51 protein-coding genes (1 of these 51 running past the window's edge) are annotated in these 57671 nt (G+C 71.0%); 39 read left to right on the forward strand and 12 right to left on the reverse strand.

Annotation, left to right across the window (positions count from 1 at the left end):
* Positions 1–132: 132 nt before the first annotated feature.
* The gene (locus tag ACH4D5_RS08560; RefSeq protein WP_398300025.1) at positions 133–1044 is read right to left on the reverse strand and encodes a S1 family peptidase; all 912 of its coding nucleotides are present in this window, start codon (positions 1042–1044) and stop codon (positions 133–135) included.
* A gap of 174 nt (positions 1045–1218) precedes the next feature.
* Positions 1219–2247 (reverse strand): hypothetical protein, encoded by a 1029-nt coding sequence (locus ACH4D5_RS08565; RefSeq protein ID WP_398300027.1) that lies wholly within the window; start codon positions 2245–2247, stop codon positions 1219–1221.
* 441 nt (positions 2248–2688) lie between these two features.
* On the opposite strand from ACH4D5_RS08565, the gene ACH4D5_RS08570 reads away from it, so the two are divergent.
* The 16 genes from ACH4D5_RS08570 to ACH4D5_RS08645 all read left to right on the forward strand — a co-directional run bounded on the left by ACH4D5_RS08570 (position 2689) and on the right by ACH4D5_RS08645 (position 19282).
* Positions 2689–3414, forward strand: a complete 726-nt coding sequence (locus ACH4D5_RS08570) for a hypothetical protein (RefSeq protein ID WP_398300029.1) — start codon at positions 2689–2691, stop codon at positions 3412–3414.
* A gap of 17 nt (positions 3415–3431) precedes the next feature.
* Positions 3432–4268, forward strand: coding sequence for a hypothetical protein (locus ACH4D5_RS08575; RefSeq protein ID WP_398300031.1), 837 nt, complete (start codon positions 3432–3434; stop codon positions 4266–4268).
* Positions 4265–5575 (forward strand): CpaF family protein, encoded by a 1311-nt coding sequence (locus ACH4D5_RS08580; protein ID WP_398300033.1) that lies wholly within the window; start codon positions 4265–4267, stop codon positions 5573–5575. Before ACH4D5_RS08575 ends, ACH4D5_RS08580 begins: the two co-directional genes overlap by 4 nt.
* 7 nt (positions 5576–5582) lie before the next feature.
* Positions 5583–6632 (forward strand): type II secretion system F family protein, encoded by a 1050-nt coding sequence (locus ACH4D5_RS08585; protein ID WP_398300035.1) that lies wholly within the window; start codon positions 5583–5585, stop codon positions 6630–6632.
* The gene (locus tag ACH4D5_RS08590) at positions 6629–7558 is read left to right on the forward strand and encodes a type II secretion system F family protein (RefSeq protein ID WP_398300037.1); all 930 of its coding nucleotides are present in this window, start codon (positions 6629–6631) and stop codon (positions 7556–7558) included. Before ACH4D5_RS08585 ends, ACH4D5_RS08590 begins: the two co-directional genes overlap by 4 nt.
* Before the next feature lie 65 nt (positions 7559–7623).
* Positions 7624–7884: a hypothetical protein gene (locus ACH4D5_RS08595; protein ID WP_362996635.1), complete on the forward strand. Its 261-nt coding sequence runs from the start codon at positions 7624–7626 to the stop codon at positions 7882–7884.
* An 89-nt stretch (positions 7885–7973) separates the two neighbouring features.
* On the forward strand, positions 7974–8408 hold the full coding sequence (locus ACH4D5_RS08600; protein ID WP_398300040.1) for a TadE/TadG family type IV pilus assembly protein: 435 nt from the start codon (positions 7974–7976) through the stop codon (positions 8406–8408).
* Entirely contained in the window at positions 8408–8845 is a 438-nt protein-coding gene (locus tag ACH4D5_RS08605; protein WP_398300042.1) for a TadE/TadG family type IV pilus assembly protein, read from the forward strand. Before ACH4D5_RS08600 ends, ACH4D5_RS08605 begins: the two co-directional genes overlap by 1 nt.
* Entirely contained in the window at positions 8842–9330 is a 489-nt protein-coding gene (locus tag ACH4D5_RS08610; RefSeq protein WP_398300044.1) for a TadE/TadG family type IV pilus assembly protein, read from the forward strand. The genes ACH4D5_RS08605 and ACH4D5_RS08610 overlap by 4 nt, the downstream gene beginning before the upstream one ends.
* Before the next feature lie 102 nt (positions 9331–9432).
* Entirely contained in the window at positions 9433–9801 is a 369-nt protein-coding gene (locus ACH4D5_RS08615) for a hypothetical protein (RefSeq protein ID WP_398300046.1), read from the forward strand.
* Between the two features lie 99 nt (positions 9802–9900).
* The gene (locus tag ACH4D5_RS08620; RefSeq protein ID WP_398300047.1) at positions 9901–12951 is read left to right on the forward strand and encodes a BTAD domain-containing putative transcriptional regulator; all 3051 of its coding nucleotides are present in this window, start codon (positions 9901–9903) and stop codon (positions 12949–12951) included.
* A gap of 10 nt (positions 12952–12961) precedes the next feature.
* Positions 12962–13681: a prepilin peptidase gene (locus ACH4D5_RS08625; protein WP_398300049.1), complete on the forward strand. Its 720-nt coding sequence runs from the start codon at positions 12962–12964 to the stop codon at positions 13679–13681.
* Positions 13682–13793: 112 nt separating this feature from the next.
* Positions 13794–14993, forward strand: coding sequence for a cyclic dehypoxanthinyl futalosine synthase (mqnC, locus tag ACH4D5_RS08630; protein WP_398300051.1), 1200 nt, complete (start codon positions 13794–13796; stop codon positions 14991–14993).
* 9 nt (positions 14994–15002) lie between these two features.
* A complete protein-coding gene (locus tag ACH4D5_RS08635; RefSeq protein WP_398300053.1) occupies positions 15003–15602 on the forward strand; it encodes an imidazolonepropionase-like domain-containing protein in 600 nt (199 codons plus the stop codon).
* A 393-nt stretch (positions 15603–15995) separates the two neighbouring features.
* Positions 15996–16691 carry a demethylmenaquinone methyltransferase gene (locus tag ACH4D5_RS08640; RefSeq protein ID WP_398300055.1) on the forward strand — a complete coding sequence of 232 codons (696 nt, stop codon included), beginning with the start codon at positions 15996–15998 and terminating at the stop codon, positions 16689–16691.
* Positions 16692–16873: 182 nt separating this feature from the next.
* The gene (locus ACH4D5_RS08645) at positions 16874–19282 is read left to right on the forward strand and encodes a zinc-ribbon domain-containing protein (RefSeq protein ID WP_398300057.1); all 2409 of its coding nucleotides are present in this window, start codon (positions 16874–16876) and stop codon (positions 19280–19282) included.
* 9 nt (positions 19283–19291) lie between these two features.
* Here the strand turns inward: ACH4D5_RS08645 and ACH4D5_RS08650 are convergent, their stop codons facing one another.
* Positions 19292–19843: a GNAT family N-acetyltransferase gene (locus tag ACH4D5_RS08650; protein ID WP_398300059.1), complete on the reverse strand. Its 552-nt coding sequence runs from the start codon at positions 19841–19843 to the stop codon at positions 19292–19294.
* A 99-nt stretch (positions 19844–19942) separates the two neighbouring features.
* Between ACH4D5_RS08650 and ACH4D5_RS08655 the strand changes: the two genes are divergently transcribed.
* The 3 genes from ACH4D5_RS08655 to ACH4D5_RS08665 are packed head-to-tail and all read left to right on the forward strand — an operon-like array spanning position 19943 to position 22332.
* Positions 19943–21229 (forward strand): geranylgeranyl reductase family protein, encoded by a 1287-nt coding sequence (locus tag ACH4D5_RS08655; protein WP_398300061.1) that lies wholly within the window; start codon positions 19943–19945, stop codon positions 21227–21229.
* Positions 21226–21954, forward strand: a complete 729-nt coding sequence (locus tag ACH4D5_RS08660) for an IclR family transcriptional regulator (protein ID WP_398300063.1) — start codon at positions 21226–21228, stop codon at positions 21952–21954. The genes ACH4D5_RS08655 and ACH4D5_RS08660 overlap by 4 nt, the downstream gene beginning before the upstream one ends.
* Before the next feature lie 48 nt (positions 21955–22002).
* Positions 22003–22332, forward strand: coding sequence for a putative quinol monooxygenase (locus ACH4D5_RS08665; RefSeq protein ID WP_398300065.1), 330 nt, complete (start codon positions 22003–22005; stop codon positions 22330–22332).
* Between the two features lie 135 nt (positions 22333–22467).
* On the opposite strand, the gene ACH4D5_RS08670 is transcribed toward ACH4D5_RS08665, so the two are convergent.
* The gene (locus ACH4D5_RS08670; RefSeq protein WP_398300067.1) at positions 22468–23301 is read right to left on the reverse strand and encodes a C40 family peptidase; all 834 of its coding nucleotides are present in this window, start codon (positions 23299–23301) and stop codon (positions 22468–22470) included.
* Positions 23302–24106: 805 nt separating this feature from the next.
* Here ACH4D5_RS08670 and ACH4D5_RS08675 point away from each other — a divergent pair.
* The 15 genes from ACH4D5_RS08675 (at position 24107) to recQ (ending at position 42368) form a co-directional block, all read left to right on the forward strand.
* Positions 24107–24466, forward strand: a complete 360-nt coding sequence (locus tag ACH4D5_RS08675; protein ID WP_003992243.1) for an NADH-quinone oxidoreductase subunit A — start codon at positions 24107–24109, stop codon at positions 24464–24466.
* Positions 24467–24487: 21 nt separating this feature from the next.
* Positions 24488–25042 (forward strand): NADH-quinone oxidoreductase subunit B family protein, encoded by a 555-nt coding sequence (locus ACH4D5_RS08680; RefSeq protein ID WP_355803993.1) that lies wholly within the window; start codon positions 24488–24490, stop codon positions 25040–25042.
* Complete coding sequence (locus ACH4D5_RS08685; RefSeq protein ID WP_398300069.1) at positions 25039–25770, forward strand: NADH-quinone oxidoreductase subunit C; 732 nt, start codon at positions 25039–25041, stop codon at positions 25768–25770. Before ACH4D5_RS08680 ends, ACH4D5_RS08685 begins: the two co-directional genes overlap by 4 nt.
* Positions 25770–27092, forward strand: coding sequence for an NADH-quinone oxidoreductase subunit D (locus ACH4D5_RS08690; protein ID WP_398300071.1), 1323 nt, complete (start codon positions 25770–25772; stop codon positions 27090–27092). Before ACH4D5_RS08685 ends, ACH4D5_RS08690 begins: the two co-directional genes overlap by 1 nt.
* Complete coding sequence (gene nuoE / locus ACH4D5_RS08695; RefSeq protein ID WP_398300073.1) at positions 27089–27940, forward strand: NADH-quinone oxidoreductase subunit NuoE; 852 nt, start codon at positions 27089–27091, stop codon at positions 27938–27940. The genes ACH4D5_RS08690 and nuoE overlap by 4 nt, the downstream gene beginning before the upstream one ends.
* The gene (nuoF, locus tag ACH4D5_RS08700) at positions 27940–29301 is read left to right on the forward strand and encodes an NADH-quinone oxidoreductase subunit NuoF (RefSeq protein ID WP_398300075.1); all 1362 of its coding nucleotides are present in this window, start codon (positions 27940–27942) and stop codon (positions 29299–29301) included. The genes nuoE and nuoF overlap by 1 nt, the downstream gene beginning before the upstream one ends.
* Positions 29298–31811: an NADH-quinone oxidoreductase subunit G gene (locus tag ACH4D5_RS08705; RefSeq protein ID WP_398300076.1), complete on the forward strand. Its 2514-nt coding sequence runs from the start codon at positions 29298–29300 to the stop codon at positions 31809–31811. The genes nuoF and ACH4D5_RS08705 overlap by 4 nt, the downstream gene beginning before the upstream one ends.
* A 38-nt stretch (positions 31812–31849) precedes the next feature.
* Positions 31850–33187: an NADH-quinone oxidoreductase subunit NuoH gene (gene nuoH, locus ACH4D5_RS08710; RefSeq protein WP_398301386.1), complete on the forward strand. Its 1338-nt coding sequence runs from the start codon at positions 31850–31852 to the stop codon at positions 33185–33187.
* Positions 33180–33839: an NADH-quinone oxidoreductase subunit NuoI gene (gene nuoI, locus ACH4D5_RS08715; RefSeq protein WP_398300078.1), complete on the forward strand. Its 660-nt coding sequence runs from the start codon at positions 33180–33182 to the stop codon at positions 33837–33839. The genes nuoH and nuoI overlap by 8 nt, the downstream gene beginning before the upstream one ends.
* A complete protein-coding gene (locus ACH4D5_RS08720) occupies positions 33836–34675 on the forward strand; it encodes an NADH-quinone oxidoreductase subunit J (RefSeq protein WP_398300080.1) in 840 nt (279 codons plus the stop codon). Before nuoI ends, ACH4D5_RS08720 begins: the two co-directional genes overlap by 4 nt.
* Positions 34672–34971 carry an NADH-quinone oxidoreductase subunit NuoK gene (gene nuoK / locus ACH4D5_RS08725; RefSeq protein WP_003974374.1) on the forward strand — a complete coding sequence of 100 codons (300 nt, stop codon included), beginning with the start codon at positions 34672–34674 and terminating at the stop codon, positions 34969–34971. The genes ACH4D5_RS08720 and nuoK overlap by 4 nt, the downstream gene beginning before the upstream one ends.
* A 14-nt stretch (positions 34972–34985) precedes the next feature.
* A complete protein-coding gene (nuoL, locus tag ACH4D5_RS08730) occupies positions 34986–36881 on the forward strand; it encodes an NADH-quinone oxidoreductase subunit L (protein WP_398300082.1) in 1896 nt (631 codons plus the stop codon).
* Positions 36882–36886: 5 nt separating this feature from the next.
* Positions 36887–38458, forward strand: a complete 1572-nt coding sequence (locus ACH4D5_RS08735; protein ID WP_398300084.1) for an NADH-quinone oxidoreductase subunit M — start codon at positions 36887–36889, stop codon at positions 38456–38458.
* On the forward strand, positions 38455–40119 hold the full coding sequence (gene nuoN, locus ACH4D5_RS08740; RefSeq protein WP_398300086.1) for an NADH-quinone oxidoreductase subunit NuoN: 1665 nt from the start codon (positions 38455–38457) through the stop codon (positions 40117–40119). The genes ACH4D5_RS08735 and nuoN overlap by 4 nt, the downstream gene beginning before the upstream one ends.
* A gap of 185 nt (positions 40120–40304) precedes the next feature.
* Entirely contained in the window at positions 40305–42368 is a 2064-nt protein-coding gene (gene recQ / locus ACH4D5_RS08745) for a DNA helicase RecQ (protein ID WP_398300088.1), read from the forward strand.
* 93 nt (positions 42369–42461) lie between these two features.
* Here the strand turns inward: recQ and fahA are convergent, their stop codons facing one another.
* Entirely contained in the window at positions 42462–43796 is a 1335-nt protein-coding gene (gene fahA / locus ACH4D5_RS08750; RefSeq protein WP_398300090.1) for a fumarylacetoacetase, read from the reverse strand.
* A 225-nt stretch (positions 43797–44021) separates the two neighbouring features.
* Between fahA and ACH4D5_RS08755 the strand changes: the two genes are divergently transcribed.
* Complete coding sequence (locus ACH4D5_RS08755; RefSeq protein ID WP_398300092.1) at positions 44022–44864, forward strand: HAD family hydrolase; 843 nt, start codon at positions 44022–44024, stop codon at positions 44862–44864.
* Here ACH4D5_RS08755 and ACH4D5_RS08760 read toward each other — a convergent pair.
* Together ACH4D5_RS08760 and ACH4D5_RS08765 are read right to left on the reverse strand one after the other, a co-directional pair.
* Positions 44861–46852, reverse strand: coding sequence for a CocE/NonD family hydrolase (locus ACH4D5_RS08760; protein ID WP_398300094.1), 1992 nt, complete (start codon positions 46850–46852; stop codon positions 44861–44863). The genes ACH4D5_RS08755 and ACH4D5_RS08760 overlap by 4 nt on opposite strands.
* 45 nt (positions 46853–46897) lie before the next feature.
* Entirely contained in the window at positions 46898–48412 is a 1515-nt protein-coding gene (locus tag ACH4D5_RS08765) for a peptide MFS transporter (RefSeq protein ID WP_398300096.1), read from the reverse strand.
* Positions 48413–48728: 316 nt separating this feature from the next.
* Between ACH4D5_RS08765 and ACH4D5_RS08770 the strand changes: the two genes are divergently transcribed.
* The 4 genes from ACH4D5_RS08770 to ACH4D5_RS08785 all read left to right on the forward strand — a co-directional run bounded on the left by ACH4D5_RS08770 (position 48729) and on the right by ACH4D5_RS08785 (position 53226).
* A complete protein-coding gene (locus ACH4D5_RS08770; RefSeq protein ID WP_398300098.1) occupies positions 48729–49739 on the forward strand; it encodes a polyprenyl synthetase family protein in 1011 nt (336 codons plus the stop codon).
* A 273-nt stretch (positions 49740–50012) separates the two neighbouring features.
* Positions 50013–51254, forward strand: coding sequence for an outer membrane lipoprotein carrier protein LolA (locus ACH4D5_RS08775; RefSeq protein WP_398300100.1), 1242 nt, complete (start codon positions 50013–50015; stop codon positions 51252–51254).
* Positions 51255–51344: 90 nt separating this feature from the next.
* A complete protein-coding gene (locus tag ACH4D5_RS08780; RefSeq protein WP_398300102.1) occupies positions 51345–52334 on the forward strand; it encodes an ABC transporter ATP-binding protein in 990 nt (329 codons plus the stop codon).
* Positions 52321–53226: an ABC transporter permease gene (locus tag ACH4D5_RS08785; RefSeq protein ID WP_398300104.1), complete on the forward strand. Its 906-nt coding sequence runs from the start codon at positions 52321–52323 to the stop codon at positions 53224–53226. Before ACH4D5_RS08780 ends, ACH4D5_RS08785 begins: the two co-directional genes overlap by 14 nt.
* A 28-nt stretch (positions 53227–53254) precedes the next feature.
* Here the strand turns inward: ACH4D5_RS08785 and ACH4D5_RS08790 are convergent, their stop codons facing one another.
* From ACH4D5_RS08790 to ACH4D5_RS08810, 5 genes are all read right to left on the reverse strand, one after another.
* Entirely contained in the window at positions 53255–53848 is a 594-nt protein-coding gene (locus ACH4D5_RS08790; protein WP_398300106.1) for a flavodoxin family protein, read from the reverse strand.
* A gap of 128 nt (positions 53849–53976) precedes the next feature.
* Entirely contained in the window at positions 53977–55782 is a 1806-nt protein-coding gene (locus ACH4D5_RS08795) for a hypothetical protein (RefSeq protein WP_398300108.1), read from the reverse strand.
* Positions 55783–55934: 152 nt separating this feature from the next.
* Positions 55935–56387 (reverse strand): VOC family protein, encoded by a 453-nt coding sequence (locus ACH4D5_RS08800; protein WP_398300110.1) that lies wholly within the window; start codon positions 56385–56387, stop codon positions 55935–55937.
* A gap of 17 nt (positions 56388–56404) precedes the next feature.
* The gene (rarD, locus tag ACH4D5_RS08805; protein WP_398300112.1) at positions 56405–57403 is read right to left on the reverse strand and encodes an EamA family transporter RarD; all 999 of its coding nucleotides are present in this window, start codon (positions 57401–57403) and stop codon (positions 56405–56407) included.
* 128 nt (positions 57404–57531) lie between these two features.
* Positions 57532–57671, reverse strand: partial view of an SDR family oxidoreductase gene (locus ACH4D5_RS08810; RefSeq protein ID WP_398300114.1) — the 3' end only. It continues 721 nt past the right edge of the window; 140 of the gene's 861 nt are visible here — the last part of the coding sequence; the start codon falls outside the window, past its right edge; it ends in the stop codon at positions 57532–57534.

Consider the following 57671-nt stretch of genomic DNA (forward strand, 5'->3'; position numbering starts at 1 on the left):
GTGCCGGCGTGCCGCCCGGGGCGCGGGCCCGCCTCCCCCCGGCCGGGGGGGGGGGGGGGGGGGGCCCGCGCGGGGGGGGGGGGGGGGGGGGGGGGGGGGGGCGGCCCCCCCCCCCCCACGCCGTCATCCGTGTCAGCGGCGGTTCAACGCCCGCTTGATCTTCTTGCCCGACCGCGACTCGTCCAGCGTCTTCCACAGCTTGTCCGAGCTGAGGGACGTGTAGACGCCGGGTGCGCCCTGCGCGCCGCAGCCGTCGCCGTAGGAGACGACGCCGATCAGGATCGGGGCCTCGCGGCCGGGGACCTTGCGGAAGATGGGGCCGCCGCTGTCGCCCTGGCAGGAGTCCTTCGTCTCCACGCCGGCGCAGAAGTTGACCTTCGCGTCGTACTCCTTGTAGCTCGTCCCGCACTCCGCGTGGGAGAGGATCGGGACCCTCACCTGGCGCAGGCGGTCGGGCGTGTGGGTCAGCTCCGTGTCCGTGTTGCCCCAGCCCGCGACCGTCGCCTTCTGGCCCGGACGGATCAGCGCGTCGGTGCCCTGCGTGGGGAGGGCGACCGCGGAGATGCCGCGGACCGGCTTCTCCAGCTGGAGGAAGGCGACGTCGTACGCCTCCTTGCCCTTGAGGTAGCGGGGGTGCACGACCACGCCGTTCTTGGCGATGTTGCGTATCTGGCCCTGGCGGGAGGACAGGACGGTACGGCCCACCGCCACCTGCAGGGTCTTCGCCTTGACCGGCTTGCCCGCCTCGTCGACCAGGCAGTGCGCCGCCGTCACGACCGTGTCCGGCGTGACCAGGCTCGCCCCGCAGAACTGACGGTCACGCGCGCTGCCCGCGCCCTTGTCCAGGACCGCCGTCATGAAGGGGTAGGAGTCGTTCGGGACTTCGGTGCCGCCGATGATCGCGTGCGCGGCCGGTGCGGAGGTGGCGACCATCGCCAGGGCGGCGGTGGTCGCGGCGAGGCCCGCGGCGACGGAGGTCCGGCGTGCCCGGGTGGTGGGGGTGGTGGGGGTGGTGGGGGTGGTGGGGGTTCTCTTGTCACGCATGGGGGGTGGCTTCTCTTTCGTACGGCAGGAATTGCGTATTCACTGGGCGCGCGAAAGGTCCGGACCAGAATGCGGTCAACGGTGTTGACCCGAACGGGATTTGGTCAGCCGTTCAATTATCTCGCACGGTTCCCCTCGCGCTGAAAGGAGAGAGGGGGAATGCACCGTGCGGGTTCACTCCGCCGCGCGGCCGGGTGCCGGCGTTTCGTCGGTTCCCCCGGGGCGTTCCCCGGCGCCGGCCGATTCCTCCGCCAGCAACTTCCGCAACACTGGCGACAGTTCCGGCGCCCGTGCCCCTGCCGCCTGCGCGGCCGCGAGTGCCCGTACGTACGCCACCGCCGCGTCCCGCAACTCCTGCTTCTCCTTGCCCTGACGGCTGCCCGCCAGCCACGTCACGATCGCCAACGGGATGAGCAGAACTGCCAGGTAGCCGACCGGCGCGTCCTGCGTGTAGCCCCAGGCGACGCCGGCCCCGCCCGCGAACAGGAGGATCCAGCCCGCCTCGTCGTGCCAGCCGCCCTGGTCCGCTGTCGCCTCATATGCCGTGACAGTCGACGGTTTGGGGGGAATGGCGCAGTTTGTAGCGGCAGCGGCAGCGGCAGCGGCAGCGGCAGCGGTAGGGGCGGGTGGGGGCGTCGGTGCGGCTTCGCCCTCCGGAAGAGGGGCCACCTCCGCAAGAGGGGTCACCTCCGCGTACGAAGGAATCGGTGCAGCCCCCTCCCCGCCCCTCCCCTCCGAGCGGCCCACCAGCCAGTCCGGTACGTGCGTCACCGGCGCCCCGTGCGCCTGCGCGAGGCCGATTACCTCGCGGTACCCGGTCAGGAGCGGGTGCCGCAACTCCCGTTTCCACCGGCGCCACACGAGCACCCAGAGCCAGCCGCCGACCCCGAGGAGGAGCACCGCCGGGCCGAGCAGGACGGCGGCCCGGGGCTGCTCCGCCAGGGCGGCGGCCTCGGAGGCGACGAACGGCCAGCAGACACCCGCGAGGATCGCCAGCAGGCCCAGCCAGCCCGGGGCGCTGCGCCCCGCTCCGCGCACGGCCTTCCCGCGCTCCGCCAGGAGTGCCGCCGTCGCCGCGTCGTCCGTGTAGTCGAAGCCGTGCCGGGCGCCGACCTCCCGTACGGCCGCCAGAAGTCGGGGATCCGCGGCGAGAGTTGCGTGGGTTATGGGGAGGAGTGAGGGGTGTTCGGTGGGGGTGTCCATGGGGGAGCCGTGTCCCTTCACGAGTCAGGCGGCAAGTGATGCGGGCGGGAACCGGACCCGCACCCCGAGGCGTCATCCTTGAGGCTGACGGATCATGGCACGGCGCGTAGTGCGGTGCCTGGTGTGGTGCCTGATGCGATGCCGTCCGTGCGCGGCACCGCACTTCGCGTACGCACACATACCCACCTTCGGAAAGGGGCGGAAACTCTGCGCGCTTCAAGGAGCAACGAAGCGGCGTGGATTGCGCATGCATAACGATGAGAGCTGTGAGGTTCGCGATCTTTAACGCGCCTTGAGGGGCTTATGTGCTGCTGATACGGTGCGATGACTTGACACTGGACCTGGGGCTGAATGGCCCGTCCGGGACGCGGCGACAAAGCCGCGAGTGTCACAAATGACGGAATTTGACCGAATCTTCTTGGGTGTGCGGGGAGCAGTTGCGTGAAGATCCAGGAGCGTACGGGGGCGGGCACCAGCCGTTCTGCCGCACCGGTTCAGCCGGGAGTCGGTGAGCGCCTTCCCGCGCCGCCTCGCGAGCGCAAACCGGCACTTGCCGCCCTCGCCGTCCTCCTCATCCTCGTCGGTGCCCTCGGCGCCACCGTGCTCGTGCTGCGCGCCGGTGACCGCATCGAGGTCGTGAAGGTGGTCAAGGAGATCCCGGCCGGTGAGTCGCCCGTCGTCAACGGGAACATCAAGTCCGTGATGGTCGCCGAGGACGAGTCCATCAACTACGTGCCGTGGGAGAAGGCCGAGGCCCTCAGCAAGCTCAAGGCCAAGAGCACCATCCCCGCCGGCACCGTCGCCGTCGGCGAGATGTTCGGCGCCAAGAGCGGTCTGCCCGCGGGCAAGGCCTCCGTCGGCCTCTCCCTCAAGGAGGGCCAGTACCCCTCCGACCTGAAGCCCGGCGACACCGTCTCCGTCTACCCGGTCCTGTCCAGCACCTCCACCGGCAAGGGGTCGAGCAGCGGCAGCAGCGGTTCGACGAGCGGCTCCCCGCTGGTCAGCGGCGCCAAGGTGAACACCATCGCGGCCAAGAGCGACGCCACGGTGAGCACCGGCAACCTCAACATCACCCTCCTCGTCCCGCAGGAGGAAGCCGCGGCCCTGGCCAGTGCGGCCTCCGAGGGCAAGGCCGTCGTGGCCCGCGTCTCCGACGACACCAACTAAAGGCGAGTACAAGAGACATGGCGCTCATCGCTCTCGCCGCCGACAAGGGATCCCCCGGCGTCACCACCGCCGCGGTCGCGCTGGCCGCCGTCTGGCCGCGCCGCGTGCTCGTGGCGGAGACCGACCCGGCCGGCGGCGACCTGGTCTACCGCAGTGCCGCCGCGCACGGCGGACCCCTCAACCCGAACACCGGAATGCTCAGCATCGCGGCCACCGCGCGCCGCGGCCTCGTGCCCGACCAACTCTGGGACCACACCCAGCCGTTGAGCGGCGGGCTCGAAGTGCTCGTCGGGCTCGGCATCGCCGAGCAGGCCGCCGGCCTCGCCGGGCTCTGGCCCACGCTCGGCCGTGCCTTCTCCCAGCTCGCCGACTCGCCGCACGCGCCCGCCGACGTCATAGCCGACTGCGGCCGGATCAGCGGCGACGGGCCGGCCGTCGAGCTGTTCCCGCACGCGGCGCTCGTACTGCTCGTGTCGCGCACCGAGCCCGAGGCGATCGCGCGCGTCCGCGACCGCGCCGCGGCCCTCGCCGCCAAGCTGCACGGCGGCCCGCGCGGCGCCGCGTCCCTGGCGCAGCCCCTCATCGGCGTCCTCCTGATCGCGGACCCCTCGGCATCGGCCAAGCTCGTCCACCAGGTCAACGACATGCTGATGGCCGCGCAGACCGGCGCCCGCGTCGTGGGCACGCTGGCCGACGATCCGGCGGGCTCCGACCAGTTGGCGGGCCGCCGCCGCGGCCGGCTCGACAAGTCGCTGCTCATCCGCTCCGCCCGCAAGGTGACCGTCGACCTGTACCAGCAGTACGGCGCCGCCTGGACCAACCCCGTCGCGCAGCAGCCGGGGACGGGCCGATGAGCGCACCCGTCGATCACCAGCTCGTCAAGCGGTTCCGGCAGGACGCCGGCGACCGCATCGCCGAGCAGCGCCGCCTCGACCAGGTCTCCGGCGTCACCCCGATGTCGGGCGAGGACGAGCGGCACTACGCCCGCGCCGTCATCGCGCAGATCCTGGAGGAGTACGCGCGCGCGGAGATCAACGCCGGGCGCACCCCCCTCGACGCGGAGACCGAGGAGCAGTACGCGGCCGCCGTGCACGCCGCGCTCTTCGGCGTCGGCAGGCTCCAGCCGCTGCTCGACGACCCCGAGGTCGAGAACATCGACATCAACGGCTGCGACCAGGTCTTCGTCGGATACGCCGACGGCCGCGAGACCAAGGCCGACCCGGTCGCCGAGACCGACGAGGAGCTCGTCGAGCTGATCCAGGTGCTCGGCGCGTACTCCGGCCTGTCGTCGCGCCCCTTCGACTCCGCCAACCCGCAGCTCGACCTGCGGCTGCCCGACGGCTCGCGTCTGTCGGCCGTCATGGACGTCACGCGCCGCCCCGCGCTCTCCATCCGCCGCGCCCGCATGGGCAAGGTCTTCATGTCGGACCTGGTGGGGAACGGGACCCTGACCCCGGAGATCGGGCACTTCCTGGCCTGCGCCGTCCGCGCCCGCAAGAACATCATGATCGCGGGCGCGACCAACGCGGGAAAGACCACGCTCCTGCGCGCCCTCGCCAACGAGATCCCGCCGCACGAGCGCCTGGTCACCGTCGAGCGCGCCCTCGAACTCGGCCTCGACCAGTTCGCCGACCTGCACCCGAACGTCGTCGCGTTCGAGGAGCGGCTGCCCAACTCCGAGGGCCAGGGCGAGATCACCATGGCCGAGCTGGTCCGCCGGTCGCTGCGCATGAACCCCTCCCGCGTCATCGTCGGTGAGGTGCTCGGCGACGAGATCGTGACGATGCTGAACGCGATGTCGCAGGGCAACGACGGCTCGCTCTCCACGATCCACGCCAACAGCTCCAGCGAGGTCTTCAACCGTATTTCCACGTACGCGTTGCAGGCGTCCGAGCGGCTGCCCATCGAGGCGAGTCAGATGCTCGTCGCGGGAGCGGTCAACTTCGTCGTCTTCATCCAGCGGCGCAACAACTACCAGTCCGGCGGCAAGCTCCAGCGCATGGTGACCTCCGTCCGCGAGGTCAACGGCGTCGACGGCCGCGTCCTGTCCAGCGAGGTCTTCGCGGAGGCCCCCGACGGACGGGTCGTCGCGCACGCGCCGATCGCCTGCATGGACGACCTGGCCGCGTTCGGCTACCGCCCCGCCGGGCAGTGGGGGTGAGCACGACATGAACACACTCGCCGCTCAGGGCGGCCTCGGCTCCATGGGCGGGCTGTTCTCGCTGCCCGTCCTGTACGCGCTCGGCTGCGGCGTCGCCGCCGGCGGCGGCATCGCGCTGCTCGCCGTCGCCCTCCGCGGCCTGCCGCCCAAGCCCGCGCACGAGAAGCACCGCGCCAGCGAGCGCGCGAACGAACTGGTCCGCTTCGTCGGCCGGCGCGGCTCGGCGGCGATCGGTGTGGGCCTGGTCGTCCTCCTCCTCACCCGCTGGGCCGTGGCGGGCATCGCCTCCGGCATCCTCGTCTTCTTCTGGGACAAGCTGTTCGGCGGCGCAGCCGAGGAGCGCGCCCAGATGAAGCGTGTCGAGGCCCTCGCCGCCTGGACGGAGTCGCTGCGCGACACGATCGCGGGAGCGGTCGGTCTGGAGCAGGCGATCCCCGCCTCCGCGCGGGCCGCCGCCCCGGTGCTCCGCCCCCACCTGGACGCCCTGGTGGACCGCCTCCGCGCCCGCACCCCGCTCCCGGAGGCGCTGCAGATACTGGCCGACGAGATCGACGACGCGTCGGCGGACATCATCGTCGCCGCCCTCATCCTCAACGCCAAGCTGCGCGGGCCCGGCCTGCGCCAGGTCCTCGGCGCGCTCGCCAAGTCGGCGCGCGAAGAGGTCGACATGCGCCAGCGCGTCATGGCGCAGCGCGCCTCGACCCGCCGCTCGGTGCAGATCGTGGTCGCCGTCTCGATCGCGTTCGTCCTCGGCCTGTCCATCTTCAACCGCGAGTTCGTCGAGCCGTACGGCACGCCCGTCGGCCAGCTCGTGCTCGCCATGGTGTGCGCGCTGTTCGCGCTGGGCTTCTGGTGGCTGCGGAAGCTGTCGACGGTGGAGACGCCGGACCGCTTCCTGGTCAGGGACGAGCCGGGCGTGCAGTTCGTACGTCCCCGTGGCCCCGGCGGCACGCCCGTGCCCGGCGGCCCCGAGCAGGCCCCGCAGTTCGGCCGCCCGGGCGCGGCCCCGCAGGTCGTGCCCGGCTACACCAACCCGTCCGAGGGGGTACGTCGATGAGCCTGACGATGCCGGTGGTGATCGGCGCGATCCTCGGCCTCGGCGTCTTCGCCCTCGTCCGCGCCCTGATGCCGTCGAAGCGCAGCGCCGTCGCGACGGTCGCCCGCATCGACGCGATGCGGGCGCGCGGCGCGGCGTACGAGTCGCACCGGGCGACGTCCGACACGGAGAGCCCCGGCCGGTTCGGCACGCTGCGCGGCCGGGTGGGCGCGCGGGTCTCCGAGTTCTACCTCCAGCAGGGCTGGGAGCAGCGGTCGCTCCGGGCCGACCTGGCGGTCCTCGACCGCAGCTGGGAGAAGTTCCTCGCGACGAAGGTGCTGCTCGCCGCGGCCGGCGTGTTCTTCGGCCCGTTCCTCTTCGCCGTCGTCTACACGCTCGGCATCGGCCGCAGCCCGATCATCCCGGTCTGGCTCGCGCTGATGTTCGGCGCTCTCTTCTTCTTCCTGCCGGACCTCGAAGTACGCAGGGACGCGGCAGAAAAGCGGCGCGACCTGCGCCGCGTCATCGGCGCCTATCTGGACCTGGTGTCGATGAGCCTCGCGGGCGGCCGCGGCCTCCCCGAGGCGCTCATGGCGGCGGCGGAAGTCTCCGACGGATGGGCGACGCAACGCATCCGAAGCGCGCTGGCCGACGCCCGCATCACCGGCGTCAGCCAGTGGCAGGCCCTCGGCTCGCTCGGCGAGGAACTGGGCGTGGAAGAGCTGAAGGACCTGTCGGCGTCCCTGGCGCTGGTGGCGGACGACGGCGCGAAGGTGCGCGAGTCGCTCGCCTCCCGCGCGGAGACGATGCGACACCGCGAACTGGCCGAGATCGAGGGCAGTGCGGGCGAGAAATCCCAGTCGATGCTGGTCGCGCAGCTGCTCCTGTGCGCGGGTTTCCTGGTCTTCCTCATCTTCCCGGCGGCGATGCGCGTGTTCCAGGTCTAGACGGCGTCGGCGACAACGGGGGCCGGCGCTTCTTCCCCCCACCACATCTGAGAGGACAACTCACCATGGACAGCCAGAACGGACGTAACTTCAGCACCGGTGTCCCGGGGCTCGACTTCATGATCACCTTCCTCCAGGGGCGCGTCCAGCGCGCCCGCTCCGGGGAGCTGGACCGGGGCGCGTCCGCGGTCGAGTGGGTCATCATCTCGGCCGTCGTCGTGGCGATCGTCGGCGTGGTGGCCGCCGTCATCAACGCCGCGCTCAAGGGCGGCGCCGACAAGGTCAGCGACTGCATCGAGGGCGCGGACGCCGGCAGCACCTGCTGACGGGCCGTACGCGGCATCACATCGTGAAAGGCGACGGGGTTCGGGTGCGGGGATCGCGGGGATCCCGGGGGGAACAGGCGCCCCGGGGGATGCGGGGATTCATACGCCGCAGGGTGGAGGCCGCCTCCGCCCGCGGCGAGTCCGGCATGACCGCGATCGAGTTCGTGCTGCTCACCCCGGTGCTGTTCTTCATGATCTTCGCGACGGTGCAGTTCGCGCTGTACTTCTTCGCGGACCACGTCGCCCAGGCGGCGGCGCAGGCGGGCGCCCGCAAGGCCCGCGCGATGGCCGACGAGAATCCCGGCGGCTGGCGGGGCGAGGCGCGGGACGCCGCCGACGACTACATCCGCCAGCTCGGCCCGAAGCTGGTGCTCGGACCCGACGTGAAGACGATCCAGCCGGAGCAGAACACGGTCGGCGTGGAGATCACCGCCCGGGTCCCCACGGTCTTCCCCGGGCTCGACCTGGACGTGCACGCGCGGTCGGCGGGGCCCGTGGAGCGGTTCGTGGAGGAGAACGGCTGATGCGGAACTTCCGCGCCGCGGCGGCGGTCCGCCGCCTCAGCGACGACCGGGGCCTGTCGACCGTCGAGGTCGTGATCCTCGCCCCGGTGATGATCCTCTTCATCCTGGTCCTGGTCGCCTTCGGCCAGCTCGTCGACGGCCGGGGCGCCATCGACAGCGCGGCCCGCGACGCGGCACGCGCCGGATCGATCCAGAAGGAACACGGCACCGCGCTGGCCGAGGCGCGCAAGGCGGCACGGGCGAACCTCGCCGACGTCTGCTCGGGCCCGGTCTCGGTCGTCCAGAAGAGCACCGGCTTCGACGAGAAGGTCGACCCGTTCTTCACGGTGGAAGTCAGCTGTGAGGTCAGGGGTCTCGCCATGCTGGGCCTGGACATCCCGACGACGCTGGAGGCCACCTTCAGCTCACCGCTGGACCCGTACCGGAGGTCGGCGTGACACCCCACAGGGCGACGCAGAGCCTTGTCCGTACCGCCGTGGGCGACTGGGCCGCGTCCCGGCGCGCACGCCTCGACGACCGGGGCTCGGGGGCCGGCGCCGTCATCATCTTCGGCCTCGTCTTCCTGGCGCTCGCGGCGTTCGTCATCGACGGCGGGCTCTCCATCTCCAAACGGGAGCGCGCCGCGGACATCGCGGAACAGGCCGCGCGCTACGCCGCGCAGGACCTCCAGCTCGAGGACATCTACGAGGGCGTGAAGGGCGCGCCCATCAACTACGAGAACTGCGGCGCCCGGGTCAAGGCCTTCGTGGAGGAGGCGGGACTCACGGGCGCGGACGTGGCCAACACCCACTGCGTCACCGCCAGCACCGAACAGGTCGAGGTCGAGGTCCAGATGACGTACAGCCCCGTCTTCACCGGCATGTTCTACGGCGGGGACGTCACGGTGAAGGGGCGCGCGGTGGCGGAGAACGAGGTCGGCTGACCCCGGCGTCATCAGTATCCGGCGACATCGGTATCCGGCGGCATCGGTATCCGGCGGCATCGGCGGCCGGCAGCAGAACAACTCAGGGAGGGGACAACGGAAATGGGCGGCAAGGGCAAGAGCGACCTCACGATCCCACTCACCGACCTGGAGGACTACGGCAGCCGGCTGCGCTCCATCAAGACCCGGATGAACCGTACGAAGAAGACCTTCGAGTCCTACAAGGACGACATCGGCGACGGCGGCGTCTACGACTCCCTGGAGGACTTCGAGTCCAACTGGGAGGACGGCCGCGAGGACATCGGCCAGCAACTGGACCAGCTCGCCGACCTGTCCGACGCGGTCGTCCGCGAGTTCAAGAAGCTGGACGACGACCTGACCAAGAAGGTGAACGACGCGGTGAAGGAAGGAAAGGCCGGCAAGGGCGGTGGCAAGGGCGACGGAAAGGGCAAGGTCTCCGGCACCGACTGACCTCCGGCCCCTTCCGTACCATCACCTCATAGTTCTCCCCGGCCTCTCTGCCCCTCCGCCCACCCACTTCCCTCCCCACAGGACACCAGGACACCTGCCATGGCGCGCACCACATCACGCTCGACGAGCCCGCCGAACCCGCAGTCTCCGCGGAACCGGACGCCGCAGCCGCTGCCGCGGCGCCGGCGCAGCCTCGGGGACTTCGTCAAGGCCTTCCTCGCGTTCGTCGCGCTGCTCGTGCTGCTCGTCGGTGTGCCCGGGGCCCTCGTCGTCTTCGTGGGGTGGCCGCTGCCTGGCGGTGCGCCGTCGCTGAGCTGGCTCCAGCAGGAGATCACGGTCAGCACGTTCATCAACGTACTGACTGTCGTCGTCTGGTTCGCCTGGGCGCAGTTCACCGCCTGCGTGCTCGTCGAGATAAAGGCCGCGCTCTCCGGAGTCGGCATTCCGGGCCGGGTGCCGGGTGCCGGCGGCAGTCAGATGCTCGCGCGGCAGCTGGTCGCCACCGTGCTGCTCGTGGGCGCCACCGCCGCCAGCTTCGCGCCGGGGCTCTCGCAGTTCGGGCAGTCGCTCGAGGGGAACCAGAAGCCCGCGTCCGCCGCGAGCGCCCAGCAGACCCCCGGCCTCTTCGGGCAGGAGGGGCAGGCCGCGGCGAGCGCCGCCGACGCGGTCGCCGCCCAGGCCGACCAGGCCGCCGCGCGCGCCGACGGCGGCAGCACCGCCAAGGACGGCGACACGAAGTACTACCGGATCCAGCCGCCCGAGGGGCGCCACCACGACTCACTGTGGGAGGTCGCCGAGCGGCACCTGGGCGACGGCCGCCGGTACAAGGAGATCTACCAGCTCAACAAGGACCGTGAGCAGCCCGACGGTTCGAAGCTCTCCGAGGCCAGCCTCATCCGGCCCGGCTGGATCATGGAGATGCCCGCGGACGCGTACGGCGGCGAGCTCGTCGAGATGCCCGACGAGGCGCCCAAGGTCTCCAAGGACGTCAAGGAGCAGATCTCCGACTACTCCAGGACCGGCGGCCAGGGCCAGCAAGGGGGCGGCGCCCAGGAGCAGGGCGGCGGCCAGGAGCAGGGCGGCGGACAGCAGGGCGGCGGCTCCTCCGTCGACCGCGACACCGCGCACATCGCCCTCCCCGAGCAGCGGCCCGCCGCCCCCGAGAAGCCCGCCATGCCGCAGGCCCCCGCCACTCCGGAGACCCCCGCCGCCAGCGACGGCACCCAGTCGGAGGGCTTCGACTTCGGGCTGCCCGAGGCCCTCCTCGGCGCGCCCCTCCTCGCCGCCGGCCTGCTCGGCGCGCTCGGCCGCCGTCGCCGGCACGCCCTGTGGCAGTCGGCCATGGGCGCGGTCGGCGGGCGCGGCGGCATGCAGCCGCCGACGCCGACCGGTGACGCCGCCGACGTGCAGGACGCGCTGCTCGTGGGCGCCGACCCCGAGGGCGTACGGCTGCTCGACCTGTCGCTGCGCGGGCTCGCCGCGTCGCTCGCCGAGGAGAACCGCGCCCTGCCGACCGTGTACGCGGCCTGGCTGAGCAACGGCGCCCTGCACCTGCAGCTCGCCCAGCCCGCCGGACGGCCGCCCGCGCCCTGGCAGTTGGGCCAGGACCAGACGTTCTGGATGCTGTCGCGCGCCGACGCCGAGCGGTACGAGCCCGTGGACACCGCCGCGCCCTACCCCGGCCTCGTCTGCCTGGGCACCCTGGACGACTCGCGGCTGCTCCTCAACCTGGAGGCCGTGCCCGGCATCGTCTCGCTGAGCGGCAGCCGGGCCGACCGCGCCGCCGTCTTCGCCTCCGTCGCCGCCGAACTCGCCACCAACGGCTGGTCGGACCGCATGACCATCACCGTCGTCGGCTTCGGCCAGGACCTCACCCCGCTCGCGCCCAACCGGCTGCGGCACCTGGAGGACGTCGAGGCCCTCATCGAGACGATGGAAGCCGAGACGCGGCAGCGGCGCGGCGCGCTCGGCGCCGCCGGACACGACTCCGTGCTCACCGGCCGCACCGGCCCCGCCCAGCACACCCGCTGGGCCCCGCACCTCGTGCTGCTCGCCGCCGAGCCGAGCGCCGAGGACGCGGTCAAGCTCGCCGAACTCGCCGCGGACGCCTCCCGCCTCGGCATCGGCTACCTGGTCGGCACGGAGTCCGGGGACCTGCCCGGCGCCGCCTGGGAGATGGAGATCACCCGCGACGGCAAGCTGCTCGCGCCGCTCCTCGGGCTCGAACTGGCCGCGCAGACGCTGCCCGAGGCCCAGCAGCGCGCCGTCGTGCAGCTCTTCACGGACGCCGACCCGGAGGGCCCGGGCAACCCCACGGGACCGGACGACGGCCCCACGGGCGCCGCTCCGCCGTTCCTCGTCGACGTCACCGAGCAGGGGCGGCCCGCGGTCTACGCCCGCCTCGTCGGCACGTACGAGATCATCGGCCTGGAGACCCCCGACGGGGAACGCAGTGCGCTCATGCACGAGGCGCTCGCGCTGCTCCTGCTGCACCGCGAAGGGGTGCACCCGCGCGTGCTCGCCTCCGCGCTGTGGCCGCGCGGCGTCACCGAGGACGTGCGGGACGCGCTCGTCGAGCGGCTCCGCGACTGGCTCGGCACCGACCCCGACGGGTCGCCCCGGCTGCGCGCCGACCGGACCGGGCGGCTCACGCTCGCCAAGTCCGTCGTGTCCGACCTGGACGTGCTGCGGTCGCTGTACCACGAGGCCACGCAGGGGCGCGGCGCCGGCAACCGTGCCGTGCGCGGCCGGATGCTCACCGACGCGCTGGTCCTCGTCCGCGGGCCGCTGCTCGCCGACCGGCCGCAGGGGCGGTACGGCTGGCTCACGCACGAGATCATCGACGCCCAGCTGCCGCTGCTCGTCGCCGACATCGGCCTCGCCCTGTCGGAGTTCCACCTGGAGAAGGGGCGCGCGGAGAAGGCCATCGAGGCGCTCAACGCGGCGATGGGCTCGGCGCCCGGCGACGAGCGACTCTGGAACGAGCTGCTCCGCGCCACGCACGCGACGGAGGACCCGGCCCGGCTCCAGCAGGTGGCGGCCGACCTGGTCGCCCGCAGCGGTGCGCGCGGGCTGCCGCCGCGCACGGAGGCGCTGCTCGACGAGCTCCTGCCGACCTGGCGCAGCGGGCTGACCGCGTCGGCCGGCTGAGGCTGCGCTCTTGTTGCTGATCCTCGTCCTCGGTGGCGCCCTATGGGGCGCCTTCGCGGGCCTCTTCGTGCCCCGGGCCGCCTACCGGCTCTCCGTACCGCCCGATGAGCGGTGGCGGTCCGAGACTCCCGAGGGGCGGCCCATCGGCTCCTGGACCGGGCTCGCCCACTGTTCCCAGGGCGGCTGGTACGGACCCCGGACCTCGGCCGTCGCGACCACCACCGCCCTCGTCTGCGCCGCGCTCGCCGCGACCACCGGTGCGCGGCCCGAGCTGGCCGTCTGGCTGCTGCTCGCGCCCTTCGGCGTGCTGCTCGCGCTCGTCGACTTCACCGTGCACCGGCTCCCTGACGTGCTCACGCTGCCGCTCGCGGGCGCCGCGCTCGCACTGCTCGGGGGCGCCGCGCTGGTGCCGGAGTCGGGCGGCTCCTGGCTCGGCGCGCTGTACGGAGCGCTCGCGCTGGCCGGCGCCTACTTCGTACTGTTCCTCATCAACCCCAACGGCATGGGCTTCGGCGACGTGAAGCTGGCCCTCTCCCTGGGGGCGGTGCTCGGCTGGTACGGGTGGGGCGTGCTGCTGCTCGGCACCTTCGCCGGGTTCCTGCTCGCCTCGCTGTACGGGGCCGGGCTCGTCGTCGCCCGCCGGGCCGGGCGCAAGACGGCGATCCCCTTCGGTCCCTTCCTGATCGGCGGCGCGTTCGTGGGGCTGCTGCTCGGGTCGTACGCGGCCTGAGAGCCTGTGCCATGGCCCCGGCTCCGAGCCCGCGTCGGGCGGCGGAGGGTGCTGGCGTACGCTGGCTTGGTCCGTCCACAACCCTTACGAAACTTACGAAAGGGACGCCCCGGTGACCGAGAAGGCCGACCTTCAGTCCGTCCTCGACCGCGCCGCCGCAGGTGGGCGGATCACTCCGGAAGAGGCGCTCGACCTCTACCGGGACGCCCCGCTGCACGCGCTGGGAGCCGCCGCCGACGCCGTGCGCCGCCGCCGCTACGCCGGTACGGAGCACATCGCGACGTACATCATCGAGCGCAACATCAACTACACGAACGTCTGCGTGACGGCGTGCAAGTTCTGCGCCTTCTACGCCGCTCCGAAGGACACGAAGAAGGGCTGGAGCCGCGACCTCGACGACATCCTGCGCCGCTGCGCGGAGACCGTCGAGCTGGGCGGCACCCAGGTCATGTTCCAGGGCGGCCACCACCCGGACTACGGCGTCGAGTACTACGAAGAGCACTTCTCCGCCATCAAGAAGAACTTCCCGCAGCTGGTCATCCACTCCCTCGGCGCGTCCGAGGTCGAGCACATGGCCCGCATCTCCAAGGTCTCCGTCGACGAGGCGATCCGGCGGATCAACGCCGCGGGCCTCGACTCCTTCGCGGGCGCGGGCGCCGAGCTGCTGCCCGCCCGCCCGCGCAAGGCGATCGCCCCCCTCAAGGAGTCCGGCGAGCGCTGGCTGGAGATCATGGAGATCGCCCACAACCTGGGCGTGGAGTCCACCTCCACCATGCTGATGGGCACGGGCGAGACCAACGCCGAGCGCATCGAGCACCTGCGGATGATCCGCGACGTACAGGACCGGACGGGAGGCTTCCGGGCCTTCATCCCGTACACGTACCAGCCCGAGAACAACCACCTCAAGGGCCGTACGCAGGCGACGATCTTCGAGTACATCCGGATGATCGCGATCGCCCGGATCTTCCTCGACAACGTCGCGCACATCCAGGGCTCCTGGCTGACGACGGGCAAGGAGGCCGGCCAGCTCACCCTCCACTACGGAGCGGACGATCTGGGCTCGGTGATGCTGGAGGAGAACGTCGTCTCGTCGGCGGGCGCCAAGCACCGCTCGAACCTCCGCGAGATGATCGACATGATCCGTACGGCGGACCGGGTCCCGGCGCAGCGCGCCACCACGTACGAGCACCTGGTCGTGCACGACGACCCGGCGAACGACCCGGTCGACGACCGCGTCGCCTCGCACATCTCGTCCACGGCGATCGAGGGCGGCACGGCGCACCCCGAGCTGAAGCTCCTCGCCACGAACTGAGGCCCCCTGTTGCTCACCCTCCACGTCGCCGAACACTCACCGGAGGCGGCGGTCCTGGTCGACGGCGCGCGGGTCGCCGCCGTCGGCCCGCACGAGGAGCTGGCCGCGGCGCACCCGGCCGCCCGCGTCCGCCGCTGGCCCGGCATCCTCACGCCGGGCCTGCTCAACCCGTACGCGCCCGAACTCCTCGAAGTCACCTACCACCCGGATCCGCGCGAGGCCGACCGGCTCGGCACGGAGCCCATCGGCGGGGAGCGGGCCCGGGCGCTCTTCCGCGCCGACCCGTCGCTCCTGGGCGCGAGTGCGCGGCGCGGGGTGCAGCGGATGCTGGCGCACGGGACGGTGGCGGTGGCGGGGGACCTGCGGGCTCGTCCCGCCCTGGACGCGCTCCGTCGATCGGGCCTTGCGGTGGGCCACCGCCCGCCGAACCTCCCCGGCCCGCCCTCCCTCTCCCCGACCCCCCTGATCCTGCTCCCGCCCCTGACCCCCGGCGCCCCGGCCCGCTTCGCCGTCTTCGACGTACGGGACCGCGGGGAGCTGGTGCGCAGGGGCGCACACACCTGCGTGGCAACAGTGCTGGCAGGCAAACTCGTCTACCGCGCCCGCTAGCCCGTCTGCTCCCGCCAGCCCGTCTGCCTACACCGGCCGTCCGGCGCCTGCGGCCGCATCATGCCCGCTCGCGCAGTTCCCCGCGCCCCTTAGAAGCGCCTCCGGCGCTCCGTCAGGGGCGCCCCTTCAGGGGCGCGGGGAACTGCGCGACCAGCCACAAGACGGCCCGCACCCGCCAGGAGACCGCCCATGGCAGACGCTCCCGCGCTAGGCGCCGCAGGCGCTTCCAGGGGCGCGGGGAACTGCGCGACAAGCCACGACGCACGCCGCACCCGCCAGGGAACCGCCCATGGCAGACGCTCCCGCGAGGGGGCCCGCCGCAGGCGAGGGAGCGCGGCGCAGGGCCGACCAGGCCGGCGTCAAGAGAGAAGACCGGCCTGACACAATGGCCGGGTGACCCGAGCCTCCTTGGACAAGCAGCCGCACGAAGTCGCCACGATGTTCGACGACGTGGCCGAACGGTACGACGTCACCAACGACGTGCTCTCCCTCGGCCAGGCCCGCCTCTGGCGCAAGGAGGTCGCCAAGGCGGTCGACGCGCGCCCGGCGCAGAAGGTCCTCGACCTCGCGGCCGGCACCGCCACCTCCTCGCAGCCCTTCGCGCAGGCCGGCGCGTACGTCGTGCCCTGCGACTTCTCCCTCGGCATGCTGCGCGTCGGCAAGCAGCGGCACCCCTGGATGCCGTTCACGGCGGGCGACGGGACGAAGCTGCCGTTCAAGGACGACACCTTCGACGCCGTCACCATCTCCTTCGGGCTGCGCAACATCCAGGACACGGGCGCCGCGCTCCGCGAGCTGTACCGCGTGACGAAGCCCGGTGGCCGGGTCGTGATCTGCGAGTTCTCCCACGCCACGTGGGGGCCGTTCCGCACGGTCTACGAGGAGTATCTGATGCGCGCGCTGCCGCCGGTCGCCCGCGCGGTCTCCTCGAACCCGGACGCGTACGTCTACCTCGCCGAGTCGATCCGCTCCTGGCCCGACCAGCCCACGCTCGCCGCGCTGCTGCAGGACGCGGGCTGGTCGAAGGTGGCCTGGCGGAACCTGACGGGCGGCGTCGTGGCACTGCACCGCGGCTTCAAGCAGAGCTGACGTCAGGCACCGCCGACCAAGCCCGCTTCGTAACGCTCCAGTTGAGACTCAGGCAGCCCGAACCCAAGGGAACCGGCCACCGGGCAAGATGTGTCCGTTGATACGACCCTGCCGTTTACTTATGCGGCGCTTATGGGCCGGTCCGCTTTCCTTGCTGAACTCCTGAGTCACGGAGCGTCCTGATGGCGTCGTACTGCCCACACTGCGGGGCGCCCAGCCCCGATGAGGCCCGCTTCTGCATGAAGTGCGGGCGCGAACGCCTTCCCGAGCCGAAGCAGCCCGCCTCACCACCCCCGGCACAGCCCTCCTCACCACCGCCGGCACAGCCCTCCTCACCCCCCTCCTCACCGCCCGCCTCACCACCACCACCCGCCCACACCCCGGGCGCCGCCCTCGCCCCCTCACCCGTGGGCGCCTTCTTCGGGCGTACGTTCCGCGGGGACTGGGCCGGCTCCGTCCAGGCCGCCCTGTGGCCGGTCGCGATGCTGCTGATCGGCGCCGTCTCGCTGGCGATCCCGACGTACGGCCAGGACGACGAGGTCGTCTTCGACTTCACCGACCGGCTGCGGGTCGCCCTCGCGCTGCTGCTCCAATCCGTCGGCGGCGGCTTCGAGTTCACGGGCCGTGAGGAGCGGCCGGGCTTCGGCGGCTCCGACGGCTCCGGCGGCCTCGGGATGGGGTCGGACACATCGGAGGCCGCGGTCGAAGGCACCGCGTCCCTGCACCTCGTCCCGCTCACCATGACCGCGCTGTGGATCGTGGCCCTCGTCATCGGCGTACGCGTCCTGCGCAACCGCCTGGTGGCCCGTGGCGCGGTCCAGGGCGGTGGCGGCACCGCCGGCCTCGAAGCGGCCGTCCGCGTCGCGCTGTCGGTCACCGTGGGAGTGCTCGTGCTCGCGCTCTTCGCGCAGCCCGAGATCGAGGGAGTCGAGCTGTCGTCGTCCCCGGCCCTCGCCGCGCTGGGTGCGCTGGTGCTCGGACTGGCCGTCTCCTGCGGGGTGTTGCACCGCGTGGACGCGGCGGCGGCCGAAGGAGGGTCCGGCGGGCAGGCGCAGCCGTCGGCCTGGGCGAGGCTGACCGCGCGCCCCGGCGCGCAGTCCGTCGTCCGCGCCACCGGCACCGCGCTGCGCGCCCTCGTCGTCGTCCTCGTGCTCTGCTCGCTCGTCGCCTTCGTCAGCCTCGCCCAGGTCGACGACCTGGCCGACCTCACCGACCTCGAGGACGCCGGCATCTCACCGCTCCTCGTCGCGCTGCTCGTCCTGCCGAACCTCGCGGTCACGGCGCTCGGCATCGGCTGGGGCGCGGGCGCCGAGGCCTCGGTGCGCGGCAGCAGCTCGATGTACGGGAGCGGGCGCGAGAGCGAGTCCTTCGGCCTCGCCGAACTGGGCGACGTCACCAACGACTGGGCGATCGTCGGCGCGCTGGCGCTCGGCCTGGTCTGCGCGCTGACGCTCGGCGTGCTCGCCGCGCGGCGCTGCGTGGGCCGCGGCGAGCAACTCCTCGCCGCCGCCGTCTTCTTCGGGTTCCTCCTGCTGCTCGCCGGCTTCAGCGGCCTCGGCGTCGAACTGTCCGGACAGGCCTTCGAGGGAGGGTCCGGATTCGGCGGCGCCAGCAGCGGAAGCGGGAACGTGGAGCTCGGGCTGAGCGTCCCGGAGATGCTCCTGTTCGGGCTGCTGTGGATCCTCCCGGCCGCGCTGCTCGGACCGTACCTGCTGCGGATGACGGGCCGCGGCGAGCCGCCCGCCCCGCCGGCGTACGCACCGCTCGCCACGCCACAGGCACCGCTGGCCACGCCGCAGGCACCCGAGGCGCCGACCGCGGCACCCACCGGGCCGCCCGCGTACGCTCCGCACACCGTCCACATCGGGCAGCAGCCCTCCCCGGCCAAGCCGCGTGGCGGGGCCGGGGTCTGGGTGGCCACGCTCGTCGGAGCCCTCGTCGTCGGGGGCGGGGTGACTGCCGGTGTCCTGCTCTGGAAGGACACCGGTGACGACAAGGCGGACGGCGCGGGCAAGGACGACAGGCCGTCGGTCAGCCGGTCGGAGGAGCCGGCCGGGAGCCCGAGCGAGACCTCGAGCCAAACCCCGAGCGAGACCCCGGGCCCGCTCACGTCGCAGAGTCCCGGGGCCCCCGCGGGGACCGACCGGGTGACCGACCCCGAGGGCTTCTCCTTCGCGGTGCCCGAGGGCTGGACCCGGCAGTCCGTCAACCCCGAGCGCCCCGGACAGATCACCTATGCGGGGTCGACCGGACGTGAGGAGTTCCTCGTCGGTGTCGTCACGGACGCGCCGTACACCTCGTACGAGAACTTCACGAACATCGAGCGGCACACCAAGTCGGCTCCGGACAAGTCGGACTACGAGCGCATCCGGATGGAGAAGAACACTTTCCAGGGGCGGGACGGCGCCCTCTGGGAGTACACGTACACCGACGAGGCGGGCCGCACGATCCACGCCCTGAACCAGAGCTACATCGCGGAGAACGGCACGGAGTACGCGATCCAGCTCTCGTGGCGCGAGGACTTCTGGCCCGCGGGAGAGGGCGCGAAGACGCACACGACGGCCCTCGACACCTGGCGGCTCACGGAGTGAGGTCGGCGGCTACAGGGTGAGCCGGTAACAGCGGGACGTGCGGCGCGACGCCTCGACGCCCGGGATCAGCGGGGGAGTGGTGTACGTCTCGGCGGGCTCCATGCCGATCCGCCTGGTCACCGCAATGGAACGTTCGTTCCCCTCGACGACCATCGCCATCACCCTGGGTACGCCCACCGCGCGCAGCCGCTCGACCGTCGCGACGGCGGCCGCGGTGGCGTACCCCTTGCCCCAGGCCGCTCGACCGAGCCTCCAGCCGATCTCTATCTCACCCACCGGGCCCCAGTCCCTGGGCCAGGGCTGGGCGCCCGTGAAGCCGATCGGCTCACCGGCCGCGTCGAGCATCGTCCACAGGCAGTAGCCCAGTTCGGCGTCGTGTCTGCGCTGCCGCGCGGTCAGCTCCTCGTACATGGAGAGCTCCGCCGACGTACCGCCGAAGAACTCCATGACCTCGGGGTCGTCGAAGAGCCGGTGCCAGACAAAAGCGTCCTCATGGGTGGGGACGCGCAGCTGCACGGCGGGGAGGTGCAGCGCGGGCTGGGTAGCGGTCTGCTCGGTCACGTGTGTGGCCCTTCGGCTGGCTGATCAGTACCGCCTCATAGACTGCCCATATACCGTGCCGGTCGGCACACAGATTTCGAGCCTTGGGGAGAACCCGCCGTGACCGAGCCCCTCTCCGAACACTCCGCGGACGTGATCGTCGTCGGAGCCGGCCCCGCCGGTTCGACGACGGCGTACTACCTGGCAAAGGCCGGACTCGACGTACTCCTTCTGGAGAAGACCGCGTTCCCGCGGGAGAAGGTCTGCGGTGACGGGCTCACGCCTCGCGCCACCAAGCAGCTGGTGTCCATGGGAATCGACATCTCCGAAGAGGCGGGCTGGCTGCGGAACAAGGGTCTGCGCATCATCGGCGGCGGAGTGCGGCTCCAGCTGGACTGGCCGGAACTCGCCTCCTACCCCGACTACGGCCTCGTACGGAAGCGTGACGACTTCGACGAGCAGCTCGCCCGGCAGGCACAGAAGGCGGGCGCACGCCTGTACGAGCGCTGCAATGTGGGCGAGCCCATCATCGACGACCGGACCGGTTACGTCACCGGAGTGCACGCCAAGATGGGCGAGGAGAAGACCCCGGTCACCTTCCACGCCCCCCTCGTCGTCGCCGCCGACGGCAACTCCTCCCGGATCTCGCTGGCCATGGGGCTGCACCGCCGCGAGGACCGCCCGATGGGCGTCGCGGTCCGCACGTACTTCACCTCGCCCCGCCACGACGACGACTACCTGGAGTCCTGGCTGGAGCTGTGGGACCGCCGCGGACCCGGCGAGGACCGGCTCCTGCCCGGCTACGGCTGGGTCTTCGGCATGGGCGACGGCACGTCCAACGTCGGCCTCGGCATCCTCAACTCCTCCAAGTCGTTCCGCGAGCTCGACTGGCGCGAGGTCCTCAAGGCCTGGTGCGCCTCGATGCCGGAGGACTGGGGCTACACCCCGGAGAACATGACCACGCCGATCCGCGGCGCCGCCCTGCCGATGGCCTTCAACCGCCAGCCGCACTACACGAAGGGCCTGCTCCTCGTCGGCGACGCGGGCGGCCTGGTGAACCCCTTCAACGGCGAGGGCATCGCGTACGCCATGGAGTCCGGCCAGATCGCGGCGGACGTCATCGCACAGGCACACGCGCGTGCCACCCCCGCCCAGCGCGAACTGGCACTCCAGAACTACCCGAAGACGCTCAAGGAGGTCTACGGCGGCTACTACACGCTCGGCCGCGCCTTCGTGAAGCTCATCGGCAACCCGAAGGTCATGAAGATCGCGACCCAGCGCGGCCTGACCCACCCGATCCTGATGCGGTTCACGCTGAAGATGCTGGCGAACCTCACGGACCCGATGGGCGGCGACGCGATGGACCGCATCATCAACGGCCTGAGCAAGGTGGCACCGAAGGCGTGAGCGTGCCCCATTCGGTGGACCGGGCGCTCGACCTCCTGGAGGCCGTCGCCCGGTCGGCACGTCCCGTCCCCGCCAAGTCCCTCGCCAGGGAGGCGGGCTGTGCCCTGTCGACCGTGTACCACCTGATGGGCCCGCTCGTCGCGCGCGGCCACGTCGACCGCACCCCGCAGGGCTATGTGCTCGGCCCGCGGGTCCCGGCCCTGTACCGCTCCTTCCGCCGGCACACGGGCCTGGACGAGGAGACGTACGGGATGCTGCACGCGGTACGCCGGCTGGCGGGCGCCCACGCGTATCTGAGCGCCCGCCGGGGCGGACGGATCGCGGTCGTCGATTCCACGGCGTCCGCGTACGACGGCGATCCCTTCGAGGTCGGCGTCGACCGGGGCGCGCACGCCACGGCACACGGCAAGGTGCTGCTGGCCTCGCTGGACCGGGCGGCCCGGCGCCGCTATCTGGACGAGCACGGGCTGCCGCGGCTCACCGAGCACACCATCACCAACCCGGACCGCTTCGAGGCCGAGCTGCGCCGGGTGCGCACGGCGGGCGTCGCGGTGTCGGTGGGGGAGACGGACCCGGCCTACACCTGCGTGGCCGTACCGCTGGCGGACGGCGCGCGGGCGCTGTCGGTGTCGCTGCCGACCGAGCGGTTCCGCGGGCGGCGCGGTGAGTTGACGCGGGTCCTGTCCCGGGCGGCGCGGCACGGGATTCCGGCAGCGTCGGAATAGCGGGCGGCCCGGCTTGCCGGACACGCCGGACGGGCGGACGCTGGCCGCATGATTTTCATCGCCGTCAAGTTCACCGTCCGCCCTGAGCACAGCGACAGCTGGATCGAGCGGACCGCCGCATTCACCGCCGCCACGCGCGCGGAGCCGGGCAACCTCTTCTTCGAGTGGTCCCGCTCCGTCGAGGACCCGAACCAGTTCGTGCTCCTGGAGGGCTTCGCCGACGGGGACGCGGGCGCCGCGCACGTCAATTCCGACCACTTCAAGGCCGGCCTGGAGACGATGGGCGAGCTCATCGCCACCGTGCCGCAGATCGTGAACACCGAGATCGAGGGCTCCGGTTGGTCCGCGATGGCGGAGCTGACGCCCAAGGACGCGTGACGAACGCGTGCCGATGGCGCGTGACCAACGCGTGCCGATGGTGTGAAGAACGGCCCAGGAGCCGTTTCAGAGCGCACTGAGGGCCGGAACCCCACCAGGGGGGTTCCGGCCCTCGTTCGTGGCTCTAAGAGGCCGTCAGAGGACGCGCACGGCGCCCGAGGCCGGGTAGCCCGACAGGTCCTGGATGACAACGCCCTTGCTGGGGTTGGCGGCGTCCAGGTACTGGCCGTTCCCGATGTACACACCCACGTGGTACGCGGAGCCCTTGCCGCCCCAGTACAGGATGTCGCCGACCTGGAGGTTCGAGGTGCCGACCTCGGTGCCCATCGTCGACTGGTCCTGCGAGACGCGCGGAAGGTCCACGCCCGCCTGCTTGAACGCGGCCTGCACGAGGCTGGAGCAGTCCCAGGCGTTCGGGCCCGAGGCACCCATCACGTACGCGTCACCGAGCTGCGCCTTGAGGAAGCCGATGACCGCGCCGACGCTGCCGCTGGCCGGGGCGACCGAGTCCGATGCGGTGGAGGCGGAACCGGAAGCCGAACCGGAGGAGGACTGCGTCGAGAGCGTGGTGCGCTCGGTGGAGCGGGAGGCCCGCTCCTCATCGGCCTTCTTCTTCGCGGCGGCCGCGGCCTTGCGCTCGGCCTCGGCCTTCTTCTCGGCCTTCGCCTGGTCTTCCTTGGCCTGCTTGGCGGCCTTGGCGGCGGCCGCGTCCTGCTCGGCGCGCGACTCGTAGGTGTCGGCGGCCTGCTGGGTGGCGTCCGCCGACTGGGCGATCTGTGCGGACAGATCGGTGGTGAGCGTGGGCATTTCGATGGTCTCGGACACCGGCTCGGCCGCGTTCGCCGTACCGGCCGCCGCGGCCACTGCCAGGGTGCTGAGGACGCCACCGGCAACTCCGGCGCGCAGCGCAATCTTGGAGGCGCTGCGACGGGGCTTCCGGTGGCTGGGTATGTGAGCGGTGTGGGACATGAGAACAACCGCTATCAGGGACTCACGGTTCCCTTCAAGAAACGTGTGCTGCGCCACAGTTGTGGATTTCGGCCCTGAATCCCGGGCGTGTCGCTCCTTATTGACGCCGTAACGGGCAATGCGGACAGCGGTGATCACGCCTGTGATCATGGGTTTTCTGCGATACGCCCGAATTGCCCGCGGTCTACCACCCGTTGAGTCCGTTGGCCAAGCCCGGCTTATTCGGGGAAGTCGCCTCTGTGGCGCAGGTCACACGGCGACCCCCTCGGGGATCTCCCTGAGACCTCGCCGATACCTCCCTGAGATCTCCTGCGGTTTTCGGCACCTCTGGACCCGGGAAGCGGCCGCCGGCTTCACGGGGGGTGCCCGCCGCTCGTGAATCGGCGCACGCGTCCACATCGGTCCGCGCCTCTGCCGCCAAAGTGTGAACGCGGCTCCTCTACCAAGTGATCGCGTCCAGCGCCAATTTGCTTGCAGTGGCCATCTCTTGATAGAGCGACACCCCTTCGACCAGGGGTGACGCGCTGAGATGTCACCTCTAGTGATCACTCAGGCGCTTCGCGTACGAAGATCACCGCTCATCCGACTTCATGATCCTTCGTCAGGTGGTGGAGATCACAAAGCCGTTGTCGCACCCCGTGTCGCAGATCACAGACCGGCAGGCATAGGATGCGGGGCAGTTGGGCTTGTGACCTGCTTCACATGTAAGCGATCTTCGATGGGAATCGGGGCTCGGTGATGCGAATCGGGGCGCCGGTCCGACGCAACCGCCAACAGTCAGTGCCGACTGAGAGGAGCGAGGAGCGTGAACGCCTATGCGCCCATCCTCGTGCTGGGAGCCCTCGGGGCAGGCTTTGCGATCTTCTCCGTGGTCATGGCCACGCTTATCGGTCCAAAGCGGTACAACCGCGCGAAGCTAGAGGCCTATGAGTGCGGCATCGAGCCGACGCCGACGCCGGCAGGCGGCGGGCGATTCCCCATCAAGTACTACCTGACGGCGATGCTCTTCATCGTCTTCGACATCGAGATCGTCTTCCTCTATCCCTGGGCCGTCACCTTCGACGCGCTGGGGATTTTCGGGCTCGTGGAGATGCTGCTCTTCGTGCTCACCGTCTTTGTCGCCTACGCGTACGTATGGCGGCGCGGCGGCCTGGAATGGGACTAAGGGTCTGAGGGGTCAAAGAGCATGGGACTCGAAGAGAAACTGCCGAGCGGATTTCTGCTGACCACCGTCGAGCAGGCCGCGGGCTGGATGCGGAAGTCGTCCGTCTTCCCCGCCACGTTCGGCCTCGCCTGCTGCGCCATCGAGATGATGACGACCGGCGCCGGGCGGTACGACATGGCGCGCTTCGGCATGGAGGTCTTCCGCGGTTCGCCGCGCCAGGCCGACCTGATGATCGTGGCGGGCCGGGTGAGCCAGAAGATGGCGCCGGTGCTGCGGCAGGTCTATGACCAGATGCCCAATCCCAAGTGGGTGATTTCCATGGGGGTTTGCGCTTCATCGGGCGGAATGTTCAACAATTACGCGATTGTGCAGGGTGTGGACCATGTCGTCCCGGTCGACATCTATTTGCCGGGCTGTCCGCCGCGCCCCGAGATGCTGCTGGACGCGATCCTCAAGCTCCACGAGAAGATCCAGAACACCAAGCTCGGCGTGAACGCGGAAGAAGCGGCCCGTGAGGCGGAGGAGGCGGCCCTCAAGGCGCTCCCCACCATCGAGATGAAGGGGCTGCTGCGGTGAGCGACGCACCCGACCCGCACCACGAGCACCTGAGCGGCAGCGGCGTCCCCGCGCCGCGCGACGAGGCCGGCGAGGTCATCGGCGTACGCAGGGGCATGTTCGGCGCCGGAGACGGCGGCGACACGTCCGGCTACGGCGGCCTGGTGCGGACCATCGCGCTGCCCGGCGCCTCCGCGCGTCCCTACGGCGGCTGGTTCGACGAGACGGCCGACGAACTGGAGGGCGCCCTGGAGGAACAGGGCCTCCTCCCGGAGAACGCGATCGAGAAGACCGTCGTCGACCGCGACGAGATCACCTTCCACATCGCGCGCGAGCACCTCGTCCGCGTCGCCCAGACCCTGCGCGACGACCCGGCCCTGCGCTTCGAGCTCTGCACCGGCGTGAGCGGAGTGCACTTCCCCGGGGACAAGGGCCGCGAGCTGCACGCCGTCTACCACCTGCGCTCGATCACCCACAACCGGCTGATCCGGCTCGAAGTCGCCGTGCCCGACGCCGACCCGCACCTGCCCTCACTGGTCCCGGTCTATCCGACCAACGACTGGCACGAGCGCGAGGCGTACGACTTCTTCGGCCTCGTCTTCGACGGCCACCCGGCGCTCACGCGGATCATGATGCCGGACGACTGGCAGGGCTTCCCGCAGCGCAAGGACTACCCCCTCGGCGGCATCCCCGTCGAGTACAAGGGCGCCCAGATCCCGGCTCCGGACCAGCGGAGGTCGTACACCTGATGAGCACTTCACATGCATCCGCCCGGGAGACGACCGAGGGGACTGTATATACAGTCACCGGCGGCGACTGGGACGAGGTCGTCCAGTCCGCGGCCAAGGCCGACGACGAGCGCATCATCGTCAACATGGGGCCGCAGCACCCGTCCACGCACGGCGTGCTCCGGCTCATCCTGGAGATCGAGGGCGAGACGGTCACCGAAGCCCGCTGCGGCATCGGCTATCTGCACACCGGCATCGAGAAGAACCTCGAATTCCGGACGTGGACGCAGGGCACGACCTTCGTCACGCGCATGGATTACCTGACCCCGTTCTTCAACGAGACGGCGTACTGCCTCGGCGTCGAGAAGCTGCTCGGCATCGAGGGGCAGATCCCGGACCGCGCCTCGGTCATCCGCGTCCTCCTCATGGAACTCAACCGCCTCTCCTCCCATCTGGTGTGCATCGCCACCGGCGGCATGGAGCTCGGCGCGACGACGATCATGATCTACGGATTCCGTGATCGTGAACTCGTTCTCGACCTCTTCGAACTCATCACCGGTCTGCGGATGAACCACGCGTACGTCCGGCCCGGCGGGCTCGCCCAGGACCTGCCGCCCGGCACGGTCGACCAGCTGCGTGAGTTCGTGAAGACGATGAAGAAGAACATCCCGGAGTACGACAAGCTCGCCACCGGGAACCCCATCTTCAAGGCCCGCATGCAGGACGTCGGCTATCTCGACCTCGCCGGCTGCATGGCGCTCGGCGCCACGGGCCCGGTCCTGCGCTCGGCGGGCCTCCCGCACGACCTGCGCAAGACCCAGCCCTACTGCGGCTACGAGAACTACGAGTTCGACATCCCGACCGCCGACACCTGCGACTCCTACGGCCGCTTCCTGATCCGCCTCGAGGAGATGCGGCAGTCGCTGCGCATCATCGAGCAGTGCATCGACCGGCTCGCCCCCGGACCCGTCATGGTCGAGGACAAGAAGATCGCCTGGCCCGCCCAACTGGCCCTCGGCCCCGACGGCCTGGGCAACTCGCTCGACCACATCAAGAAGATCATGGGCACCTCCATGGAGTCCCTCATCCACCACTTCAAGCTGGTGACCGAGGGCTTCCGGGTGCCGCCCGGACAGACGTACACCGCGGTCGAGTCGCCCAAGGGCGAGCTCGGCGTGCACGTCGTCTCCGACGGGGGCACCCGCCCCTACCGGGTCCACTTCCGCGACCCGTCCTTCACCAACCTCCAGGCCATGGCGGCGATGTGCGAGGGCGGCCAGGTCGCCGACGTCATCGTCGCCGTCGCGTCCATCGACCCCGTGATGGGAGGCGTCGACCGGTGACCACCACTCCTTCGGAGAAGAGCGCGGGCGTCAGCCTGGGCATGCCCCAACTCCCCGCCCCCGACTACCCGGCCGACGTGCGCGCCCGCCTCGAGACGGACGCCAAGGAGGTCATCGCCCGCTACCCGGGATCCCGGTCGGCGCTCCTCCCGCTGCTCCACCTGGTGCAGTCCGAGGAAGGCCACGTCACGCGCACGGGCATGCGATTCTGCGCCGAGATGCTGGGTCTGACCACGGCCGAGGTCACGGCCGTCGCGACCTTCTACACCATGTACCGGCGCAACCCCTCCGGCGACTACCAGGTCGGCGTCTGCACCAACACGCTGTGCGCCGTCATGGGTGGCGACGCGATCTTCGACGAGCTCAAGCAGCACCTCGGCGTCGGCAACGACGAGACGACCGAGGACGGCAAGATCACCCTCGAGCACATCGAGTGCAACGCCGCCTGCGACTTCGCCCCCGTGGTGATGGTCAACTGGGAGTTCTTCGACAACCAGACCCCCGAGTCCGCCAAGCGGCTCGTGGACGACCTGCGCGCAGGCGTGCCGGTCGAGCCCACCCGCGGTGCGCCCCTGTGCACGTACAAGGAAACCGCCCGGATCCTCGCGGGCTTTCCCGACGAGCGGCCCGGCGCCGTCGAGGCGACCGGCGGCGCGGGCCCCGCCTCACTGATCGGCCTGCGCCTGGCCAAGGGCGAGGTGCCGCAGCCGCGCGTGGTCCACCCGCGCGCGGGAGGCCCCCAGGACGAAGCGCCGGCCGAGCACCTCAGCTCGCACGACGCACCACAGCAGACCTCGGCATCCGACCCGGCCCACCCGGCAGGACCGACGGCCGAGGAGGGGGAGTGATGACCTTGGCAGCCGAGATCAACAACGAGACCAGCCCGGAGAAGCTGCTCGCCCCGGTCCTTTCGGCCTTCTGGGACGAGGACAAGTCCTGGACGCTGGAGACCTACCGGCGGCACGAAGGGTACGAAGGCCTGCGCAAGGCCCTCGCCATGGACCCGGACGACCTCATCGCCTATGTGAAGGACTCCGGCCTGCGCGGCAGGGGCGGCGCGGGATTCCCCACCGGGATGAAGTGGCAGTTCATCCCGCAGGGCGACGGCAAGCCGCACTATCTAGTTGTCAACGCCGACGAATCGGAGCCCGGGACCTGCAAGGACATCCCGCTCCTCTTCGCCAACCCGCACTCCCTCATCGAGGGAATCGTGATCGCGTGCTACGCGATCAGGTCGTCGCATGCCTTCATCTACCTGCGGGGCGAAGTCGTCCCCGTGCTCCGGCGGTTGCACGAGGCCGTCCGCGAGGCCTACGCGGCGGGCTACCTCGGGAAGAACGTGCTGGGCAGCGGGCTCGATCTGGAACTCACCGTGCACGCGGGCGCGGGCGCGTACATCTGCGGTGAGGAGACCGCGCTGCTCGACTCGCTCGAAGGCCGCCGTGGTCAGCCGCGACTGCGTCCCCCCTTCCCTGCGGTCGCGGGCCTCTACGCATGCCCCACTGTGGTGAACAACGTCGAGTCCATCGCATCCGTTCCCGCGATCCTCCACCGCGGAAAAGACTGGTTCAAGTCGATGGGCAGCGAGAAGTCCCCGGGCTTCACGCTCTACTCGCTCAGCGGCCACGTCACCAACCCCGGCCAGTACGAGGCCCCGCTCGGCATCACGCTGCGCCAGCTGCTCGACATGAGCGGCGGCATGCGGGCCGGACACCGCCTCAAGTTCTGGACACCGGGCGGCTCCTCCACCCCGATGTTCACCGACGAGCACCTCGACGTCCCCCTCGACTACGAGGGCGTCGGCGCCGCCGGATCGATGCTCGGCACCAAGGCGCTCCAGTGCTTCGACGAGACGACGTGCGTCGTGCGGGCCGTCACCCGCTGGACCGAGTTCTACGCCCACGAGTCCTGCGGCAAGTGCACGCCCTGCCGCGAAGGGACGTACTGGCTGGTGCAGTTGCTCCGCGACATCGAGGCCGGCAAGGGCGTCATGGCCGACCTCGACAAGCTGAACGACATCGCCGACAACATCAACGGCAAGTCCTTCTGCGCCCTGGGCGACGGCGCCGCCTCGCCGATCTTCTCCTCACTGAAGTACTTCCGCGCGGAGTACGAGCAGCACATCACCGGCAGGGGATGCCCCTTCGACCCGGCCAAGTCGACTCTCTGGGCCGACAGGCCCGCTGAAAACGCGCAGGTGAACGCATGACAGTGACCACCAACAACGCTCCCTCCGGGGGCGGGGAGGCGGCGGTCCCGCCCGAGGATCTCGTCTCGCTGACCATCGACGGCATCGAGATCAGCGTCCCCAAGGGGACGCTCGTGATCCGCGCCGCCGAACTGCTCGGCATCGAGATCCCGCGGTTCTGCGACCACCCCCTGCTCGACCCGGCGGGCGCCTGCCGCCAGTGCATCGTCGAGGTGGAGGGCCAGCGCAAGCCGATGGCGTCCTGCACCATCACCTGCACCGACGGCATGGTCGTGAAGTCGCAGCTGACCTCTCCCGTCGCGGAGAAGTCCCAGCGCGGCGTGATGGAGCTGCTGCTCATCAACCACCCGCTGGACTGCCCCGTCTGCGACAAGGGCGGCGAGTGCCCGCTGCAGAACCAGGCGATGCAGGTCGGCGACACCGACACCCGCTTCGAGGGCAAGAAGCGGACGTACGAGAAGCCGGTGCCGATCTCCACCCAGGTGCTGCTCGACCGTGAGCGCTGCGTGCTCTGCGCCCGCTGCACCCGGTTCAGCAACCAGATCGCCGGCGACCCGATGATCGAGCTCATCGAGCGGGGCGCCCTCCAGCAGGTCGGCACCGGCGAGGGCGACCCCTTCGAGTCGTACTTCTCCGGGAACACCATCCAGATCTGCCCGGTCGGCGCGCTGACCTCGGCGGCGTATCGCTTCCGCTCCCGGCCCTTCGACCTCGTGTCGTCGCCCTCGGTGTGCGAGCACTGCTCGGGCGGCTGCGCCACGCGCACGGACCACCGGCGCGGCAAGGTCATGCGCCGGCTCGCGGCGGACGACCCCGAGGTCAACGAAGAGTGGATGTGCGACAAGGGCCGCTTCGGCTTCCGGTACGCGCAGCGTCCCGACCGGCTGACCACGCCCCTGGTGCGCAACGCCGCGACGGGTGAGCTCGAACCCGCCAGCTGGCCCGAGGCCCTGGAGATCGCCGCCCGCGGTCTCGCCGCCGCGCGCGGCCGCGCCGGAGTCCTCGTCGGCGGTCGCCTCACCGTGGAGGACGCCTACGCGTACAGCAAGTACGCGCGCGTGGCCCTCGACACGAACGACATCGACTTCCGCGCGCGCGTGCATAGCAGCGAGGAGGCCGACTTCCTCGCGGCACGGGTGGCGGGCCGGGGCCGGGACCTCGACGGCACCGGTGTCACGTACGCCCTCCTGGAGAAGGCGCCCGCCGTCCTGCTCGCCGGGTTCGAGTCCGAGGAGGAGGCGCCCGGCGTCTTCCTGCGGCTGCGCAAGGCCTGGCGCAAGCACGGCCAGCGCACCTACTCCCTCGCGCCGTTCGTGACCCGCGGCCTGGAGAAGGCGGGCGGCACCCTGCTGCCCGCCGCGCCCGGCACCGAGACCGAGTGGCTGGACGCGCTCGCCGCGGGGGTGAGCCTGGAGGCTCCCGGTACCGAGGCCTCCGAGGCGCTGCGCGCCGAGGGCGCCGTCATCGTCGTCGGTGAGCGGCTCGCGGCCGTGCCCGGCGGGCTCACCGCCGCCGTGCGGGCCGCCGCCGCGACCGGCGCCCGGCTCGTCTGGATCCCGCGCAGGGCCGGGGAGCGCGCCGCCATCGAGGCGGGCGCGCTGCCGTCGCTGCTGCCCGGCGGCCGGCCGGCCACCGACCCGCGCGCGCGGGACGAGGTCGCGGCCGCCTGGGGCGTCGCCGAACTCCCGCACCGCTACGGCCGCGACACCGGCCAGATCATCGAGGCCGCCGCGACCGGCGAACTCCGCGCACTCCTGGTGGCGGGTGTCGAGGTCGCCGACCTGCCCGACCCGGCACGCGCGCGTGCGGCACTCGACGAGGTCGGCTTCCTGGTCTCGCTGGAGCTGCGGCCCAGCGAGGTGACCGAGCGGGCCGACGTGGTCCTGCCCGTGGCCGCCGTCGCGGAGAAGCCGGGCACCTTCCTCAACTGGGAGGGCAGGGTGCGAATGTTCGACGCCGCGCTCAAGCCGGACCAGATGACGCGCCGGGTGGCGCCCACCGACGCGCGCGTGCTGCACATGCTCGCCGACGCCGGGGACATCCACCTCGGCCTGCCCGACCTGGTGACCCTGCGCCGCGAGCTGGAGCGGCTCGGCGGCTGGGACGGGCCGCACGCGACGGAGCCCCTGGAGACCGGCGTCCAGCCGCCGCGGCCCGCCGCCGGCGAGGCCGTCCTCGCGGGGCACCGGCTGCTGCTCGACCAGGGCCGCCTCCAGGACGGCGACGAAGCGCTGGCCGGTACGCGGCACGCCGCCCACGCGCGCGTGTCCGCGGCCACCGCCGCGGAGGCGGGGGTGAAGGACGGCGACACGCTGGCCGTCTCCGGGCCGGCGGGCACGACCGAACTCCCGCTGCAGATCACGGTGATGCCCGACCGCGTGGTCTGGCTGCCGCTGAACTCGACCGGGGGAGGCGTCCTGTCGGACACCGGCGCCCGCCCCGGCGACCTCGTCCGCATCGGCCCGGCGGTCCTGCCGGAGCCCACTGAGGCCCCGGAGGTGACGTCGTGAGGCACACCCTGGTGCCGCTTGCGGCGGAAGACCTGTCCATGTTCGGCCGCGACCCCTGGTGGCTGGTCGCCTTCAAGGCGGTCTTCTGCTTCGCGTTCCTGATGGTGACGGTTCTCTTCGCCATCGTGTGGGAGCGCAAGGTCGTCGCCTGGATGCAGCTGCGCATCGGCCCCAACCGGAACGGCCCCTGGGGTCTGCTGCAGTCCCTCGCGGACGGCGTCAAGCTGATGCTCAAGGAAGACGTGATCGTCAAGCGCGCGGACAAGGTGGTCTACGTCCTCGCCCCGGTCGTCGCCGCGATCCCGGCCTTCATGGCGATCGCGGTGATCCCGTTCGGGCCCGCGGGCAACGAAGTCTCGATCTTCGGCCAGCGCACCACGATGCAGCTCACCGACCTGCCGATCGCGATGCTGTACATCCTCGCGGTCGCCTCGGTCGGCATCTACGGCATCGTGCTCGCGGGCTGGAGCTCCGGCTCGACGTACCCGCTCCTCGGCGGCCTGCGCTCCTGCGCGCAGATGATCTCCTACGAGATCGCGATGGGCGCGGCCTTCGCCTCCGTCTTCCTCTACTCGGGGTCGATGTCGACGTCGACGATCGTCGAGGCGCAGGCCGACCGCTGGTACGTACTGCTCCTGCCGGTGTCGTTCCTGATCTACATCGTGACGATGATCGGCGAGACGAACCGCGCGCCGTTCGACATGCCGGAGTCCGAGGGCGACCTCGTCGGTGGCTTCAACACCGAGTACTCCTCCATCAAGTTCGCGATGTTCATGCTCGCCGAGTACATCAACATGGTCACCGTCTCGGCGGTGTCGGTCACGCTCTTCCTGGGAGGCTGGCGGGCGCCGTATCCGATCAGCACGTTCTGGGAGGGCGCGAACCACGGCTGGTGGCCGATGCTCTGGTTCGTGATCAAGGTCCAGCTGCTGCTGTTCTTCTTCATCTGGCTGCGCGGCTCGCTGCCCCGCGTCCGCTACGACCAGCTGATGAAGCTCGGCTGGAAGGTCCTGATCCCGGTCTCGGTCGTCTGGCTGATGCTCGTGGCCACGGTCAGGGCGATGCGGAACGAGGACTACGAATTCACCTCGATCGCGCTCTATGTGGGCGGCGGGGTCATCGCCCTGCTGTTGCTCTCCGTGGTCGTCGACATCTTCCGCGACAAGCGGGAGAAGGAAGCCGCCGCCGAGGAGGAGAAGCCGGTCGCCTTCGACCCGATGGCGGGCGGATTCCCTGTTCCGCCGCTGCCCGGCCAGAGCCTGCCACCCGTCCCGCGCCGCCGCCCGCGCCATGAGCGGGAGCTGATTGTCAGTGGTGGCCCGGATACTCAAAGTGACGGAACCCGAAGTGACGGAAAGGAGGCGTCCGATGGCTGAGTCGAACCAGGAGTCGCACGACCCGAACCAATCGAAGCAGGGGTTCCAGAACCCTGTCGCGGGCTTCGGCGTGACCTTCAAGGCCATGTTCAAGAAGCGGCTGACCGAGCAGTATCCGGAGCAGCAGAAGACCACCGCTCCCCGCTTCCACGGCAGGCACCAGCTGAACCGCCATCCGGACGGCCTGGAGAAGTGCGTCGGCTGTGAGCTCTGCGCCTGGGCCTGTCCCGCGGACGCCATCTATGTGGAGGGCGCGGACAACACGGACGAGGAAAGGTATTCGCCCGGCGAGAGGTACGGCCGGGTCTACCAGATCAACTACGCCCGCTGCATCCTGTGCGGCCTGTGCATCGAGGCGTGCCCCACGCGCGCGCTGACGATGACGAACCAGTTCGAGCTGGCCGACAGCAGCCGCGAGAACCTCATCTACACCAAGGAGCAGCTGCTCGCCGGTCTGGAAGAGGGCATGGTCGACTCGCCGCACGCGATCTACCCGGGCATGGACGAGCAGGACTACTACCGGGGCCTGGTGACCGAGGCGGCGCCGGGGACGGTGCCCCAGGTCGCGCTCTCCAAGGGTGAGACGCCGCAGGAGGCCGCCGCGGACTTCGGGGACGGCGAGCCGGCGTCGGAGAAGGTGGTCGGCCGATGACGCAGCTCGCCGCCTATTCGACCTCCACCGGCGAGGCCTTCCAGTTCTGGGTGCTCGGCACGGTCGCGGTGATCGGCGCCCTGTGCACCATCCTCATGAAGAAGGCCGTGCACAGCGCGCTCTGCCTGGCCGGAACCATGATCATCCTCGCGGTGTTCTACCTGGCCAACGGCGCGTACTTCCTGGGCATCGTCCAGATCGTCGTCTACACCGGCGCGATCATGATGCTCTTCCTCTTCGTGGTCATGCTCGTCGGCGTCACCGCCGCCGACTCCCTGACGGAGACCGTCAAGGGACAGCGCTGGCTGGCCCTCCTCTGCGGGCTCGGCTTCGCGGTGCTGCTCTTCGCGGGCATCGGGAACGCCTCGGTGAAGGAGTTCAACGGCCTCACCAAGGCGAACTCCGGAGGCAATGTGGAGGGCCTCGCCGGGCTCATCTTCACCAAGTACGTCTTCGCCTTCGAGATCACCGGCGCCCTGCTCATCACGGCGACGGTCGGCGCGATGGTGCTCACCCACCGCGAGCGCACGGAGCGCGCCAAGACGCAGCGCGAGCTCTCCGAGGAGCGCGTGCGCGAGGGCAAGCACCTGCCGCCGCTCCCCGCCCCGGGTGTCTACGCCCGGCACAACGCCGTGGACATCGCGGGCCTGCTTCCCGACGGCACCCCGTCGGAGCTCACGGTCAACAAGACGCTGCGCGAGCGCGGCCAGATCCGCGACGTGTCGCGCGAGGCGCTGGACGACCTGCGCGCCCTCGAACAGCGTTCCACCGACCGGCTGGAGCGGCCCGACCTGCGGAGCGACGACATCGGGCGGACCGAGGAGGCGTCGAAGTGAACCCCGTCAACTACCTGTATCTGGCCGCCCTGTTGTTCACGATCGGCGCGACCGGCGTGCTCATCAGGCGGAACGCGATCGTGGTGTTCATGTGCATCGAGCTCATGCTCAACGCCTGCAACCTCGCGTTCGTGGCCTTCTCCCGGATGCACGGCAACCTCGACGGCCAGATCATCGCGTTCTTCACGATGGTCGTCGCCGCCGCGGAGGTCGTGGTCGGGCTCGCGATCATCGTGTCGCTGTTCCGTTCCCGCCACTCGGCCTCGGTCGACGACGCCAGCCTGATGAAGCTCTGAGGGGTCGCTGAATCGTGGAGAACTTGATTGCGCTGCTCGTCGCGGCGCCGCTGCTCGGAGCGGCCGTACTGCTGTGCGGCGGCCGGGCACTGGACCGCGCGGGCCACTGGCTCGGCACGCTGCTCGCGGCCGCCTCCTTCGTCGTCGCCGTCGTGCTGTTCACCGACATGCTGGGCAAGGGCGCCGAAGAGCGCTCGCTGTCGCAGCACCTGTTCAGCTGGATCCCCGTCGAGGGCTTCCAGGCGGACGTCGCCTTCCAGCTCGACCAGCTGTCGATGACGTTCGTCCTGCTGATCTCCGGTGTGGGCACGCTCATCCACATCTATTCCATCGGGTACATGGAGCACGACGAGCGGCGCCGCCGCTTCTTCGGCTACCTGAACCTCTTCCTCGCGGCGATGCTCCTCCTGGTCCTCGCCGACAACTACCTCCTCCTGTACGTCGGATGGGAGGGCGTCGGCCTCGCCTCGTACCTCCTGATCGGCTTCTGGCAGCACAAGCCCAGCGCGGCCACCGCCGCGAAGAAGGCCTTCCTGGTCAACCGCGTCGGTGACGTGGGCCTTTCGATCGCCATCATGCTGATGTTCACCACCTTCGGGACCTTCGCCTTCGGGCCCGTCCTGGAGGCCACGGGTGAGACGTCGGAGGGCAAGCTCACCGCCATCGGCCTGATGCTGTTGCTCGCCGCCTGCGGCAAGTCCGCGCAGGTGCCGCTGCAGTCCTGGCTGGGCGACGCGATGGAGGGCCCGACCCCGGTCTCGGCCCTGATCCACGCCGCCACGATGGTGACCGCGGGTGTGTATCTGATCGTCCGCTCCGGCGAGATCTTCAACGCCGCCCCGGACGCCCAGCTGGTCGTGACCATCGTCGGAGCGGTCACGCTGCTGTTCGGTGCGATCGTCGGTTGCGCGAAGGACGACATCAAGAAGGCCCTCGCCGGCTCGACGATGTCCCAGATCGGCTACATGATCCTCGCCGCGGGCCTCGGCCCCATCGGCTACGTCTTCGCGATCATGCACCTGGTCACGCACGGCTTCTTCAAGGCCGGTCTCTTCCTCGGTGCCGGTTCGGTCATGCACGGCATGAACGACGAGGTCGACATGCGGAAGTACGGCGGCCTCAGGAAGTACATGCCGGTCACCTTCGTGACCTTCGGCCTCGGCTATCTGGCGATCATCGGCTTCCCCGGTCTTTCCGGCTTCTTCTCCAAGGACAAGATCATCGAAGCGGCGTTCGCCAAGGGCGGCACTGAGGGCTGGATCCTCGGCTCGGTGGCGCTCCTGGGCGCGGCCATCACCGCGTACTACATGACGCGCGTGATGCTCATGACGTTCTTCGGTGAGAAGCGGTGGCAGCCGGATGCGGAAGGCAACGAACCGCACCCGCACGAGTCCCCGAAGTCCATGACGATCCCGATGATCGTGCTCGCCTTCGGGTCGGTGTTCGCGGGTGGCTTCTTCAGCATCGGCGACCGCTTCATGCACTGGCTCGAGCCGGTCACCCACCACGACCACGGCGACTCGCCGCTGAGCGCGGCCACGGTCACCGGCGCCACCATGGTGGTCCTGCTCATCGGTGTGGCCCTCGCCTACGTCCAGTACGGCCGTCGGCCCGTCCCGGTGACCGCCCCGCGCGGCTCGGTGCTCACCCGCGCCGCCCGTCGCGACCTCCTCCAGGACGACTTCAACCACGTCGTCCTGGTCCGCGGCGGCGAGCACCTCACGCGGTCCCTGGTCTACGTCGACCACACCCTGGTCGACGGGGTCGTCAACGGCACGGCGGCCTCGATGGGCGGCCTCTCCGGCCGCCTGCGCAAACTGCAGAACGGCTACGCCCGCTCCTACGCGGTCTCGATGTTCGGCGGCGCTGCGGTGCTCATCGCCGCGACCCTGCTGATGAGGGCGGTCTGATACCGATGTCCTTTCCCCTCCTGACAGCGACGGCGGTCCTGCCCGCGGTCGGCGCGATCGCCACGGCAGCCGTCCCGGCCGCCCGGCGGACCGCCGCCAAGTGGCTCGCGCTGCTCGTCTCGCTCGCCACGCTCGGCCTCGCCGGGACCGTGCTCGTCCGGTTCGACCCGGACGGCGACCGCTATCAACTGACCGAATCGCGCGCCTGGATCAAGGACTTCGGCGTGCGGTACGAGCTCGGGGTCGACGGCATCGCCGTCGCACTCATCGCGCTCACCGCGCTCCTGATCCCCTTCATCATCCTGGCGGGCTGGCACGACGCCGATCCCCTGGAGACGAAGTCGTCGCGCTGGCGGCCGACCCAAGGCTTCTTCGCCCTGATCCTCGCCGTCGAGGCGATGGTGATCATCTCCTTCGAGGCCACCGACGTCTTCCTCTTCTACATCTTCTTCGAAGCCATGCTCATCCCGATGTACTTCCTCATCGGCGGCTTCGGAGACCGCGCCCACGCGGGCACCGACGAGAACGCCTCGGCACAGCGCTCGTACGCCGCGGTGAAGTTCCTCCTCTACAACCTCGTCGGCGGCCTCATCATGCTGGCCGCCGTGATCGGGCTCTACGTGGTCGCGGGGAACTTCTCGCTCCAGGAGATCGCCGCCGCGCGCGCGGACGGTTCGCTCGACATGGCGACCAACACCGAGCGGTGGCTCTTCCTCGGCTTCTTCTTCGCCTTCGCGGTGAAGGCCCCGCTGTGGCCGCTCCACACCTGGCTGCCGAACGCGATGGGAGAGTCCACCGCCCCGGTCGCCGTGCTGATCACGGCCGTCGTCGACAAGGTCGGCACGTTCGCGATGCTGCGGTTCTGCCTCGGGCTCTTCCCGGAGGCGAGCGAGTGGGCGACGCCCGTCATCCTCGTCCTCGCCCTGATCAGCATCATCTACGGAGCGCTGCTCGCGGTCGGCCAGCGCGACATCAAGCGCCTCGTGGCGTACGCGTCGATCTCGCACTTCGGCTTCATCGTGCTCGGCATCTTCGCGATGACATCGCAGGGCCAGTCCGGCGCGACGCTCTACATGGTCAACCACGGCATCTCGACCGCCGCGCTGATGCTGGTGGCCGGGTTCCTGATCTCGCGGCGCGGCTCGCGTCTGATCGCCGACTACGGAGGGGTGCAGAAAGTCGCCCCGGTGCTCGCGGGCACCTTCCTGATCGGCGGCCTCGCGACGCTCTCGCTCCCCGGGCTCGCGCCCTTCGTGAGCGAGTTCCTCGTCCTGGTCGGCGCGTTCGCGCGCTACCCGGTGGTCGGCATCATCGCGACCGTCGGCATCGTGCTCGCCGCGCTGTACACACTCGTCCTCTACCAACGGACGATGACGGGCCCCGTGAAGGCGGAGGTCGCGACCATGCCCGACCTGCGGGTGCGTGAACTGGTCGTCGTGGCACCGCTGATCGCGCTCCTGATCGGCCTCGGGGTCTACCCGAAGCCGCTCACCGAGGTGGTCAACCCTGCGGTCGAGCACACGATGTCCGACGTACAGAAGAAAGACCCCAAGCCCGAGGTGGAGGCGGCCAAGTGAGCGCAACAGCCGTCCACAGCCTGTGGACAACGGCGGCGACAGTGCCTGTTCAAGAGCAGATCGGCAAGATCGACGCCCCCGACATCGAGTACGGACAGCTGTCGCCGACGTTGATCGTCATCGGCGCGGCCGTCCTCGGAGTGCTCATCGAAGCCTTCGTCCCGCGCAAGTCCCGTTACTACGTACAGCTCTTCGTCTCCGTCGTCGCCCTGGCCGCCGCGTTCGCCGCGGTCGTCGGACTCGCGGCCCGCGGTTTCGGCACCACCAAGGCCCAGATCGCGGCGATGGGCGCGATCGCGGTCGACGGTCCCGCGCTCTTCCTGCAGGGCACCATCCTGCTCACCGGAATCGTCGCGATCTTCACCTTCGCGGAGCGGCGCCTCGACCCGGCGGCGCACGGCAACCGCGTCGACTCGTTCGTGGCGCAGGCCGGCGCCGTGCCGGGCAGCGAGGCCGAACAGGCCGCCACCAAGGCCGGGTTCACCACCACCGAGGTGTTCCCGCTGGCCCTCTTCGCCATCGGCGGCATGCTCGTCTTCCCCGCGGCCAACGACCTCCTGACGCTCTTCATCGCGCTGGAAGTCTTCTCCCTGCCGCTGTACCTGCTCTGCGCGCTCGCCCGGCGCAAGCGCCTGATGTCGCAGGAATCCGCCGTCAAGTACTTCCTGCTCGGCGCGTTCGCCTCGGCGTTCACGCTCTTCGGCATCGCGCTCCTCTACGGCTACGCGGGCTCCGTGTCGTACGCCACGATCGCGAACGTCGTCGAGGGCAACGTCAAGACCGTGAACCCGGCGCTCGCCGACACCATGGGCAATGACGCGCTGCTCCTGATCGGCGTCGCGATGGTGGTGATGGGGCTGCTCTTCAAGGTCGGCGCGGTGCCGTTCCACATGTGGACCCCTGACGTCTACCAGGGCGCCCCGACGCCGGTCACCGGCTTCATGGCGGCGGCGACGAAGGTGGCCGCGTTCGGCGCGCTCCTCCGTCTCCTCTACGTGGTGCTTCCCGGCCTGCGCTGGGACTGGCGGCCGGTCATGTGGGGCGTCGCGATCATCACGATGCTGGGCGGCGCGATCATCGCGATCACGCAGACCGACATCAAGCGGCTCCTGGCGTACTCGTCGATCGCGCACGCCGGCTTCATCCTCGCCGGTGTCATCGCCACCACCCCGGACGGCATCTCCTCCGTCCTCTTCTATCTGGGCGCCTACTCCTTCGTGACCATCGGCGCCTTCGCCGTCGTCACGCTGGTGCGGGACGCGGGCGGCGAGGCGACGCACCTGTCGAAGTGGGCGGGGCTCGGCCGCAGGTCGCCCCTGGTCGCCGCGGTCTTCGCGGTCTTCCTGCTCGCCTTCGCCGGCATCCCGCTGACCTCCGGGTTCGCCGGGAAGTTCGCCGTCTTCAAGGCGGCCGCGGAGGGCGGCGCGGGCGCGCTGGTCGTGGTCGGTGTCCTGTCGTCGGCGATCGCCGCGTTCTTCTACATCCGCGTGATCGTCCTGATGTTCTTCAGCGAGCCGAAGGCGGACGGCCCCACGGTCGCCGTGCCCTCGCCGCTGACGATGACGGCGATCGGTGTGGGCGTCGCGGTGACGCTGGTCCTCGGTGTGGCCCCGCAGTACTTCCTGGATCTGGCGAACCAGGCGGGAGTCTTCGTCCGGTAGCCGGAGCCCTTCGTATCTTTCGTACACGTGTTGCCGCCCGGCATCCCGAGAGGGGGTGCCGGGCGGCGGCCTGTGGATAACTGTCCGGGGTGTCGGTGGGGAGCCCTATCGTGGAGGCAGTGGTCGAGGTAGTGGCCGAGGCAGGAAGCACGGCGGGGGACAGGGCGATGGATGGGACCAAAGGCATGAGCGAGGTGACGGCGGCGGTAGCGGCGCCGGGCGCGGCGACCGGCTCCGTGACGGAGAGCGACGCCCTGCGGACGCTCCACCGCGTCTTCGGGTACGACGCCTTCCGCGGCGAGCAGGAAACGATCATCGACCACGTGGTGGGCGGCGGCGACGCCGTCGTCCTCATGCCGACCGGCGGCGGAAAGTCCCTCTGCTACCAGATCCCGGCCCTGGTCAGACCCGGCACGGGCGTCGTGGTCTCCCCGCTCATCGCGCTCATGCAGGACCAGGTGGACGCGCTGCGGGCGCTCGGTGTGCGCGCCGGATTCATCAACTCCACGCAGGACTTCGACCAGCGGCGGGTGATGGAGGCGGAGTTCCTCGCGGGCGAGCTCGATGTGCTCTATCTCGCACCGGAGCGGCTGCGCCTGGACGCCACGCTGGACCTCCTCTCGCGGGGCCGGATCTCCGTCTTCGCGATCGACGAGGCGCACTGCGTCGCCCAGTGGGGGCACGACTTCCGGCCCGACTATCTCGCGCTCTCCGTGCTCGGGCAGCGCTGGCCCGACGTGCCGCGGATCGCCCTGACCGCGACGGCCACGCACGCCACGCACCGGGAGATCACCGAGCGGCTCGGCATGCCGGACGCCAAGCACTTCGTGGCGAGCTTCGACCGGCCCAACATCCAGTACCGCATCGTGCCGAAGGCCGAGCCGAAGAAGCAGCTCCTGTCCTTCCTGAAGGAGGAGCACGCGGGCGACGCCGGCATCGTGTACTGCCTGTCGCGCAATTCGGTCGAGAAGACCGCCGAGTTCCTGTGCAGGAACGGCATCGAGGCCGTCCCGTACCACGCGGGCCTGGACGGCGGCACGCGCGCGGCCCACCAGTCCCGCTTCCTGCGGGAGGAGGGCCTCGTCGTCTGCGCCACGATCGCCTTCGGCATGGGCATCGACAAGCCGGACGTCCGCTTCGTCGCCCACCTCGACCTGCCCAAGTCGGTCGAGGGGTACTACCAGGAGACCGGCCGCGCGGGCCGCGACGGCCTGCCCTCCACGGCCTGGATGGCGTACGGCCTCCAGGACGTGGTCCAGCAGCGCAAGATGATCCAGAGCAGCGAGGGCGACGAGGCGTTCCGCCGCCGGGCGGCCTCGCACCTCGACTCGATGCTGGCGCTCTGCGAGACCGCGCAGTGCCGCCGCACCCAGCTCCTCACCTACTTCGGCCAGGAAGCGGCGGCGGAGTCCTGCGGGAACTGCGACACGTGCCTCACCCCGCCCGAGACCTGGGACGGCACGGTGGCGGCGCAGAAGGTGCTGTCCACGGTGGTGCGCCTGCAGCGTGAGCGCGGGCAGAAGTTCGGCGCGGGCCAGATCATCGACATCCTGCTCGGCAAGAAGACCGCGAAGGTCATCCAGTTCGACCACGACCAGCTGTCGGTCTTCGGCATCGGCGAGGAGCTGGCGGAGGCCGAATGGCGGGGCGTGGTACGGCAGTTGCTGGCGCAGGGCCTGCTCGCCGTCGAGGGGGAGTACGGCACGCTTGTGCTCACCGAGACGAGCGGTTCCGTCCTCGGCCGGGAGCGTGAGGTGCGGCTGCGCAAGGAGCCGAAGCGGGCTCCGGCGGCGCGGGCGGCCAAGGGCGAGCGCAAGGCGAAGTCGGCGGCGGCCGTCGCCGAGCTGCCCCAGGAGGCAGTGCCGATCTTCGAGGCGCTCCGCGCCTGGCGTGCGGCCCAGGCGAAGGAGCAGGGCGTCCCCGCGTATGTGATCTTCCACGACGCCACGCTCCGGGAGATCGCCACGCTGCGGCCCACGTCCGTGTCGGACCTCGAAGGCATCAGCGGAGTGGGCGAGAAGAAGCGGACGACGTACGGCGAGGGTGTGGTCGGGGTCGTGGCGGAGTTCGTGGGCGGCGCCACGGATTCCGGCGGGGCGCCTGACAGGGCGGCTGACGGGGCCGCCCGGCCGGGCGAGGGACCTGGCGGTGCCTCCGCCGGCGGGCCGGCCGGCGGAGGCACCCCGGCTCCGGCCGATGAGGCGGAGCTGGGCTGGGGCGACGAGGAGGAGCCGGACTGGGCGTCGTGACGCGTCCGGACTGGGGGCCCTGACGCGTGCCGGGCCGGGCGTCCTGACGTGTGGCCGCGGTCAGGTGGGGTGTCGTCGGCGCCCCGTCCCGCGTTACCTCGCCGCCACGATGCGGCCCGTCACCTCGCCGAGGCCCACCTTCGTTCCGCCCGGGCCCGGGGCCCAGGCGGAGAGGGTGACCTCGTCGCCGTCCTCCAGGAAGGTGCGCTTGCCGTCGGGGAGTTCGAGGGGGTCGCGGCCGTTCCAGGTGATCTCGATCAGGGAGCCGTACTGACCGGGCTCGGAGCCGCTGACCGTGCCCGAGCCGTACAGGTCGCCGGTGCGGAGTGAGGCGCCGTTGACCGTCATGTGGGCCAGCTGCTGCGCGGCCGTCCAGTACACCGTGGAGAACGGCGGCTCGGAGATGACCTGGCCGTTCAGGGTGACCGTCATGCGCAGGTCGTAGCCGCCGGGCTCGTCCGCGGACGACTCCGCGGAGTCGTCCAGGTAGGGCAGGAGCGGGTGCGTGCGCTCCGGGGGTGCGACCCGCGCCGAGTCCAGCGCCTCCAGCGGGGTGATCCACGCGGAGACCGAGGTGGCGAAGGACTTCCCGAGGAACGGGCCGAGGGGGACGTACTCCCAGGCCTGGATGTCGCGCGCGGACCAGTCGTTGAGGAGGGTGAGTCCGAAGACGTGCTCGCGGAAGTCCGCCAGGGGGACGGGGGTCCCGTGCGCCGAGGAGGCGCCGACCACGAAGCCGACCTCCGCCTCGATGTCGAGCCGGACCGAGGGGCCGAAGACGGGAGCCGCGTCGGAGGGCGCCTTGCGCTGGCCCGTCGGGCGGACGACGTCCGTCCCGGAGACGACGACCGTGCCGGCCCGGCCGTGGTAACCGATGGGCAGGTGCTTCCAGTTGGGGGTCAGCGGGGTCGGCGAGTCCGGGCGGAACATCTTGCCCAGGTTCGTCGCGTGGTTCTCCGAGGCGTAGAAGTCGACGTAGTCCGCGACCTCGAACGGCAGGTGCAGGGTCACTTCGGAGAGGGGGTGCAGCAGGGGGCGTACGGCTTCGCGGTGGGCGGGCACCGTCACCCACGCCGTCAGGGCGCGCCGCACGTCGGACCAGGCGGTGCGGCCCGCGGCGAGCAGCGGGTTCAGGGTGGGGCGTGCGAGGAGCGAGACGTAGGGGGAGCCGAGTGCGGCGGCCGCGGCGCCCGCGTCCAGGACGTACGAGCCGAGCCGCACCCCGACCCTGCGTCGGCCGGTCGCCTCGCCGGCCAGGGAGAACACGCCGTAGGGGAGGTTGTGCGGTCCGAAGGGGTCGCCCTCGGGAAGGCCGAAGGGATCGCCCTCGGGAAGACCGGTGGAGCCGCCCTCGGGGTGGCCGGTGGGGCCTCCGGAGAGGTCGGCGGAGTCACCGGCGGCCGGGTCGAGCGGGGTCTGCTCGGACATGCGTACCTGCCTCGCTTTCCATAGGGGTGTGCCACACGTTACGTGTGGAGGGCCCTGTTGCGGCAGTGCCTGAAGAGTGTGCAATGTCCGGTTAACACGCGCCGCGCGAGGTGGAATATCACCTTCCGCTTTCCTGTGAGGGAGGAACTGCCCGTCCTCACCCGGCCGTATGCGCACCTTGCCAAGCAGCTTCCGGTGGAGCGCAGGATCCGTATTCTCTGGATCATGGCCGCTCCCCTCGCATATGCACTCATCGCCACTGACCTGGACGGGACGCTGCTGCGCGGCGACGACACGGTCTCGGACCGGTCGCGGCGGGCACTGGCCGCCGCCGGCGAGGCGGGCGCCCGGCACCTCGTGGTGACAGGCCGCCCGGCGCCGAGGGTGCGGCCCCTCCTGGACGAACTCGGCTATGCGGGCCTGGCCGTCTGCGGTCAGGGAGCGCAGCTGTACGACGCGGGGGCGAACCGGATGGAGTGGTCCGTGAAGCTCGACCGCGAGCTCGCCGAGGCCGCGCTCGGCAAGATCGAGGCGGAGGTCGGACAGGTCTACGCGGCCGTGGACCAGGACGGGGTCCACGGCCTCACGCTCATCGAGCCGGGGTACGAGATGCCGCATCCCACGCTTCCCGCGATGCGGGTGCCCGGGCGGGACGTGCTGTGGGAGGAGCCCATCAGCAAGGTGCTCCTGCGCCATCCGTGGCTGCCGGACGACGAGTTGGCGGCGGTGGCGCGCGACGCGGTGGGTTCCCTCGCGACGGTCACCATGTCGGGGCCCGGCACGGTGGAGCTGCAGCCGTGCGGGGTGACCAAGGCGACCGGGCTTGCGCTGGCCGCCGAGCGGCTCGGCCTGACGGCCGCGGACACGATCGCGTTCGGGGACATGCCGAACGACATCCCCATGTTCCTGTGGGCCGCACACGGGGTGGCCATGGCCAACGCCCATGGGGAACTCAAAGCCGTGGCCGACGAGTTGACCCTCTCGAACGAGGACGACGGCATCGCCGTCGTCCTCGACCGTCTTCTGCGGGGCGACCTCCGGACCAGGTCCTGGGCCGACAGGTCCTAGCCCGCGGTCCGCCGGATCCGCTTCTCCCACGTCCGGTGGAAGACGACCTCGTCGCCGGCCCTGCACACCACCTCGTTCGAGGTGATGAAGTCCGCCGCGTCGCACGTGATCTCCGAGCGGGTCTCGACGCGCGTGTCCCAGCCGAGTTCGGGCCGGTGCAGGCGGATCGTCCAGTCCGAGCGGGTGCGGGCGCTCAGCGGGTCGCCCTCCTGGATCGTGTACGTCTCCAGCGCGTCCTCGGTGAATTCGAGACCGTCGGGGTACACGCGCGTGCCGCCGTAGCGCGGGTCGACCTCCAGGCGCCACTCGCCCTTGGCGACGTCGCGTACGACCAGGCGCTCGGGCCGCTGTTCGTCCAGGGTCGCCGGATACGCCACGCCGAGGGGCTCCGACTGCTCGGCGGGCGCGAAGGTGATCGACGGGTCGAAGTCGCCTTCGCGGACGGGCAGTTCCAGGGAGCTGCCCACCGGCTCCAGGGTGAAGCCCACCGAGTCCGCCTGCGGCCAGATCCAGGGCCAGTACGCGGAGGAGACCGCGAGGCGGATGCGGTGGCCCGGCGGGAAGGTGTGGCCGATGCCGTTGAGCTCGAACGTCACGTCCTCGGTGGCGCCGAGGGGCCAGGCGTCCGCGCGGTCCCTGCCGTGCCGGGCGGAGAGGTTGAGCACGCCGCGCGTGACCAGGGTCGACGAGCCGTCGGGCGCGATGTCGCAGAGGCGGGCGACGGCCTGGCCGAAGGGCACGTCCATCCGCAGCCGCAGCGTCACCCTGGGGCGCCCGAGGATTCGTACCTCCGAGGGGACCTCGAATTCGAAGCACGCCGACTTCGCGTCCTCGTCCCGCTGGTCGGGCGGCAGGTCCGCGTCGTTCCCGAAGGGGAAGAAGCGGCCCGCGTCCAGGCCCGTGTGCTGCGGGGAGTCGACGAGGACGGGGGTGCCCTGGAGCGCGTACGAGACGGGGGTGACGTTCGGGGACGGCCAGGACGGGTCGCCGACCCAGCCGCCGGACAGCTCCGGGTAGACCGTCGCCGGCGGGTGCGAGTCGCTGATCCAGGAGCGGAGCTTCGGCTCGGCCATGACGCCGGTGTCGACACCCTTGAGGTGGTGGTCCCACCAGCGCAGGGTCTCCTGGAGGAAGCCGATCGCGGGGCCCGGCGGCAGGCCGCGGTCCGGGTACTGGTGCGACCAGGGGCCGATCAGGCCGCGCACCCGGTCGTCGGGGAGGTGCTCGACCAGGCGCAGGACGGTGTCGCGGTACGGGTCGTGCCAGCCGCCGACCGCGAGCACCGCGGCGCCGATCGCGGAGTAGTCCTCGCAGACGCTGCCGTGCCGCCAGTAGTCGTCGCGGGTCTGGTGGTCGAGCCAGGTGTGGATGAGGGGTTCGACGGCTTCGAGGCGCGTCAGCCACATCTCGCGCCAGGCGTCGCCCACGAAGTACGGGTCCGGCGGGCGCGACGCGAAGGCGAGCATCGTCGCCGCCCACGCGTGCATGTCCACCGCGAGGACGGAACCGCCCATGTAGTGCACGTCGTTGTCATAGCGGTCGTCCGCCGAGCAGACCGTGACGATCGCCTTGAGCGGCTCGGGTGCGAGCGCCGCGATCTGGAGGGAGTTGAAGCCGCCCCAGGAGATGCCGAACATGCCGACCCTGCCGGTCGACCAAGGCTGCGCGGCCAGCCAGTTCACCACCTCGACGCCGTCGGCCAGCTCCTGCGGCGAGTACTCGTCGGTGGGCAGGCCCTCGCTGTTGCCGTGGCCGCGGACGTCGACGCGCACGGAGGCGTAGCCGTGGCCCGCGTACCAGGGGTGGCGCTGCCAGTCGCGCGGCGCCGTCCAGTCGCTGAGGCGGTAGGGGAGGTATTCGAGGAGCACGGGGACCGGCTCGTCGGTGACCGGGCGCCACACACGCGCGTAGAGCCTGGTCCCGTCGGAGAGGGGTACGTGGAAGTCCTCGCGGGTGGTCTCGTACGGGAAGGAGTCGCGGATCTGCATGAGTGGAACCTCAGTGGACGGGGTGTCTCCGGTGGACGGGGTGTCCTAGTGGACGGGGTGCATGGTGCGGCGCAGCCACGGTGCGAGCGCGATCACGGCGACGCCCGCGAGGACGGCGATCGCGCCGTTCACGCCGAAGTACGCCGGGTTGGAGACCTCTCCGTAGACCTTCACGACCTGCGCCTGGATGCCGTTGGCGAGCGCGAGGGAGAGGAACCACAGGGCCATGGTCTGGCTGGCGAAGGCCTTCGGGGCGAGCTTGGTCGTCGCGGACATGCCCGAGGTCTCCACGAGGATGTCGCCGAGCCCGAGCAGCAGGTAGGAGCCGACGATCCACCAGACCGCCATCTTGTACGTGTCGTCGGCGTGCCCGGAGGTGGGCAGCGTCATCAGGAGGAACGACAGACCGCCCAGGATCACACCGAAGGCGATCTTGTTGGAGGCGTGCGGCTGGCGACGGCCCATCCGCGCCCAGACGGCGGCGACGACCGGCGCGAGGCCGACCTCGAAGGCGCCGAGCGCGGAGGCGTACCAGCTCGCGGGGAAGGTGAAGCCGAAGATCGACGTCTCGGCGTTCGTCGACGCGAGCAGGATCATCGTCGAGTACGCCTGGAAGAGGATGAAGTTGAAGACCACCGAGGCCAGGAAGAGGACCACGTACGGCCTGAGGCGGCCGCGCTCCTCGGCGCTCACGCGCGGGCTGCGGAACATCACCGCGAAGTAGACGACCGGCGCGATCACGGAGACGAGGGTGAGCAGGTCGACGAAGCGGTCCATGGTGAGCCAGCCGACGGCGGCGAGGAGCCCGGCGACGGCGGCGGCCGCGACCAGGCCGGCGACGATCAGCAGGACGGCCCGGCGCATCGCGTCCCTCGGCAGCGCGAACTCCGCGGACGCCTTCCGTCCCGCGAGATGGCGCCGCCCCGCGACGTACTGGACGAGGCCGAAGGTCATGCCGATCGCGGCCGCCGAGAAGCCCCAGTGCCAGCCCTTGTGGTCGCCGAGCCAGCCGGTGATCAGCGGGCCCGCGAAGGCGCCCACGTTGATCGCCATGTAGTACAGCGCGAAGCCCGCGTCGCGGCGCTCGTCCTCGGTGCGGTAGAGCTTGCCGACCATCGAGGCGACATTGGGCTTGAGGAGGCCGGTGCCCGCGCTGATCAGGCCGAGCCCCACCCAGGTCATCGTCGCCGTCGGCACGGCCATCGAGTAGTGCCCGCAGGCGATCAGAATGCCGCCCCACAGCACCGCGCGGTACGAGCCGAGGATGCGGTCGGCGAGCCAGCCGCCCGCCACGGAGACGAGGTAGACCAGCGTGCCGTACGCCGCCGAGACCGACGCGGCCGTGCCGGCATCCATCCCCATGCCGTCGTTCGCGACGGAGTCGGCGAAGTAGAGGACCAGGATGGCCTGCATGCCGAGGAACGAGAAGCGCTCCCAGACCTCAAGGCCTGAGAGGGTGAGCAGGCCGCGCGGCTGGCCGAAGAAGGCGCGGTCGTCGCCCGGCGGCGGATCGCCGGTCGGCTCGGCTGGCGGCTCGTACTCGGCCGTAGTACGGGACAAAGACTCTTCTCCCGGTTGTTACGGGTCTTGCGGGGCAGGACGGTCTTCTCGGGCTTATGGGCTGATCAAGAACATACCGGTGAGCGTCGCACACCGCTCGGCCTGGTGTGCGAAGAGGGTGCGGGGGGACTCGGTATCCGCTCCGACCAGCGCGGCGGCGTGCGACGGGCGGGCAGGTGCTCGCCGTGATCGAAAGTCGACCGGATACGCTGACTTGAGTGATGGCAGCGACACATCGACAAACCCGTGTCATCGAACGAGATCCAATGATCGACCGAGTTGGCCATGTGATCGTCAGCAGACAGGAGAACCTCTCGTGACCGTCGTCGGGCCTTTTGGGCTGAGCGTGCGGGACCAGGCTCTCGAAGCCGATGTCCAGGTCGGATTGGCGGCTGTCGAGGAGGGACTGCTCGAAGCCACCAAGAGCGAGGTGCCCTTCATCACCGAGGCCGCCCAGCACTTGGTCCGCGCCGGGGGCAAGCGTTTCCGGCCGCTGCTCGTGATGCTCGCTGCCCAGTTCGGCGACCCCTACGCGCCGGGTGTCGTGCCCTCCGCCGTCGTCGTCGAGCTGACCCACCTCGCGACGCTGTACCACGACGACGTCATGGACGAGGCCGATGTGCGCCGCGGCGTCGAGAGCGCCAACCAGCGCTGGGGGAACTCCGTCGCCGTGCTGACCGGCGACTTCCTCTTCGCCCGCGCCTCGTACATCCTGGCCGACCTCGGCCCGGAGGCCGTCCGCATCCAGGCCGAGGCCTTCGAGCGGCTGGTCACCGGCCAGATCCTGGAGACCGCGGGACCGACCGAGGGCCGCGACCCGGTCGACCACTATCTCGACGTGCTCCGGGGCAAGACCGGCTCGCTGGTCGCCGTGGCCTGCCGGTTCGGCGCGATGATGTCCGGCGCGGACGAGACCGTCGTGGACGTCCTCACGCAGTACGGCGAGCGGCTCGGCGTCGCCTTCCAGCTCGCCGACGACGTGCTCGACATCGCCTCCGACTCGCACGAGTCCGGCAAGACGCCGGGCACGGACCTGCGCGAGGGCATCCCCACGCTGCCGGTGCTCCGGCTGCGCGAGCGGGCCGCGCGGCTCGGCCTCGCCGAGGACATCGCCCTGTGCGAGCTCCTCGACTCGGACCTCACGGACGACGCACGGCACGCGGAGGCCCTCACCAGGCTGCGCGCGCACCCCGCCCTCGAACACGCGCGCAGGGACACGGTCTGCTACGCGGAGAGCGCACGGGCCGCCCTCGGCCCGCTGCCCGAGGGCGACGCGAAGGCGTCGCTGATCGAGCTCTGCGACCTCGTGGTGCACCGGGCGGGCTGAGCGCCCGTCCTTTTCCCGGGCCGCCACCGGAGCCCGGACTGTCGATCGGCGGTGCCACCCCCTACGGGACGGGGGAGGCACCGCTGATTCATGTCATCCCAGAGCAGTACATGGAGTTGCTTCCGGGGTCTGACGCTTCTTGGTGGCCGATTTGGTCGGATGGAGTCCAGCGAGAACAACCACTCCTGACCTATTCGGGTGAGAATGGCGGCACAGGGTGGACGAAGGCACGTACAGGGAAGGCCGCCGCCGACCACGGAGGTAAGGCAGACAATGGCACCGTACGAATCGGCGAAGGACACCAGCGAGGCCGCGGACCTGCGCGCCGGCCGCCGCAAGGCAGCCCGTTACGCGGTCCCGATCGCGGTGGCGGGGGTGGCGGCGGCGACGATCGGGCTCGTCCCGGCGCTCGCCACATCGGGCGACCCGGACCTCCCGAAGGTCACCGCACAGGAGCTCATCGAGAAGATCGCCGCGTCGGACACGCAGCAGCTCTCCGGCAACGTCAAGATCAGCACCGACCTGGGCCTGCCGTCGTTCGGCGGCATGGCGGGCGGCTTCGGCGGCGGGGGCGGCGCGGACCGGGGCGACGACGACGGCGACGAGAAGGGCTCGGCGGCCGACCCCAAGAGCAAGCTCATGGAGCTGGCGTCCGGCACGCACACGCTGCGCGTCGCGGCCGACGGCCCCGACAAGCAGAAGGTGTCCGTCCTCGGCGACGCCTCCGAGTACAGCCTGATCCACAACGGCGACGACGTGTGGGCGTACGACAGCGCGTCGAACGAGGCCTACCACGCGAAGGACGAGGGCGCCTCTCCGGAGAAGGGCGAAAACCACGGCGCGGTGCCGAAGGGGGAGCTGCCCAGCACCCCGAAGGAGTTCGCCGAGCAGGCCCTGAAGGCCGTCGACGGCACCACGTCCGTCAAGGTCGACGGCACCGCGCAGGTCGCGGGCCGTGACGCGTACCGCCTGGTGATCAAGCCGAAGCAGGCCGGTTCGACGGTCGGCCAGATCACCGTCGCGGTGGACGAGAAGACCGGCACGCCGCTCAAGTTCACGCTGACCCCGGCCTCCGGTGGCGCGGCCGTCGTCGACGCGGGCTTCACGAAGGTCGACTTCGGCAAGCCGTCCGCGTCCACCTTCGACTTCACGCCCCCCAAGGGAACGAAGGTCACCGAGGCCGACGAGCAGAGCCGTGACTTCAAGGGCAAGGACGGAAAGAAGTTCGACGAGGGCGACCTCAACGAACCGAAGGTCATCGGGAAGGGCTGGAGCTCCATCGCCGAGCTGAAGCTGCCCGGCGGCCAGGGCCTGCCCACGGCCGGCTCCGGCGACGTCCCGCAGGACGCGCAGAAGCTGCTCGACTCGCTGGGCGACCAGGTCGACGGAAAGTTCGGCTCCGGCACGGTCTTCTCGACCCGCCTGATCAACGCCCTCGTCACCGACGACGGCACGGTCTATGTGGGCGCGGTCACGAAGGACGCGCTGGTGAAGGCGGCGAACGAAGCGCACTAGCGGTGCGTACGGCATAGCGAACGGGAATGGCGGATGGGAGGTGCCGGACGGGCACCTTCCATCCGTCTCTTCGGAGAACGGGAGGGCAGCGTGCCGGGCAACAGCGGCAGTTCGCAGGGCTCGGCAGGGCCAAAGGCCCCGGTGGAGCACGTCATCGAGACGCACGCGCTCACCAAGCGCTACGGAAAGCACCTCGCCGTCGACCGGCTCGACCTCACCGTCCCCGAAGGCAGCGTCTTCGGCTTCCTCGGGCCGAACGGCTCGGGCAAGACGACGACGATCCGCATGCTGATGGGCCTCATCGAGCCGACCTCCGGCCGCGCCCAGGTCCTCGGCCGCCCCATGCCGCGCGCCACGCGCACCGTCCTCCCGCACGTGGGCGCGCTGATCGAGGGCCCCGCCCTCTACGGCTTCCTGTCGGGCCGCGACAACCTCCTGCGGTACGACTCCGCGGACCCGACCGCCGACCCGCGCACCCGGAAGGCGCGGGCCGAGGCGGCCCTCGACCGGGTCGGGCTCACCGCGGCCGCGGGCAAGAAGGCGAAGGCGTACTCCCTCGGCATGAAGCAGCGGCTCGGGCTCGCGGCCGCGCTGCTCCAGCCGCGCAGGCTCCTGGTCCTCGACGAGCCGACGAACGGCCTCGACCCGCAGGGCATGCGCGAGATCCGCACCCTGGTGCGGGAGCTGGCCGCCGAGGGCACGACCGTCTTCCTCTCCTCGCACCTGCTCGACGAGATCGAACAGGTCTGCACGCACGCGGCCGTGATGACCCAGGGCCGGCTGATCACCCAGGGGTCCGTCGCCGAGCTGGCGGCGGGCGCGCGGGGCAGGCTGGTCGTGACGACACCGGACCCGGGCGAGGCGGCCCGCGTCCTGAAGGAGCAGGGCGTGACCGATCTGGTCTCTACGGAGGACCGTGTCACCGGCGAACCACCGGTTCAGGACGGCGTGGACCTGGCCGATCTGAATGCCGCGCTGGTCGGCGCGGGCGTCCGCGTCCGCGGCTTCGGGCTCGAACGTGCCTCTCTGGAGGACGCGTTCGTGGCGCTGACGGGGGAGGGCTTCGATGTCGCGGGCTGAGGTCGCCGAGACCACGGACGTGTCCCGGGCGGACGTCCCGAGGGAGCAGCGCTGGATCTGGACGCTCGGTCTCTTCCGCAGCGAGCTGGGGATCACGTTCCGCCGCTGGCGGACCATCGCGCTGCTCGCGGTCCTCGCCGCCGTGCCGATCCTGGTGGGCATCGCGGTCAAGATCGAGACGAGCGACGGCTCCACGATCGGCGGGGGCGGCGACGAGGGCGGGCCCGCCTTCATCGCGCAGATCACCAACAACGGCCTGTTCCTGGTCTTCACCGCGCTCGCCGCGACCCTGCCGTTCTTCCTGCCCATGGCGATCGGCGTCGTCGCGGGAGACGCCGTCGCGGGCGAGGCGAGCGCGGGCACGCTGCGCTATCTGCTGGTCGCGCCCGCGGGACGGACCCGGCTGCTCCTCGTCAAGTACGCGACCACGCTGACGTTCTGCCTGGTCGCGACCCTGGTCGTCGCCACGTCCGCGCTCGCGACCGGCGCGCTGCTCTTCCCGCTCGGCGAGGTCACGACGATCTCAGGCACCCGCATGGGCTTCGGCGAGGGGCTGCTGCGGGCCCTGCTGATCGCGCTGGTCGTCGCCGTGTCGCTGATCGGCGTGGCGGCGCTCGGCCTGTTCGTCTCGACGCTCACCAGCAGCGGCATCGCGGCGATGGCGACGACCGTGGGGCTGTTGATCACGGTCCAGATCCTCGACCAGATCCCGCAGCTGCACGCCCTCCACCCGTACTTCTTCTCGCACTACTGGCTGTCGTTCGCCGACCTGATGCGCGAGCCGGTCTACTGGGACGACATCGTCAAGAACCTGCAGATGCAGGGCCTGTACGCGGCCGTGTTCGGCTCGGCCGCGTGGGCGCGGTTCGGGGCGAAGGACGTCATGGCGTAGGCCGTGCGGCGGGTGGCCGGTCGGGTGGTCAGTTGTCGTACGGGTAGCGGGCCAGCGGGGGCTCCTGGGCGAAGAACGTCTTGGCGCGCGCCAGGGCCTCGGTGTCCTCCAGGACGTGGCCGGGCCGGGTGCCGTTGCCCAGCAGGACGCCGCCGAAGCGCATGGGGAAGAAGGCGGCGGTGTGGTTCAACGTGCCGATCAGCGGCTGCGCCACCTCCTCCTCGCGGTGCGCGAGCGCCGTCACGCCCCACAGGGTGCGGCCCTTGAGGGTCTCCTTGAAGTCGATCTCCGGGGTCTCCAGCCAGGCGTCCCAGTAGTCGAGGTAGCGCTTGACGGTGGCCGAGACCGAGTACCAGTACAGCGGCGAGGCGATGACGATGTCCGTCGCCTCCAGGGTGGCGTCCAGGAGCAGCGCTTCGTTGTCGCCGACGGGGCGGGGCCGGGCGCGCGGGCGGGTGTCGTCGTGCCGCTGGTCCTCGAAGTCGGGGAGCGGTACGTCGGCGAGGTTCACCCAGCGCTGCTCGACGTCCGGGGGCAGCTGCTCGGCGGCCTTGCGGGTCAGGATCTCGGTGTTGCCCTCCGGGCGGGCGCTGCCGAGGACGAAGAGGAACTTGCGGGTCATGGGATCCCCCTGGGGTCGCTTGCACACGGCGGTTGCTTGCACGTGCACTATATGCACGCGCAATGAAAGTCGTCCAGGGGTGGCCGCTTCACGTCACGGGAACGGCAGCTCGATCACCGGTTACTCGGTTACGGGCGTACGTGGACGGCCCACCCCGAGGCATAGGTGCCGGGCACGGGGTGGCGGGGCCAGGAGCGGGCCCAGTGCGGGGGGCCCGCCTCGCGCAGGACGAGGGCGGCGGGGTGGCGCGGGTCGTCCGGCTCGGCGGGGGCGCAGCCGGCCACGTACGCGATGGGGATCACGGAGGCGTTGCCGCGCAGGACGCACGGAGTGCCGCCGGTCCCCGCTCCGTCACCCCCGACGCCGTGGTCGTGCAGGACTTCGGCGATCCGCACCCAGTCGCCGCGGGCGCCCACCTGGATCCCGGCGTTCCCGCGGACGAGGGGGAGCTGGACGGCGAAGTGTCCGGCGAGGACGAGCCCCAGCGCGGCGAGGCCGACCCACGGCCGACGGGACGCGCGGGCGGCCCCGGCGAGAGCGAGCACTCCGAGGGCGGCGGCCGGGGCGAGCAGGGCGTGGGTGGGGAGGAGGAAGCGAGGGGCGGCGTAGGGGACGAGGAGGAGGTAGGGCAGGGCGACGGCAAGCGCGGCGACGACAGCGAGCAGACAGCCGCGGAGGACGGCGGGGGCGGGCGGACGGGCCTCCGGCCCCCCGACAGGCGCACCACGTGCGCCTCCCACATCACGCACACCCCCCAAGTCCCGCGCGCCTTCCGCGTCCCGCGCACTGCCCGCGTCCCGCGTGCCTTCCGCGTCCCGCGCACTGCCCGCGTCCCGCGTGCCTTCCGCGTTCTGCGGACTGCCTGCGTCCTGCGGACTCCCTGCGTCCCGCGTGCCTTCCGCGTTCTGCGGACTGCCCGCGTCCCGCGCGCCTTCCGCGTCCTGCGGACTGCCTGAGTCCTGCGGACTGCCCGCGTCCCGCGCACTCCCCGCGTCCCGCGCACTCCCCGCGTCCCGCGCACCCCCCAAGTCCCGCACACCCCCCGAGCCCCACACACCCCCCACCCCCCGCAGTCCCCCCACCCCCCGCACGCTCCACAACCCCACCCCCACCAAAACCGGCAGCAGCAGCCACCACTCCGTTGCGATGGGGCGGATGCCGTCGGCGGCGCAGGGGCGGCAGAGGAGCGGGCCGTCCATGACGGTGAAGTGGTGGGCCAGGGAGAGCAGGGGCCGCAGATCCCCCTGCACTTCGCTCGCCTCCCTCAGCCGTTCGCGGACGCCGCCGAAACGGACGTACGCCTCGACGATCCACGGCAGCGCACCCGCCGCGAGCCCCCCGAGCACGGCGAGAACGCGGCCCCGCCCCCGCCAGCCGGGGACGACGAGAGCGGCGACCAGCAGGGGCACCCCCAGGGCGACGCCGTCGTTGGGGCGCATCAGCGTGGCGAGGGCGAGGCCGCACGCGATCCCGGCGCGGGTCGCGGCGGACTGCCGCGGCCACAGGAAGAGGCCGACCGCCCCGACGGCGCCCATGGCGGTGTAGTGGTTGGGCATCGCGGCGCTCGCGTAGAACAGCGCGAACCACAGGCCGCCGTAGAGCGCGGCGGCGAGGGCGGCCGCCGACGGCCGGTGCAGGACGCGCAGCCAGGGGCGGAACCCCAGATACAGCGCGGCGGTGGCGAGCAGCGTCAGCCACACCCTGAGCAGCACGACGGAGTCGCTCCAGGCCGCCACGGGCGCGATCAGGAACGGCACGCCACGGGTGCGGGGCGCGCTGAACGGCGTGGCGGGGCCGTGCGGGGAGTAGCGGCTGGCGTAGACGATCTCGTCCCAGCCGAGGGGCAGGGAGAGCGGAACGAGAAGGAGGGACAGCAGGGCGAAGGCACCGCAGACGGCGAGGAGGAGACGGTGGGCGCGCGGCTGCTGTGCCATCGTCCCAGCTTGCCAAAGACCGGCCTGCCGCCCCGGCTCGGCCACGCGGCGACACCGTCAAGAACGTGCCGGGGAGGTATGGGGAAACCGGCGACATCGACCGTCTGGGCGACGGGGGCCGCCTGGGCGGGGGACGCCGAGCCGTGGAGCGCCTAGTGCACGCAGAACTCGTTCCCCTCCGGATCCGTCATGATCACCCACTCGCCGCCGGGCTCCTTGACGTGCCGCGCGACGGCGGCGCCGAGCGCCTCCAGCCGGCGCACCTCGTCGTCGCGGCGGCCCGGCCCGGTGTGCACGTCGAGGTGCAGCCGGTTCTTGCCGGTCTTGGGCTCGGGCACGCGCTGGAAGAGGATCCGGCGGCCGAGGCCGGTGCCGCTGGCCTCGTCGTACGGGTCGTCGGGGTGCCGGACGGCGATGAGGTCGCGCCAGGCGCGGCGGCCGCGGAACTCGACGGTCGCGGCTTCGGGCGCCGCGCCGAGGCCGAGCAGACGGTCGATGAGGGCGCTGTTGTCCTCGACCTCGTACCCCAACGTCTCGGCCCAGAAGGCCGCTTGGGCGTGCGGGTCGGCGGCGTCGATGACCAGCTTCCAGTGCAGGGTTGCCATGTAACCAGTTATACCGGTTAGGCGGTGCGCGTGGGTGCCTCTTCAGGCGACACAGGCACTGCCGGCGCCCCTGCCGCCGCCCCCGCCGCCCTCGCGGCCACCACCCGCGCCGCGTTCCGCCGGGCCGTGCGCAGCGCGTCCCAGGTCAGCAGGGAGAGTGCCAGCCAGACGAGGCCGAAGCCCGCCCACCGCTCGGGCGGCATCGCCTCGTGGAAGTACAGGATGCCGAGCAGGAACTGGAAGACCGGCGCGAGGTACTGCAGAAGGCCCAGCGTGGAGAGCGGCACCCGGATCGCCGCGGCCCCGAAGCAGACGAGGGGAGCGGCGGTCACCACACCGGTGGCCGCGAGCAGCGCCGCGTGCCCGGCGCCCTCCGTGCCGAACACGATGTCGCCCTGCGTGGCGAGCCACACCAGATAGCCGACGGCGGGCAGGAACTGCACGGCGGTCTCCGCGGCGAGCGACTCCAGGCCGCCGAGGTTGACCTTCTTCTTCACCAGGCCGTACGTCGCGAAGGTGAAGGCGAGGCAGAGCGAGATCCACGGCGGCCTGCCGTACCCGAACGCGAGCACGAGGACCGCCGCGAACCCGATGCCGACCGCCGCCCACTGCACCGGCCGCAGCCGCTCGCCGAGCAGCAGGACGCCCATGGCGATGGTGACCAGCGGGTTGATGAAGTAGCCGAGGGACGCCTCGACGACGTGACCGGAGTTCACGGACCAGATGTAGACGCCCCAGTTGACGGTGATGACCGCCGCGGCGATCGCCACCAGGCCGAGCCTGCGCGGCTGGCGCAGCAGCTCGCGGGCCCAGCCCCAGCGTCGTACGCAGAGCAGCGCGACGCCGACGACCACGAGCGACCAGGCCATCCGGTGGGCGAGGATCTCGACGGCACCGGCGGGTTTCAGGAGCGGCCAGAAGAGAGGGACCAGACCCCACATCCCGTAGGCGGCGAAGCCGTTCAGCAGCCCGACGCGCTGCTCGTTCCCCGGCTTCCCGGCTGCTCCGCTGTCCACGGCCCCTCCTTCGTGCACGGCAGCCCGCGCTGCCCCACTGAAGGTAGCGCCGGGAACCCTCGGCTGTCATGCCCGTTCCAAGGTGACGCTCGTGACGCCCCGGGGGTGCTCCTGGGATCCGGCCGGGCTCAGCCCCGGAGCGCCGCCGCCACCGCGTCCGCGAGCGGGGTCGTGGGCCGGCCGATCAGCTTCGCCAGCTCCCCGCTGGTCCCCGCCAGGCGCCCGCGCGCGATGGCCGCGTCCACGTCGACGAGGACCGCCGCCATCG

The organism is Streptomyces sp. NPDC018029 (assembly GCF_044327655.1).
GTDB lineage: Bacteria > Actinomycetota > Actinomycetes > Streptomycetales > Streptomycetaceae > Streptomyces.

Bases quoted from the DNA above. Each gene is read 5' to 3' on its own strand.
- ACH4D5_RS08670 (WP_398300067.1), bottom strand. From the start codon at position 23,301: ATGTCCCACACCGCTCACATACCCAGCCACCGGAAGCCCCGTCGCAGC.
- nuoH (WP_398301386.1), top strand. From the start codon at position 31,850: ATGTTCGGCCGCGACCCCTGGTGGCTGGTCGCCTTCAAGGCGGTCTTC.
- ACH4D5_RS08690 (WP_398300071.1), top strand. From the start codon at position 25,770: ATGAGCACTTCACATGCATCCGCCCGGGAGACGACCGAGGGGACTGTA.
- ACH4D5_RS08665 (WP_398300065.1), top strand. From the start codon at position 22,003: ATGATTTTCATCGCCGTCAAGTTCACCGTCCGCCCTGAGCACAGCGAC.
- ACH4D5_RS08560 (WP_398300025.1), bottom strand. From the start codon at position 1,044: ATGCGTGACAAGAGAACCCCCACCACCCCCACCACCCCCACCACCCCC.
- ACH4D5_RS08595 (WP_362996635.1), top strand. From the start codon at position 7,624: ATGGACAGCCAGAACGGACGTAACTTCAGCACCGGTGTCCCGGGGCTC.
- ACH4D5_RS08800 (WP_398300110.1), bottom strand. From the start codon at position 56,387: ATGGCAACCCTGCACTGGAAGCTGGTCATCGACGCCGCCGACCCGCAC.
- ACH4D5_RS08680 (WP_355803993.1), top strand. From the start codon at position 24,488: ATGGGACTCGAAGAGAAACTGCCGAGCGGATTTCTGCTGACCACCGTC.
- ACH4D5_RS08705 (WP_398300076.1), top strand. From the start codon at position 29,298: ATGACAGTGACCACCAACAACGCTCCCTCCGGGGGCGGGGAGGCGGCG.
- ACH4D5_RS08600 (WP_398300040.1), top strand. From the start codon at position 7,974: ATGCGGGGATTCATACGCCGCAGGGTGGAGGCCGCCTCCGCCCGCGGC.
- ACH4D5_RS08795 (WP_398300108.1), bottom strand. From the start codon at position 55,782: ATGGCACAGCAGCCGCGCGCCCACCGTCTCCTCCTCGCCGTCTGCGGT.
- fahA (WP_398300090.1), bottom strand. From the start codon at position 43,796: ATGTCCGAGCAGACCCCGCTCGACCCGGCCGCCGGTGACTCCGCCGAC.
- ACH4D5_RS08620 (WP_398300047.1), top strand. From the start codon at position 9,901: ATGGCGCGCACCACATCACGCTCGACGAGCCCGCCGAACCCGCAGTCT.
- ACH4D5_RS08565 (WP_398300027.1), bottom strand. From the start codon at position 2,247: ATGGACACCCCCACCGAACACCCCTCACTCCTCCCCATAACCCACGCA.
- ACH4D5_RS08790 (WP_398300106.1), bottom strand. From the start codon at position 53,848: ATGACCCGCAAGTTCCTCTTCGTCCTCGGCAGCGCCCGCCCGGAGGGC.
- ACH4D5_RS08585 (WP_398300035.1), top strand. From the start codon at position 5,583: ATGAACACACTCGCCGCTCAGGGCGGCCTCGGCTCCATGGGCGGGCTG.
- ACH4D5_RS08735 (WP_398300084.1), top strand. From the start codon at position 36,887: ATGTCCTTTCCCCTCCTGACAGCGACGGCGGTCCTGCCCGCGGTCGGC.
- ACH4D5_RS08760 (WP_398300094.1), bottom strand. From the start codon at position 46,852: ATGCAGATCCGCGACTCCTTCCCGTACGAGACCACCCGCGAGGACTTC.
- ACH4D5_RS08755 (WP_398300092.1), top strand. From the start codon at position 44,022: ATGGCCGCTCCCCTCGCATATGCACTCATCGCCACTGACCTGGACGGG.
- ACH4D5_RS08785 (WP_398300104.1), top strand. From the start codon at position 52,321: ATGTCGCGGGCTGAGGTCGCCGAGACCACGGACGTGTCCCGGGCGGAC.
- ACH4D5_RS08580 (WP_398300033.1), top strand. From the start codon at position 4,265: ATGAGCGCACCCGTCGATCACCAGCTCGTCAAGCGGTTCCGGCAGGAC.
- ACH4D5_RS08605 (WP_398300042.1), top strand. From the start codon at position 8,408: ATGCGGAACTTCCGCGCCGCGGCGGCGGTCCGCCGCCTCAGCGACGAC.
- ACH4D5_RS08775 (WP_398300100.1), top strand. From the start codon at position 50,013: ATGGCACCGTACGAATCGGCGAAGGACACCAGCGAGGCCGCGGACCTG.
- ACH4D5_RS08590 (WP_398300037.1), top strand. From the start codon at position 6,629: ATGAGCCTGACGATGCCGGTGGTGATCGGCGCGATCCTCGGCCTCGGC.
- ACH4D5_RS08575 (WP_398300031.1), top strand. From the start codon at position 3,432: ATGGCGCTCATCGCTCTCGCCGCCGACAAGGGATCCCCCGGCGTCACC.
- nuoI (WP_398300078.1), top strand. From the start codon at position 33,180: ATGGCTGAGTCGAACCAGGAGTCGCACGACCCGAACCAATCGAAGCAG.
- nuoF (WP_398300075.1), top strand. From the start codon at position 27,940: ATGACCTTGGCAGCCGAGATCAACAACGAGACCAGCCCGGAGAAGCTG.
- ACH4D5_RS08615 (WP_398300046.1), top strand. From the start codon at position 9,433: ATGGGCGGCAAGGGCAAGAGCGACCTCACGATCCCACTCACCGACCTG.
- ACH4D5_RS08720 (WP_398300080.1), top strand. From the start codon at position 33,836: ATGACGCAGCTCGCCGCCTATTCGACCTCCACCGGCGAGGCCTTCCAG.
- ACH4D5_RS08645 (WP_398300057.1), top strand. From the start codon at position 16,874: ATGGCGTCGTACTGCCCACACTGCGGGGCGCCCAGCCCCGATGAGGCC.
- recQ (WP_398300088.1), top strand. From the start codon at position 40,305: ATGAGCGAGGTGACGGCGGCGGTAGCGGCGCCGGGCGCGGCGACCGGC.